Raw genomic sequence first — 55,745 nt, forward strand, 5'->3', positions numbered from 1 at the left:
ACCATCCTGGCGGTGGTGTCGGGCCTGACCCTGGCGGGCGCGTCGGCGATTTCGCATGACCTGTACGCCAGCGTCATCATGCATGGCCATGCCACCGAAGGTAAGGAAGTCACCGTCTCCAAGATCGCCTCCATCGGCCTCGGCATCGTCGCCGTGCTGCTGGGTCTGATCTTCGAGAAGCAGAACGTGGCGTTCATCGTGGCGCTCACCTTCTCGGTGGCGGCTTCCGCCAACTTCCCGGTCCTGGTGCTTTCCATGTTCTGGGGCGGCCTGACCACTCGTGGCGCGGTCATCGGCGGAACCATCGGTCTGCTGATGTCGGTGATCATGGTGGTGCTGTCCAAGGCCGTGTGGGTGCAGAGCTTCGGCTTCCAGGCCGAAATCTTCCCGTTCGCCTATCCGGCCCTGTTCTCGGTGCCGGCGGCGTTCATCTTCTCGTGGCTGTTCTCGATCCTCGACAACAGCCCGCGTGCCGCCGAAGAGCGCGCCGCCTACGAAGCCCAGGCGATCCGGTCCGAGACCGGTCTGGGTGCCGAAGGCGCCGCGTCGCACTAAGACCAAAAGAGTACAAACGACTGGGGCCGCCGGGAAGCCGGCGGCCCTTTCTCTTTTTTTGCCCCATGCAGATCCTCACGAGCGGAATATCCCCTTTCGTCACCCCCGGGGGCTTGATCCGCGGCTGCCGTGGTCAATGACCACCAAGACACCAAGGACACCAAGAGGCCTTTCAAAAGTTGTCATCACCGGGCTTGTCCCACTGCTGTCCGGTTTAAATTGGCGTGGTTTCATCGAGCGCCTGAGTCTGCCTGTATTTGAAGCCGTCACCTTCGGTATGGGACTCGAAAGCCGATTCACCACCAAGGCACCAAGGACACCAAGAGGGCGGAGCAAACGGCCAAGCCTCAGTCGTTCGTTTTGGCCGGGCGTGTCTCGTGGTTCCGCTTGAAAGCATTATGAGCCGATAATCCAGACGGATGGGCGTGGATACGCGGGATAAGCACGGGCATGACGGAAGGCAAAAAACCGTGTCGTCCTCTTGGTGTCCTTGGTGCCTTGGTGGTCAATACCCTCGGCAGTCGCGGATCATGTCGCCTAATTTAAACCGGACAGAAGTGGGCTTGTCCCGGTGATCCACGCGGTTCCGCCAACATATCTCGTGAAGCAACGGGCTGGGCTGATCTGCGTGGATACGCGGGACAAGCCCGCGCAAGACGGTGGGCGAGAAACCATGTCGGCCTCTTGGTGTTCTTGGTGTCTTGGTGGTGAATCGTCGGCGCCAACCACCAAGCCGTCCGCCAGTCCCCACCCCACCCCCACCCCACCCCAACCCCAGCCCTCCCCCGGCTTTGCCGAGGGAGGGGGGATGAATGGCGCTGATTTATGGCGCGATGATCTGGCCAAGGCCCGATGAGGTTGCCTTGGTCCTTATTATGACATATCAGCGCGCCAGGATCATGCCCAGCATCACCAGTCCGAACACGATGCGGTAATAGGCGAAAGGCGCGAATCCGTGCTTGCCGATGAAGCCGATGAAGGTCTTCACCACCACCAGGGCCGAGAAGAAGGCGGCGACAAAGCCGATGGCGATCAGGGCGCTGCCGTCGAAGGATAGGGTCGACCAGTTCTTGTAGAGCGAATAGACGGTCGCCCCGGTCATGGTCGGAATGGCGAGAAAGAACGAGAATTCGGCGGCGATCCGGCGTTCGACTCCCAACAGCATGGACCCCATGATGGTGGCGCCCGCGCGCGACACGCCGGGAACCATGGCCAGCACCTGGCAAAAGCCGATGGCCAGGGACATGGCGGGGGACAGGTCTTCGACGGCCTGGATGCGGGCGCGCTTGACCATGCGCTCGATGGCGAGAATGGCCAGCCCGCCCACCACCAGCGCGGCGGAGGCCACCAGGGGCGAGTCCAGCATCTGCTTGATATACTTGTAGGCGAGTGCGCCGATCACCGCGGCCGGCAGGAAGGCGATCAGGACATTGCGGGCGAAGGCGAAGGAGCGGGGATGGGTGATGGTCGTCGCCACGCCCCACAGCCTTTGCCAATAGACGACGCAGACCGCCAGGATGGCGCCGAGCTGAATGACGATCTCGAAGGTCTTGCCGGGCGGCCCTTCAAATCCAAGCATGTCGCCGATCAGCAGGAGATGGGCGGTGCTGGAAACCGGAAGAAACTCCGTCAAGCCCTCGACGATGCCGAGGAGCAAGGCTTCAAGAAAAAGTTGCATGGAAATCCCTGACGCGTGGTTTGACCTGGGCCGGGATGATGCGTGGTCGAATCGCCCGGCGCAACCGCCAAAAATGAAACTAGGCGGTCATCACTCGGTTGCGGCCGGCCGCCTTGGCGCGGTAAAGGGCTTGGTCCGCTTGGGTCAGCATGCCGTGCAGGCTATCGCGCCGATCACTGCATAATCCGATGCTGATGGTAACCGGGATGACGGCATCGCCGAAGGTGATTGTCGTCGATTCAATGGCGTTCCGCAGCGTCTCGCAGATCTTCCTGGCCTTGGACTCGTCCAGGTCGGGGAATAGAACACAGAACTCCTCGCCGCCGAAACGGGCGACCAGATCGTCGTCGCGGAGGCTTGCGGCCAATAGGCGGGAGACTCCCACCAGCACGGCATCACCGCAATCGTGCCCATGGCCGTCATTGACCTTCTTGAAGTGGTCGATATCCATCATGGCCACGGCCAAAGACCGGGATTGGCTTCCCAAGGCTTGGAAGCGGCGCTGCGCGGTATCGAAGAACGAGCGGCGATTGCGCAGCCCGGTCAGCGGGTCGGTGGTCGCCATATGGCGCAAGGAGGCGATGTTCTCCAGGTTCTCCACGTTCTGAGCGACCCGGCAGAACAATTCCTCCGGCAAGAACGGCTTGTGCAGGAAGTCGTTGGCGCCGCTCTTGATGAACTGAGCGGAAATGGGACCGCGTACCGATTCACTTGCGGATACGCCGATGACGGCAAGGCGGTCGCGGGCATATTTGCCGCGAATTCGGCGCACCACTTGGATTCCGCTGATTCCCGGCAATTCGAAATCGCAGATGACCAGACTCAATTGGGGATTGGCCTTGATCAACTCCAAACCGGCCTCGCCATCGGCCGCTTCCAGAACCGCGAAGCCGTAGAGTTTAAGCAGGCTGCCGATGAGGCCGCGGTAAAAGTTGGAATCGTCGATCACCAACGCTGTCAGGGCGCGATTGCGGCTGATTCTTTGCACCAGCCAGACCAGATAATCGACGCTGGATGGATTATCCTTCAACACATAGTCGATCACCGGTTGGGCCAGGATGCGTTCGCGGGTGGCGTGATCGAAGACGCCGGTGACGACCACCAGCGGAATTCGGCGGTGGGTGAAATAATGAACCACGCTGGCTTCATCCGCGTCTGGCAAAACCAAGCCGCTCAACACCAGCAAGATCTGGTCACCCCATTGTTCGACCAATTGCCGCGCCGAGGCCAAGCTGTCGGCAACGCTGACCTCGATCCCCAGACGATCCGCGATGGCGCTGGACACGATGGTGGCATAGGCGCGGGAATTGTCGATCAAGAGCACTCGTCCAGGCAGAGCCATGGCTGTCCTTGCCGCATTATCTTGGAAGCTATTTTGCATATTATGTTCGATGTCCGAACGAAAGGAAACTCTCACCCGCCATCTTGCGCGATTTCGCCCAGTTGATAGGCTGCGGGGATGAAGATATTCGGAATCGCGGGCTGGAGCGGCAGCGGCAAAACGACCTTGTTGGTGCGCTTGATTCCAGCGCTGAACCGTCTTGGCATAGAAGTGGCCACCGTCAAGCACACCCACCATAATCCGGCTGTCGGTGATGACGACTGCCGGGCGCTGGCGGCCGCTGGCGCGGTGGAGACCTTGGTGGCGTCCCGGCGGCGCTTTGCCCTGATCAACGAGTTCCATGGTCGGGCCGAGCCGCCGCTTGATGAGTTGGTCACTCGGTTCAAGGGGATCGATCTGCTGCTGATCGAGGGGTTTAAGTGGGCGCCCCACCCTAAGCTGGAAGTATGGGATGCCGGCCTTGGAAAGCCCCTGCTGGCCGCGACCGAAGCCTCCATCGTCGCCGTGGTGTCGGACTTGCCGGTGGCCGAGGTGCCTTTGCCCCGATTCTTGCGCGACGACGTAGAGGGCGTGGCGCAATTTATCATCCGAAAATGCGGCTTCTAAGCCTATAGTATCGGTGTTGGCCTCGTGGCCTATGCGAAGTCCTTCGTTGCCGGAATGGATAAAGCATGCTTAATTCGGGCGGGTTCTGGGAGATGCCGAACTACATCGTCCGCTTGGGGCGGTCGGTTGTTTTCGGAAGGGAAGATCATCAGCGCGCCAGGTTGTGCGATGGCGCGTTCGTTTGACTGCTCGCGCTTTGCGTTGGCAGCCTGTTGTGATGCGTCTTGGGGGCGAGCACGATGAAGGTTCTTCTTGCTGATGATCACGCGCTGTTTCGCGAGGGCGTGAGGATGGTTCTGGAGAGTCTGGCGGAAGAACCGCTGGAAACGGTGGAGGCTGGCGATTTTCTTCAGGCCTTGGCCCATGTGAAGGCCGATCCCAGTATCGATATCGCTCTGGTGGATCTGTCCATGCCCGGCATGGACGGTATTTCCGCCATCAGTTCCATTCGCCGCACCGCTCCCGACGTTTATCTGGTCGTCGTATCGGCCTCCGAGGATCCCCAGATGGTGCGTCGGACCCTGGACGCGGGCGCCCATGGCTATATCTGCAAATCCTCAGGCACCGCCTCCATGATGAAGGGGATCCGCTCGGTCCTGGAAGGCGATACCTTCGTCAGCCCCAATATCACGGTTCCCGACGTGGTGGTTCAGACCCAAGGGGAGTTTGACGCCGAGCGACTGCGCAATCTGCTTACCCCGCGCCAGCGCGACGTGCTGGCCATGCTGCGCCAGGGCAAGTCCAATAAGGAAATCGCCCGCGACCTCAATCTGGCCGAGATCACGGTCAAATTGCACGTCACCGCCATCCTGCGCTCGCTGGGCTGCGAGAACCGCACCCAGGCCGCCATCCTGGCCGCCAAGATGGGGCTTTAGGCGGCTTCTCGTCTCACGGGACGATGCGGCCATCCACCAGATGAATGCGGCGATCGGCCAATTGGGCGAGGTCGCTGTCATGGGTCACCACCACGATGGAGCGGCCCTGCTCGCGGGCCAGTTTGCCGAACAGGTCGAACACCATGTGGGCGGTGCGGGTATCCAGGTTTCCGGTGGGCTCGTCCGCCAGGATCAGCGGCGGATCATTGGCCAAGGCGCGGGCGATGGCCACGCGCTGACGCTGGCCGCCCGACAGTTGTTCGGGCAGCTTCCCGGCATGGTCGGCCAGTTCCATGGAATCCAGCAGCATGGCGGCGCGCTCGCGGGCCTGGGCGGTGCTGAGGCGTCCCAGGCGGCGGATGGGGATTTCCACATTGGCGAGGCAGGAAAATTCCGGCAGCAGGAAGTGGAACTGGAAGACGAAGCCGATGCGGGCCAGGCGGATGGCGGCCCATTGATCGGGCGACAGGCCCGAGGTTTCTTCCCCCTGGATCAGCACGCTGCCGCCGGTGGGCGCGTCCAGCAGGCCCAGCAGGTAGAGCAGGGACGACTTGCCCGAACCCGACGGACCGGTGACGGCGACGAATTCGCCGGGCTCCACCACAAGGTCGATGTCGCGCACCAGGGTGACCGGCACCGGACCGGGCAATTCGCGCGTGAGGGTGCGGGCTTCGACCCGAGGAGCGGATGAAGTCATTCATGCGCTCCGAGGCAAGGGCGACGCCCGCCGCGGCTCGTGCCGCGAAAGCCAAGCACGCGGAGGCGTGCGCCCGGTGATTGAGGGCTGACAAGATATGCTCATCCGGCGCCTCGCACGATATCGACCGGGTTGAGCTTGGACGCCCGGCGCGCCGGAACCCAGGCCGCCAGGGTGGACGACAGGATGGCCATGGCGGCGCTCAACGCGTAGTGGCGGGGCGTGCGGTACAGGATCAGTCCCTGGGACTTGATGAATCCCTCCATGTCGAATTTCAGCGAGGCCATGAACTCGATCAATCCCCAGCCCATGGCCCAGCCGATCACGGTGCCCAGCAACCCGACGATCAATCCTTCCAGCAAGAAGACGTGGCGGATGTCCTTGTCGCGGAAACCCATGGATTTGAGGATGCCGATGTCGCGGGTCTTTTCGAACACCACCGTGGAGATGACGTTGAAGATGCCGAAACAGGCGACGATCAGGATGGCCGAGACCGAGGAATACATGATGACGTTCTGGATGACGAAGATGCCCAGCACGTTGCGCGATTGCTCCTGCCAGGGCTCGGAACGATAGCCGTATTGCCGCTCGATGCGTGCCGCCAAGGGCGAGGCGTCCTCGACATCGTCCAGGCGGATGTTGATGCGGTTGATCACATTGGGGCGGTTGGCCAGCACCTGGGCCTTCTTCAACAGGACATAGACCTCGAAATTGTCCATCAGGGTGATGTTGCTGCGGAAGATGCCGACCACCTTCATTTTCAGCAGGACGCCGGTGGGCGAGACCGCCGAGATCAGGTCGCCGGATCGGATGCCCGCCTTGGCGGCGACGCCCTCGCCCAGGATGATGCCGTTGGACGTGGTGTAGAGGGCGTCCAGGGTGCCCGACAGCAGGTCTTTTTCGATGTGGGTAACCTTGCGTTCACGTGGCGGATCGATGCCGGTGACATTGACCGAGAGATCCTTGCCGCCATAGCGCAGCAAAAGATTGCCCGACAGCGCCGGGGCCACATGGACGCCGGGGGTTTCCTCCAATCCGGCCAGCATGTTCCTCGCACCGCGAATGCCGCGCACTTCCTCGCGGGGTTTCAGGCCTCGCAAGGCGACGGCTCCGTCGGGATAGGCGGTCTCCACGGGTTGGCGCGGCGCCGTTCGCACCTCGTCCTTGACGATGATATGGGGCTGCACGTCGATGATGCGGGCGACGAAGTCGCGCTGGAAGCCTTGCATCATGGAGGAAATACCGATGAAGAAGGCCACGCCCAGCGAGACGCCCAGCAGCGAGACCAGCGTCTGGCGACGGCGATGAAGCAGGTGGCGCAGGGCGATGTCGAGAGCGAGCGCCATCGCCCTTCTCCTACTTCACCCGGACGCGGTCGCCGGTCTTCAGTCCGGTCGGCGGCGCGGTGATCACCAATTGATCGGCCGCCAGTCCGTTCAGAACTTCCACCATGGTCCGGCCGCGAATGCCGATGGTGACGGGACGCGACTGGGCGGTGCCGTTCTCCACCACGAACACCTTGCCGTCGATTGGCGCCGTGGCGGGGATAAGCTGGGCGTCAGGGCTTTCCTTGGTGATGATGTTGATCTCGGTGGTCATGCCCACCAGCAGGGGCGTGTCGTCGGGCAGCACCACCCGGACCCGGAAGGTCTTGTTGATGGGGTCGCCCTTGGGGGTGATGCGATCGACCTTGGCTTCCAAAATCCTCTCGGCGAAGGCATCGGCCTTGATCAGCACTTTCTGGCCGACCCGGACGCGGGCGATATCCTCCTCGTCCACCTCGGCGGTCAGGCGCAGCGGCCGGGGGGCGCCCACCCAGAACAGGGCATCCTTGACCTCGGCCAGTTCTCCCACTTCGCCGTCGCGGCGCAGAACCACGCCGTCCATGGGGGAAACCACGATCAGGTCGGTGCGGCGCTGGCGGGCGGCATTGATGGCCGCGACCACCTGATTGTATTCGCTGCGGGCCTTCTGGTCGGCCTCCTTCGAGCGGTATCCCGCCGCCAGCAGCGGCGCCGAGCGGGCGATCTCTTCCTTCCAATAGGCGGCCTTGGCCTCCAATTCGGCGATCCTGGCGCTGGCCTCGCGGTCATCCAGGCGGATCAGCGGCTGGCCCGCCTTCACGGCGTCGCCCTCGACGGCGAAGATCTCGGAAATGCGGCCGGGGGTTACCGGGGCGATGCGCGCCCATTTCTCGGCCTCCACCGTGCCGGTGGCATAGATGGCCTCCACCGCCGGTCCCCGGCGCGGCGGCGCCGCCGCGAGTTCGATGGTTCCATTGGCCCGCCAAGCCCAGGCTCCCCCCGCCGCCAGGACGACGAGAACCAGGATCAGGGGGAGGCGGGAAAGCAGGCGATGGATCATGGAAAGCGAATTTAATGCCTAATCAGCAGGAAGGCCAGCACCGCCGCCGCCAGGGCGACGGGAACCAGCAGAATAGCCTGATCGCGCCAGCGCGGCTTGAGCGGCGGGAAGACCGGGCGTTGCGCCTCGCTGTGAGGCTCGGTTTGAATGCGGGCGGGACGCCCGCGCTCCAAACAGTCCGTGAGCGTGGGCGTCTCGCCCGCATGGGACACGTCGGGAGGAGTGTCCGGGAGCGCGGGCGTCTCGCCCGCAGGGGACACGTCGGGGGGCGCCATCGCCTTTTTCTTGCGAGGGGCCCGCTTCTTCTTCGGCGCCTCAGTCACGGTATCCTCGGGGGGCTGGGCGCGGAAGTCCAGGATGGCGTAGATGGCGATCACCGCCTCCTTGTAGGAGACGCCCATGGGGACCAGATGGCGCAGCGCCGATGAATCCGCCAGCAGGGCACGCAGGCGTTCGTCGTCCATCTCCAGCAGATGATCGCGGAAGTCGTCGTCCACGTTGGTGCAGATCTCTTCGATCCTCAGCATGACCGGCCCCCTCTCAGAGTGTGGCCAGGACATCCTCCACGGCATCCCAGGCGCGGTTCAACTCGGCTTCGGTGGTGCAATAGGGCGGCAGCAGATACAAAACATTGCCCAGGGGGCGCAGCAGCAGGCCCCGTTCCAGGAACGCCGCCTTCAGTTTCGGTCCGACCTCCGCCGCGTAACCGACGCCACCGCCGGAAATGTCCATTGCCGCGATTGTACCACACAACCGCGTGCGGGCCACGTTGGGACGTGATTTCAGCCGGTCGAGGCGGGCACGGTGCAGCGCCTCGATGGCCTGGATGCGGCTCTGGCATTCGGCGGCTTCCAGCAGATCCAGCGAGGCCAGCCCGGCGGCGCAGCCCAGCGGATTGGCGGTGTAGGAATGGCCGTGCAGGAAGGCCCGCGACAGGTCTTGGCCCAGGAATTCCTGAAAGATGGCTTCACGCGCCACCGTCATGGACAGCGGCAGGAAGCCGCCGGTCAGCCCCTTGGATAGACAGATCAGATCGGGGGTGACGCCCGCCTTGACGCAGGCGAACAGATCGCCGGTGCGGGAAAAGCCGGTCATCACCTCGTCGAAGATCAGCAGCGAACCGGCTTCCCTGACTTTGAGCTCCAATGCGCGGAGGAATTCCGGGCGGCACATGCGCATGCCCGCCGCACCCTGGATCAAGGGCTCGACGATCACCGCCGAGACATGGTCGGGATGGCAGGCGAAGACCAGATCCAGGGCGTCCAGCGCCGCTGCCTCCTTGGCCTCCACCTCCGGGTCGTCGTCCCAGGTGGCGGGGAAGGGCACCGTCTTGACCGGGAACAGCATTTCCCGCCACTGCTCGAAATAGCCCGAGGAATGGCCCGCCGACATGGCTCCGGCGGTGTCGCCGTGATAGCCGCCCTCGAAGGCCACATAGACGTCGCGATGCTGGCCCTTGTTGCGCCAGTACTGATGCGCCAGCTTCAGCGAGACTTCCACGGCGGTGGAGCCGTCGTCGGAATAGAACACCCGGTCGAGATCGCCCGGCAGCCGCCGGGTGACCCGAGCGGCCAGGCGGGCGGCGGGTTCGTGGGTGAAGTCGGCGAAGATCACCTGTTCCAGCCGCATGGCCTGATCGGCGATGGCCTGGGCGATGGCGGGGTTGCCGTGGCCGTGCAGGTTGCACCACCACGACGACACCAGATCCAGGTATTCGCGGCCGTCGGCGGCGTAGATGGTGGCTCCCCGGCCTCCCAGCGCCAGGATGGGCGGCTTGGCGGTGCCCGCCTGGGTGAAGGGATGCCAGACATGGCGGGCGTCCAGCGCCCGAAGCTCGTCGTATGACAGGGTCTTTGGCGACAGGGTCATGGGTCTCACCCGGGACAGGGGAAATCGGGAGGCGGCAGGCTGGCCAGCATGGACTCGCTCACCACCGGCAGGGGCTGGATCTCGGCCAGTACCTGGACGCCGCCGAAATGCTCGATAGCCTGGCGGTTGGCGGGATTGCGCTGGCCGTTCATCACCACGCCGAGCACCGGGACATGGCGGCGGCGCAGCATTTCCAGCGTCATCAGACTGTGGTTGATGGTTCCCAGGCCAGAACGCGCCACCACCACCACCGGCAGGTTCAGCTTGACCATCAGGTCCACCATCAAGGCCACTTCATTGATGGGCACCATGACGCCGCCCGCGCCTTCGACCACCAGGGGGCGATCGGTGGCGGGCAGGTTCAGCGACGACAGATCGATGCGGCGATTTTCCCGTTTGGCCGCTTCGTGGGGCGACAGCGGCGCCTGCAATTCCACCGCCGGGGGATGAACCACCACATGGGGGGCGAGACGGGCGACGGTCACGGAATCGGCGCCGTCCGCCAGTCCGGTCTGGATCGGCTTCCAGTAATCGGTGTTCCAATTGCGGGCCAGCCAGGCCGACACCAGGGTCTTGCCCACATCGGTGTCGGTGCCGGTGACGAAGACGCCTTTCATGGGGCAGGAGCGCGGGCGTCCCGCCCGCATATCATCGGGCGGGCGGGACGCCCGCGCTCCTGTGATCCATGCGTCATTGCGAGTTCCTGCTGAACGAGAGGATCAGGATATCCCAGGTGACGGCGCAGGGCGAGCCCAGCGCCGCCATGATGGCGCGCAAGCGGCTCGCGGGCAGCGGCGTATGACCGGGGCGCGGCGTCGCGGCGCCGATGGCGGCCAGGACTTTCAGGAAGGCGCGGGCATCGGGATAGGTCATGGCGAAGGGGGCGGCCTCCACCTCGGCTCCCGGCAGCATGGCGGCCAGTTCCGCCGCGTCGGGGTAATCGGCGACCCCGGAGGTCAGACCCAAATCGGCATGGGCGGCCCGCCATTCCAGGAAGGTCCGCGCCCCCAGGGTGGCGACCAGCAGGGTTCCGCCGGGGGCCAGCAAACCGGCCAGACCGCCAAGCGTGGCCCGAAGATCGCCGAACCACTGGGCCGCCAGGGACGACACGATCAGGTCATAGCCGCCACCAGTCGGCTGTTCGGCATCCATCACCGCCAGCGACAGGCGGGGGTCCGAGATGCCTTGCCGCGTCCGTTCGATCATGGCGGGGCTGAGATCGGTGGCCAGCAGCCGCGCCTCCGGTCCCAGCCGGGCCAGCAGTCGCCGGGTCAGCAGTCCGGTGCCGCAGCCCAGTTCCAGCACCCGAACGGCGGGCTTGATGCGCTCTGCCACCAGATCGGCGGCCCGCTCCTGGGCGGCGGCGGCGGCATCGTAACCGGCGGCGGCCGAGGAAAAGGCGTTGCGGATGCGCTGCTTGCGGTCCATCACGCCCGCGCCGCCAACTGGCGAAGCTGCGAGGCCACCCAATCGGGATGGCTGAGCGGCAGCAGATGGCCGCCGCCCTCGGCCAGGATCAGCTCCTCGGCGGGAAAGCTTGCGACGCTCATTTCCTTGGGCACGATGGGATCGGCCAGACCGGCCAGGGCCATGCGCGGACACGACAGCATCAGATAGCTGGTGCGTTCGTCGCATTTGCCCAACCAGGCCAGCGCCTCGTCCAGTGGCACGGGGTCGATCGCCGAGACATCGGGGGCCTGCACGCCGCAGCGGGACAGGAAATCGGCGGTCACCGCCTGGGGCTCATGGGCGAAGCGGGCCTGCATGCGCTCGATCATGCGCGGCGCCACGCCCTCGATGAAATGCTGCGAGCGGGTAAAGCGGGGAAAGGCGTTGACCGCCAGCACGCCCGCCCAGGGGCGTGGAATATGGGCCAGTGCCCAGGCCAGCCCCATGGAATGGGCCACCACCAGCGGCCGCCTGACCGCCGGGATATAGGGTTCGCCATAGAATCCCATGTCGATCCGCTCGGACTCGAAATCGGGCAGGCGCGCCAGCAGGCTCTCCCAGAACCCTCCGCCGAATCCCCAGCCATGGACGCAGAGAAGGGTGGTCATCCCACCTCCTTGACCGCATCCAGGACGGCCTGGATCAAGACATCGATATCGGCCTCGGAATGGACCGAGGACAGGGCGAAGCGAATGCGGCTGGTGCCCTTGGGCACCGTGGGCGGGCGGATGGCGATTCCCAGGATTCCCCGGCCTTCCAGCGCCTTGGCCACGGCCAGCGCCCGGCGCTCGTCGCCCAGGATGACCGGCACGATCTGGGTGGAGGACGGGCCGGTGTCCAGTCCCTCGGCCTGAAGGGTGGCGCGCAGGCGGCTGGCCATCCTTCGCAGATGGGCGCGCTCTCCGTCCATGCTGGGAACCAGGTCCAGGGCGGCATCCATGGCACCCAGGACAGCGGGGGGCAGCGAGGTGGCATAGATGAAGCCGGATGCCCGATTGATCAGGGTGTCGCGCACCGCGGCGGAACAGGCCACATAGGCGCCGAAACTGCCCAATCCCTTGGAGAACGTGCCCATGGCGAGGTCGATATCATGGCCGTGCGACAGGCCGAAGCCGGTCTCGCCCAGCACGCCGGTGGCATGGGCCTCGTCCAGATAGACCACGGCATTCCAGCTTCGCGCGATGGCGGCCAGCCGTTCCACGTCGGTGGCATCGCCATCCATGCTGAAGACCGATTCGGTGACGATGACGCGAGGGCCGGGGCGGTCGGCCCTGGTGGTCAGCAACTGTTCCAGATGGTCGAAATCATCGTGGCGGTAGCGCAGTGAATGGGCATCGCTCAATTGCAGTCCGGCATGCAGGCTGGCATGGATCAGGCGGTCGGACAAAACCGTCGGCTCCACTCCCCACAGGGCCTTGTCCAGCAGGGCGGGCAGCGCCGAGGCGTTGCATTGCCAGCCGCTGGCGAAGACCAGGGCGGCCTCGGTCCCCTTGGCCCGCGCGATCTTGGCCTCGATGATCTCCAGGGCGGCGAGATGGCCGGTGACCAGTTGCGAGGCGCCGCAGCCCGCGCCGAACTCCCTGGCCCAGCGGCTGGCGCGCTCCACCAGCATGGGGTGGCGACTGAGCCCGAGATAATCGTTGGAGGAAAAATTGATCAGTTCGCGGCCGCCCATGCGGACTCGTCCGCTGGGCATGGGCTCCATGGGCCGGAGCGAACGTCGGCGGCCGGTCTGGTCAAGACCGGCAAGGAAGCGGGCGGCGGTGTCGTTCAGCAGGGTCATGGTCGAGTCGTCATAGAGGGTTTTCGCTCCTGTTGCAAAGGAGTGATGCACGGCACTACATTGCGCTCCCCGAAATGCATCATAAGGGATGTCCCCGGTGACCATGCAGGCAGCGAAGACGGTGTTGGCGACCACGGATGACGGGTTGCGCCACGATTGGACGGCCGAAGAGGTGGAGGCTTTGTTCTCCCAGCCTTTCAACGACCTGCTGTTCCAGGCCCAGACCGTGCACCGGGCCAATTTCGATCCCAACCGCATCCAGGTCTCGCGGCTGATCTCCATCAAGACCGGCGCCTGCCCCGAGGACTGTTCCTATTGCCCGCAAAGCGCCCACTACGCCACCGGCCTGGAAAAGGAAAAGCTGATGGCGGTGGAAGAGGTGGTGGCCGCCGCCCGCCAGGCCAAGGACGAAGGCGCGTCGCGCTTTTGCATGGGCGCCGCCTGGCGCGGCCCCAAGGGTGAGGATTTCGAGGTCGCCGTCGCCATGATCGAAGGCGTCAAGGCCCTGGGCATGGAGACCTGCGCCACTTTCGGCCTGCTGGACAAGTGGCAGGCGAGCCGCCTGAAAGAGGCCGGGCTCGACTACTACAACCACAATATCGATACCAGCCCGGAACACTATTCCGAGGTCATCTCCACCCGGACCTTCCAGGACCGCCTGGACACCTTGGACGTGGTGCGCGACGCCGGTCTGCATGTGTGCTCGGGCGGCATCATCGGCCTGGGCGAGGGGCGCGCGGATCGGGTGAAGATGCTGCTGACCCTGGCCAATATGCCGAAGCATCCCGACAGCGTGCCGATCAACCTGCTGATCCCCATCGCCGGAACCCCGCTGGCCGATGCCGAGCGCCCCGACAATTTCGATTTCGTCCGCACCATCGCCACGGCGCGGATCATCATGCCGAAAAGCTTCGTGCGCCTGTCGGCCGGGCGCGAGGGCATGAGCGAGGAAATGCAGTCCCTGTGCTTCCTGGCGGGCGCCAATTCCATCTTCTGCGGCCAGAAGCTGCTGACCGCCAAGAACGCCGCTCCGGGCCAGGACAAGAGCCTGTTCGGACGGCTGGGGCTGAGCCCCATGTGATCGAAAAGCGATATCGGAAAGATATCGCTTTTGTCACTGGCGCTGGGTATGGGTTGTCGAGGTGTCATAAAAGCGCAACATGTCAGCTTTCTCCGTCAACGGGGAGGCCGACATGACGCCGCAGCACATGGACATCGCCATTCACCTCGCCAGCGCCTGGGGGGCGGGAAGCCTCGTCGGACTTGAGCGCAGCTTTCACGGCCGCCCCGCCGGGTTTCGCACCCATGCCCTGGTCTGCCTCGCCTCGGCACTGCTGATGCTGGTGACGGTCTATCAGTGGGAATGGATGGGCGCGGTGCCGCTGGAATCCATCCGCACCGATCCCACCCGCATGGCCCAGGGCATCATGACCGGCATCGGTTTCCTGGGGGCGGGCGTGATCTTCAAGGAGGGACTGACGGTGCGCGGCCTGACCACGGCGGCCTCCATCTGGATCACCTCGGCCCTGGGCATCATGTATGGCGTCGGCTTCTACTATCCGGCCGTCATCGTCACCATCATCACCATCGCCACCCTGGCGCTGTTCCGCATGGTCGAATATCGCATGCCGACGCAGTTCTATGCCCACCATCTGCTGCGCTTCACCAAGGACAAGGCCCTGCCCGAGGCCGAGGTGCGCCGTCTGATCGAGGACCACGGCTTCACCATCTCCAACATGAGCTATCGCCTGGGCGAGGCCGGCGCCGTGTTCGAATACAAGATGGTGATCCGCACCGCCGCCAAGGACAATGTGGAAAAGCTGGTCGACTGCTTGCGCGGGCGTGACGACCTGATGGAATTTCGCCTGTCCCCGACAGGGGACTGACGCCGCGCCGGGATAAGGAGATTCTCCGCATGGATGAATACGACGGCTGATGGCGTAATAGCGCTGGTTGGGTACTTGGAGGTCCATCATGAAAGTCAGCGCCGTCTCCACTCGACTCCGGACATGGTTGGCCGCGTTGTTCGTCAAGGCGATCAACGGCATGTCGCGGCAAGAGGATCGGGCCGATGCCGTCCGCTGGTTGGCCCTCTCCCAGGATATTGTCGCCAGTGACACGTCCGCCAGGGAAAAATTCGTCGCGCTGAACTCTCAAATCAACGCCAGAAAGACGGCATCCGTCATCGCTCACTCGGTTGCCGAGGCGGTAAGAAACTACAAGAATTCAGACTTGCCGCTGCCGGTCAAGATTGCCGTTCCGGTCACCTTGCTGGCGGTTCCGTTCGTCGGTGGGCAGGGGGCAGGCGTTGCCGCCCTGGGGACGGCGGCGGGAGTACCCGCGCTCCTGCTGGTCTTTCTCGGGGCTGCCGGGATTTCTTCCATTCTTGAAGCGCTCGCCCAGGGTGGGGCTGGAATGGGGGATCTGGCCAGGGTGCTGGAGCTCATCGCCCATGACGAGATCTTGCGCAGGACCAGCACGGCCATGCAAAAGGCCATGCAGGACGAGCCCAAGGGCGCCTTTCGCCGGGACATGCCCATGGCCGAAATTGAACTGCGCGATGCGTTGCTGACCATGGATCCCTTCGCGTTCGAATCCCATGTGGTTGGCTTCTTCGCCGCCCAGGGCATGGAGGCTTGGGTCACCCGAAAATCCAATGATTTTGGTGTCGACGGCTTTGCGCGTCATCCGGACGGATTGATCGTTGTGCAGTGCAAGCGCAATGGGCCTGGAAACCCGGTGGGACGACCGGTCGTGCAGCAGTTCAAAGGGGTGGTCGAGGAAAATGGCGCTTGGCGGGGCTATATCGTAACCACGTCGAGCTTTACCGAGGAGGCAAGAACCTCGGCGGCCCTGTCGGAGCGAATTGTCCTAGTGGACATGGACGAATTGATCCGGTGGCATTTGGATGGCGCGGAGAAGGCTCCCCACCCCGGCCCTCCCCCGGCGGAGCCGGGGGAGGGGGAATGCGGCGGAACAGTGTAACTCCCTCCCCCAACTGTGTTGGGGGAGGGCCGGGGTGGGGGCCGACAAGGTGGCAAAGCTCGACAATCGTCTGAAGAAGAACGCCAGGGCCCTGCGCTCAGATCCCACCGAAACGGAAAAACGGCTATGGCGTTTGCTGCGGCGAGGTAGCCTGGACGGGTATCGCTTCCGCCGTCAGCATCCGGTGCATCCCTATATCCTCGACTTCGCGTGTCTCGCCGCCAAATTGGCGGTGGAAGCCGATGGCGGTCAGCATTGTGAAAGTTCGCGAGACCACGCCCGGACGGCATTTCTCGAGCGAGCAGGGTGGCGGGTGCTTCGGTTCTGGAACAACGAAATTCTGGAAAACGAAGCCGGAGTCTTGCGGCACATCCTGGATATGCTGCGGGAGCGATGCCCCCACCCCAGCCCTCCCCCGGCAGAGCCGGGGGAGGGGGAATGAAGGGTTAAGCCTTGGGGCGCTTGTCGATGACGCGCCTAGCCTTGCCCATGCTGCGCTCGATGGAGTTGGGCGCCAGCACGTTGACCTTGGTGCTGATGCCGATGAAGCTCTTGATGTGGTGCTGCAAGTCCTTGGACGCCGCCTCCAGGGCTGAATCGTCGAAGGGCTGGTCGGCGCGGACCTCCACGTTGACCGTCACCGAATCCAGGTGGCCGTCGCGGGTCACTTCCAGCTGGTAGTGCGGCGCGAGGCGATAGTCCTTGAGGATCAGTTCCTCCACCTGGGTGGGGAAGACGTTGACGCCGCGAATGATCAGCATGTCGTCGGAGCGGCCGGTGATCTTGCCCATGCGGCGCATGGTCCGCGCCGTGCCCGGTAAAAGCTGGGTCAGGTCGCGGGTGCGATAGCGGATGATGGGGAGCGCTTCCTTGGACAGGCTGGTGAACACCAGTTCGCCCATGGAGCCGTCGGGCAGCACCTCGCCGGTATGGGGATCGATGATCTCGGGATAGAAGTGGTCTTCCCACAGATGCAACCCGTCCTTGGTCTCGACGCATTCGCAGGCGACGCCGGGGCCGATGACCTCGGACAGGCCGTAGATGTCCACCGCCTGGATGCCCATGCGGGCCTCGATTTCCTCGCGCATGGCGCCGGTCCAGGGCTCGGCGCCGAAGATGCCGATTTCCAGCGAACAGGTCTTGGTATCGACGCCCATGCGGTCCATCTCGTCGGCGATGGCCAGCATGTAGCTGGGCGTCACCATGATGATCTCGGGCTTGAAGTCCTGAATCAACTGGATCTGCTTCTCGGTCTGGCCGCCCGACATGGGAATGACGGTGCAGCCCAGCCGCTCGGCGCCGTAATGGGCGCCCAGGCCGCCGGTGAACAGGCCGTAGCCGTAGGAGATGTGGCACTTGTCCTTCCTGCGGCCGCCAGCGGCGCGGATGGAGCGCGCCATGACGTCGGACCACATGGTGATGTCGTTCTGGGTATAGCCGACCACGGTGGGCTTGCCGGTGGTGCCGGAACTGGCGTGGACGCGGACCACGTCCTCCATGGGCACGGCGAACATGCCGAAGGGGTAGGTGTCGCGCAGGTCCGACTTGGTGGTGAAGGGGAACTTGGCCAGATCCTTCAATTCCTTGAAGTCGTCGGGCGTGACGCCCTTGTCCTGGCACTTCTTGCGGTAGTGCTCCACGTTGTTATAGGCGTGGGTCAGCGACCACTTCATGCGGCTGGTCTGCAGCGCGGTGATCTCGTCCCGGCTGGCGATCTCGATGGGGTCGAGCAGGTCTTTGGCCGGCGGAACCAGCCGGCTGGCGGAATTGGACATGATACCCTCCCGAAGGGGCGAGACCCTCTGACGGGGTCTTCGCCGGATTTTATAAGGTTTAAACGCTCTCGATGACCATGGCGATGCCCTGGCCGACGCCGATGCACATGGAGCACAAGGCCCGCTTGGCGCCGGTGATTTTAAGCTGATAGGCGGCGGTGGTGATCAACCGGGCGCCGGTCATGCCCAGCGGATGGCCCAGGGCGATGGCGCCGCCATTGGGGTTGAGCCGGGCATCGCCGTCCTTGAGCCCCAACTGGCGGGTGCAGGCCAGCGCCTGGGCGGCGAAGGCTTCGTTGAACTCGATCAGGTCGATATCGGCCATGGTGAGCCCGAGGCGGTCCAGCAGCTTCTTGCTGGCCGGGACCGGTCCGATGCCCATGATGCGCGGCGGCACGCCAGCGGTGGCCATGCCGACGATCTTGGCCATGGGGGTAAGGCCCAGGCGCTCGGCCATCGGACGCGAGGCTAGCAGCAGGGCGCAGGCGCCGTCGTTGACACCGCTGGCATTGCCCGCCGTGACGGAGCCACCGGCCCGGAACGGCGCCTTCAGCTTGGCCAGCGCCTCGATGGTGGTGGCGCGGGGGTGCTCGTCCTTATCGACCACGGTGCTTTCGCCCTTGCGGCCGGGAATGGTGACCGGGGCGATTTCCTGGGCGAGGCGGCCGTTGGCCTGGGCGGCCGAGGCCTTGGCTTGGCTGGTCAGGGCGAAGGCGTCCTGGTCTTCGCGCGAGATGGCGAATTCGGCGGCCACGTTCTCGGCGGTTTCCGGCATGGAATCGGTGCCGTACTGCTTTTCCATCAGCGCGTTGACGAAGCGCCAGCCGATGGTGGTGTCATAGATGCGGGCGTCGCGGGAAAAGGCGCTGTCGCCCTTGGGCATGACGAAGGGGGCGCGGCTCATGCTTTCCACCCCGCCCGCGATGTTGAGCTGGGCCTCGCCGGTCATGATGGCGCGCGCCGCGTAGCCCACCGCGTCCATGCCCGAGCCGCACAGGCGGTTCAGCGTGGTGCCGCCCACCTCCATGGGCAGACCGGCCAGCAGCGAGGCCATGCGCGCCACATTGCGGTTGTCCTCGCCCGCCTGATTGGCGCAGCCGTAGATCACCTCGTCCAACAGCGACCAGTCCAGGCCGGGATTGCGCGCCATCAGCGCCTTGATGGGATGGGCGGCCAGATCGTCGGTGCGCACGCCCGACAACACGCCGCCGTAACGGCCGACGGGGGTGCGGATCGCGTCGCAGATCAGCGCTTCGAACATCATTCATTCCCTTCGACGATATGGCCTTGGATAAAGCGGCATTGGCCGCGGAACAGCGCCACCACCTCGCCGGTCTGGGAGGTGACGGTGCAGTCATAGGTTCCGCTGCGGCCCTTGCAATGGACCTCGCGGCACCGGGCGGTAAGCCGGTCGCCAAGCTTGGCGGCGGCCGGATAGGTGATGGTGCACGATACGGCGACGCCGATGCGGTTGCCGGAGCTGCAGGCATAGCCGAATGCGGTGTCGGCCAAGGTATAGGACATGCCGCCGTGGCAGGTGCCCACCCCGTTCAACATGTCCGGGCTCACCGTCATGGACAGCGTGGCATGGCCCGGTCCGACCTCGTCCAGTGAAATGCCCAGAAAGCGCGACACCGCCTCGCGCTCGCCGATGGCGGCAGCGACGCGTTCGGCCAGGGACTGGGCATTGCGGCTTTGCGGCATGAGAGGCCTCGGCGGTTTAATTAGGTATTGTAATACCGAATTAGGGGCCGGGCCGTCAATGGCGTATCGGTTTGGAAATTGGTCTCCCTATCGGCAAGGTGGGGGCGGGGGGGCATAATATTCCGGCGGGCAATCATGGCCATGGGTGCAGGTGACCGCTCGGCAATAAGGCCTGCCATCGGCGATTTTGCGATTCAGTTCGGGGGATTCGTGGTAGGAGTCCAGCTTGGGATCATAGACCAGGGTCGTGTCATCGCGGGTCTCGCAATAGGTGAGATAGCGCCAGCCATTGATGGGGGGCGACCGAACCTCCACGCCGAACTCCGGCATGAGACCGCCGCCGATCCTGACCCATTTGTTGCCACGGCGTTGAAGAATGGTGGCGTCGCAGCCGGGGTTTCCGCAACGGGTGGGAAGCTCAGCCAGAAGGATCATCTCCTTTTGGCCATCCAGGTTCAGGTCGACATAGGCGATCTTGAACTCTCCGCGTTCCTTCAACTGGTCCTCGAAAGATGGTATTTCGTCTGGATATTGACGCTTTAGTACGTTCAACGCGAAGGCGATGTCCTTTTTCTTGGTCAGGGGGTGGAATAGGACGGTGCAGGCCTCCTCGCCCCACGACGGGGTCGGCGGGGCGAGGAGAAACAGGATCGCGCAAAGCAGGATGCGCTTGATCATGCGAGAAAGATCCCGATGCTACCATTCGCCACGATGGTAAGGCGCCGACTGATAATCGCGCAATCGTTTTTGGATGCGGATATCCGATGCTTGCACTTTTGAATCTTTGGCGATGCGTCCGGCGGCCCGGCGTGCGAGGTAGGCATGAGTCGCCCCGGCACCCTCGCGGTGGGAGGCGGCGACGATGCCGCCCTCGGTGATCATGACCGGCTTGCCGTCGGTGCCGGTATAGGTCTTGCCGGCCTGATCCAGGGCCCCTTTGGCCTTGGCCTGTCGCTCGTAGTCGCGCATGGCCTCGGTCAGCGCCTTTTCCTGGGCTTCGGGATTGGTCTTGAAGTCCTGATCGGTGGCGACACCCTCCCGGCGGGCCTTGTCGGTCCAGCGGCCGTTCTCCTTCCAGCCGATCTGTTTCAGGGTGTCGCGCATCAACTGATAGCGGCCGAGGGCGTGGCTTGTGTCGTGTTCCTCGCCATAGCCGTTGTTGGGTTTGTCGGCGCTCTGTTCCGATTCGGCGATCTTCTGGCGGAAGGCTTCGTTGCTCTTGCCTTTCCAGGCTTGGGTGCCGCCGCCGGGGGAAGAGCGGTCGTGGGCGGCCACATCGATCACCCCGGTGGGTGGGGTATAATGACCGAGCCGGTTCAGGGCGGTCTTGGTCTCCACCAGATCGTCGGGATGCGCCGAGCTGGCGGGGTCGATGGTCTGTCTCAACTTGAAGGGGGGCATGGGGAACTCCTTTGGATTGCGCGCATCCGGGCATGCCTCGACACCAGCCGCGGCCGCCAAGCGGGCCGGGCGCAAGCAGGGCGCGTTGGACATGAAAAACGCCCGGAACCGTGGGCGGTGTCCGGGCGCGGATGTGGTGTGGGTGAGGCTTTAATATAACCATTGAGAGAAAATGTCAATACAAAACATGAACACGGGGGCGGGGCGGCTTTCGGCGGCGGCGGACGGCCGGTGGCATCTGGTTCTTTCACTTGCAACGATTCCAGCCAGGCATTACGGTCAGCCATGGCCTGCTAGGTCAAAAGGATACCCACAGGTGCTTGTTATTAAAGAGTTTATAAAGAAAGTCCTTGCCGTCGTGTTCTCGGGCATGACCATGGCCGAGATTTTCGATCTGTTCCTGCCGACGCGGCAGTCGGCTTTCGTGCAGCGACGACGGGCACTTTTGATCTTGTCGCGCGTTCGTTTGGTGGCGGCGACCTTCGCCGTCCTGACGCCGTTGTGGATCCCGGTCGACCTCTTCATCTTCGAGACGGCGCTTGCCATGTATCTGGCCGCGCTGCGCGTTCTCGCCTGTATCGCCTTCGCGGTTCTGGCGCTGTCGTTCCGTGGGTCGGACAGTGTGGTCTTGGCGCGCTGGGGAATGGTCTGGTTGCTGGTGATCCCCACCGTCTTCTTCCTGATCAGCCATCCCCTGCTGGGCCAGTTCGCCATCACCGATCCGGCGCAGCAGGTGATCGCGGCCGGATACGCCTTCCTGCCCTTCGTCATGGTGGCGGGGCTGTCGGTGTTTCCCATCACCGCCGTCGAAGGCGCGCTGCTGGGGCTTCCCCTGGTGCTCGCCTATTTCCTGACCGGCGTCCTGGGCTATCAATTGCTGCCCTTCGCGTCCCATCTGGGGGCGCAATGGCTGCTGTTGCTGCTGGCCTCGGTCTCGACCCTGGCCGGCATGAGCCAGCTTCATTTCATGAGCCAATTGGTGGACCAGTCCTCCCATGACGGGTTGACCCGCGCCTATAATCGCCGGGTCGGCGAGGAAATGCTGGCGCAGCAATTCATCTCCGCCGTGCGGGCGCAATCGCCCATGGCGCTGGCCTTTATCGATCTGGATGACTTCAAGTCCATCAACGACAAATACGGCCATGAAGAGGGCGACAACGCGCTTCGCGGCGCCTCGGCCTTCTTGCGCAAGGTGCTTCGGCGCGGCGATATCCTGATCCGTTGGGGTGGCGAGGAATTTCTGGTGGTCATGCCCCATACCGATCCGTCGGGGGCCATGATGGCCGTCAGCCGCATGCGTCAGACCGGTTTGGGCATCCGCCCCGAAAGCAAGCCGCTGACCGCCTCCATCGGTGTGGCGGAGCGGCTGATCGACGGCTGCGAAACCTGGAGCGATCTGGTGGAAAAGGCCGACCAGCGCATGTATGCCGCCAAGAAGAACGGCAAGGACCGCGCTATCGGCTGTGGCGATATCCTCTTGGTCGCCGCCGAGGTTTAGCGCAACTCGAAAATTCCCTCGATCTCCACCGCCGCGTCCAGCGGCAAGGCTGGCGCGCCCACCGCGACACGGGCGTGACGCCCGGCCTCGCCCAGAACCTGGACCATCAGATCCGAGGCGCCGTTGATCACCTTGGGCTGATCGGTGAAAGACGGCGTGCTGGCCACGAAGGCGGTCAAGCGAATCAGCCGAACCCGGTCCAACGCGCCTCCCGCCGCCGCCCTGGCCTGGGCCAGCAGGTTAAGGCCGCACAGGCGGGCGGCGCGAACGCCGTCGTCCAGTGACACGGAATCGCCCAGCTTGCCGGTCACCGCCATCTTCCCGGCTTCAAGCGGCAATTGCCCCGAGACGAAGACCAGACTGCCGGTGACCACGAACGGAACATAATTGGCGACGGCTGCGGCCGGGGTGGGCAATTCGATCCCCAGCTCCTTCAGGCGGGCGGCGACGGTTCCGGTCATGCGAATTCTCCCGATAGCGTTGGACGGCAAGGGTAGCGCTCTGGCGCGAGAGTTGGAAGGGCCGCGATTTCGCGGGGAGCCCATGCATCCTCATGCATTGCTGCGGTGCGGTAGAGCGGCCTATCTAGTTTAAATGACTTCCAAAGTTAGGATTACGGCCATGTCCCTTTCCCCGACCATGAGCCCCGGCGTTGCCGATTCCGCGCCGCAAGCCCGCCACGGCGCCCAGCTTCGGGTTCTGCTGGGCGTCTTGCGCCAACGGATCGTCGCCGCCATCGGGGTGCTGAACGCCCGCCGCGCCCTTCACGCCGAATTGATCGGTCTTGATCACCGTGAATTGGATGATCTGGGCATCGATCCCGGCGGGATTGACGGCTTTGTCGCCGCTTGGAAGCCGACACCCCGCCGCTGAGTGCATTTGCTCAGGTTGAAGATTTTACGTCGCCATGCTTCAATCCCACCATGCGGATCCCAGCGAGGCAATAGATGCGAGAGTGGCGAGCTTGGGCCGCGATGGCGGCATTGGCGCTTTGCGCCGTTCTGCCTTTTGGGCGGATGGCGGATGCGCGTGACCTCGTGGTCGGGGTGGAGGCCATCGACTATTCCCCGGTCTACGGCTATCGCGACGGACAGTTCATCGGTGCGGGCAGGGCCGTGCTTGACGCCTTCGCTACCGCCAAGGGGCATCGCCTGAGCTACCAAGCCTTCCCCATCAAGCGGCTGCTGGCCGAACTGATCCATGGCGGGATCGATCTTAAGTTTCCCGACAGCCCCAACTGGCAGACCGCGGTTCGCGGCAAGCGCGCCATCGCCTATTCCGATCCGGTGATCGCCTATATCGACGGCACCATCGTGCGCGCAGACCGCGCCCATATGGGCGTGGATGCGGTCACCAGAATAGGCACCGTGGCCGGTTTCACCCCCTTTGCGTGGCAGGATCGAATCGCTGCGGGCAAGGTGACCTTAACCGAAAATCCAAGTTTCGAAGCCCTGCTGCGGCAATTGCAGACGGGCCGTATCGACGGCGCCTATGCCAATGTGGCGGTGGCGCTGGATGTCGCCGACACGGTCTTGAACATGCAGGGCGGGTTGGTTTTCGCGTCCAAGCTGCCCAATATCCACGATTCCTATCTGCTGTCCTCGGCCAAGTCGCCGGAGGTTATCGCGGAGTTCAACGACTGGCTGGCCAAGAACCAGAAGCAGGTCGCCGACATCATCGCCGCCAGCGGAGCCGAGCGCGGCGTTCGCTGATCTCACTTTTTTGTCCCTCGCCGGGCGCCGCCTTCGGCGTCTTGGCCGCGGCCTCAATGGCCGCTGATCGCGCCGCGCGTCATCTGACGCACGGCGCTAGCGACGGCGGGCCACCATGTTGACGGCGCGCATGGACATCACCACTTGGCCGTTCTGGTTCAGCGTCTCGATGAAGGAGGTGACCACCCCCCGGTCGGGTTTCGACTTGGACGGGACCGCTTCCTCGATGGTGACGCGCACCGAAAGCACGTCGCCGGGCCTTACCGGCATGATCCAGCGCAAGGCGTCCAGGCCCGGCGAGGCGAGGCTGGCGACCTTGGTCAAATAGTGGTCGGCATACATGCGCATCATCATGCCGCAGGTATGCCAGCCGCTGGCGATCACGCCGCCGAACACCGTCTTGGCCGCCGCCTGCGGGTCGGTGTGGAAGTCTTGCGGGTCGTAGCGGCTGGCGAAGTCGATGACCTCCGCCTCGGTGACCTCGTAGCGGCCGAATTCATGGATAGCGCCCTTGACGTAATCCTCGAAATATCGATCGTCGATGGTGGACTTGAAGGTCATCCCCGCTATCCCCGGCTATTGTGGTCCAGTCCAACTATGGCAAATGTCAACCATCCGGCAAATAGATAGCTATCATGATCGGCCCGCTCTTTCGCTTTTCCGCCTCGTGGGGCATAGTGCCATCAGGTGACACACTGTGACATTCGGGGATGGGAATGCTGCGCGCGCTGGTGGTTGTTTTGGCCATGGTGATCGGCTCGTCCGCCTGGGCGCGTCAAATTGTCACCGTCGGCGGCTACGAGTTCGGTCCCTTCGTGGACGCCGAGGCGGACGGCAAGACAACCGGCCTGACCCTGGCGCTGATCGACGCCTTGAACCGCTATCAGGATCGTTTCGAGTTCCGCTTTGTCCTGACCTCTCCGTCGCGCCGCTACAAGGATTTCGAGGATCGCAAGTTCGATCTCATCTTCTTCGAGAGCCCGGATTGGGGCTGGACGGCCAAGAAGATTCCCGTGGATGTCTCCGAGGTGTTCCTGGACGGCGGCGAGTTGTATATCGCCAAGGCCGCCGCCGGGCGCGGCCAGGAGTATTTCACCGATCTTGCGGGCAAGCGCATGGTGGGTATCCTGGGCTACCATTATGGCTTCGCCGGTTTCGAGTCGGACCCCGCTTTGCTGGCGTCGCGCTATCGCATGACCCTGGTCAACGACAACGCCGCCAGCATCGAGATGATCTTGAAGGATCGCGGCGATGTGGCGGTGGTGACCGACGCCTATCTGAAGCGCTACCTCAAGTCCCATCCCGGGACGGATTCACGCCTCCTGGTTTCCGACCGCTTCGATCAGCGCTATGCTCACCGTGCCCTGGTGCGTCCCGGGGCCGCTTTGACAGTTGCGGATATGGATCGTCTGTTCGCGTCCATGGCCAAGGATCAGACCCTGACAAAGCTGTGGCGCGGTTACGGCATCAAGGATTGACATGACGGGGCGATCACGCTTCACACAGGGCCACAGTCTGGCTTTCAAGGTCTTCGCCGCCACCTTGCCGGTGGTGGTGGCGGCCGTGTTGGCGACCCAGCTGGTCGTGGGGTGGATGAACTATTCCGCCCAGTTGGAGGCCTTGACGGCGCGGGCGCAACTGATCGCGACCCTGACGGCGCAGGCCATTTCCCGGCCGCTGTGGAATCTGGACAAGGCCGTCTACCGGGCCCAGGTGTCGGCGGTGGAAAGCGATGCCAGCTTTCTGATGGCCAGGGTGCTTGACGATACCGGACAGGTGGCGTTCCAGCATGGCGATGACCCTGCCGAGGGCAGCCCGGTGATTCGGGCCCGCTATCCTATTCCCGATCCGTCCGGACCCGGCAAGATCGGCGAGTTCGAGCTTGTTCTTTCGAAGGCGGAACTCGATGCCAGCGCCAGGCGCCTGATCGGCATTGGCGCCGCCGCCATCCTGGCTTTGCTGTTGGTGACCTTCGCCACCATCCATCTCGCGACCCGTCGTTTGATCGTGGCGCCGCTGACCGCGTTGCTGGACGCCATGGCCAAGGTGGAGTGCAAGAATTGGACAGAGGTGGAATGGTCCAGCGGCGACGAACTCGGTCAGGTGGCCGCCGCCTTCAATCGCATGGTGGACGGGCTGCGGTCCGGTGACGAGGCGAAGCGGTTGCTGAAGGAACTGGAAATCGCCCAGGCCAAGCTGATCGAGAACAATGCCGCCCTGGAGAAAGCCAGCCGACTGGTGCTCGACAGCATCGGCTATGCCCGCAAGATCCAGGACGGGTTGTTGCCCGACGCCGCCAGCCTGGACGGGGTGGTGGCAAAATTCCAGGTGCGTTGGGAGCCCCTGCATCAGGTGGGCGGCGATTATTACTGGCTGCACCCGTTCGGCCGCAAGGCGCTGATCCTGCTGGCCGACTGTACCGGCCACGGCGTGCCGGGGGCCTTCATGACGGTGGTGGTCGCCACCGCCATGGACCGCATCCTGATGGAGGGGGGCGACTTGCTGCCCGCCGCCATTTTAGAGCGGCTGGACAAGGTGGTGCGTGAAAGACTGCGCCAGGATCGCCCGGACGGGACCAGCGATGACGGCCTCGACGCCGCCATCTGCTTGTGGGATGGCGACGAGCGGCGGCTGACCTTCGCCGGGGCAAACATGCCCATCGTCGTTTCCGTCCAGGGCAAGCCCAAGGTGATCAAGGGCAGTCGGCGGTCGTTGGGCTACCGCACCGGCGGGGCGCGTGACGCCTTTGTCGATCAGGCTTTCCAAGTTGAGCCCGACACCACCGTCTATATGTTCACCGACGGCATGACCGACCATGTGGGGGGATCGCCGCCCCGACTGTTCGGGCGTCGCCGTCTGGTGGAGTTGATCGCCGAGTCGCAGACATTGCCGCTGTCGCGGCAACTCGACCGCATCGATGAGACACTGAGCACCTATCGCGGCGGGCAGAATCGGCGCGACGACATGGCTATCATCGCCTTTAGGCCATACTAGACTCCGAAGGGCCGACGCGTTACACCACCCCTCCGTGGAACTGGCCAAGGGGAGCCGAGACAAGGTGCGAACGCTCGACTCCTATCGGATAACGGTCCTTGCTCTCGCGCTGTTGACGGCGATTATGTTCGCCTATCCCTGCGTTCGCGTCTTCGCCGAATTCGAGATCGACTATAACGAGGGCTGGAACGCCTTTCTCCAGACCCTGGCCATGGCCGGAGAATCGCCCTATACGGCGCCGGGGCCTCTGTTCCTCAATAACTACCCGCCGCTGTCGTTCTATCTGGTGGGCGGGCTTGGTGTTCTGCTGGGTGATCCGGTGCTGGCTGGTCGGCTGCTGTCGGCGCTGTCGGTGGCGGTGATTTCCGCCTGTTGCGGTGTCGTGGTTCGGCGGGCGGGTGGCGGGCGCAATGACGCGATGCTGGCCTCGGTGACCTGCCTGGGCATCTTTTGCACCTATGCCATCGACTATGTGGGCGTCGATGACCCGCAGTTGCTGGCCGAGGCCTTTCTGTGCGTCGGCTTCGCGCTTTATGCCGGAGGGCGGGGCACGCCGGGGCGCATGGCGGTGATCGCCGTGCTGTTTTCGGCCGGATTGCTGACCAAGCATAACGTCCTGATCCTGCCGCTGGTGGTCACCATGCATGTGCTGTGGCGCGGTCCGGCGGCGTCGCGCTGGACCTATCTTGGGGTGGGGCTTGCCTTGGCGGGGCTTTCCGCCGCCCTCATCCACGCGGTCTTCGGCCCGGCCTTCTTCACCGCCCTGTTGGCGCCGCGCATCTACGACGTGACACGGGGCTTCCTGTTGAGCCAGGAGGTGCTGGGCTATCTCCAGACGCTGCTGGCGGTGGCGGGGCTGTTCTTCGCCCTGACCCGCATGACCTCGGTCAAGGTCAAGGTGGCGGCCTATCTGGTCGGCAGTCTGCTATTGGGCATGGGGTTCTCGGGCGGGGCGGGAGTCGACTACAACATTTTCTTCGACGCCATGATCGCGCTGTCCATGAGCGTCGGTCTGGCGGCCACATGGCTGCGCCAGCAGGCCCACCTTCCCAGGCTCGCCCCGGCGGCGCTGGCCGTCTTGGCCAATGCCGGGCTGCTTCTTCTGACGCCGCAGACCCTGGGGCGCATGGCGGTGGATGCCTTGGGCGACTACCGCGAGCGGGAGATGCTGTTCCGCCAGGACGTTGAATGGATGAAGGGGATCGAAGGCCCCGTCCTATGCGAATCCATGCTGCTGTGCCATCGGGCCGGCAAGCGGCTGTGGGTGGATCCGTACAATGCGTTGCAAGCCATGCTGACCGGGCGGCTGCCCGAGGATCTGCTGGTGGATAAGCTGCGCCGCCGCGAGATCGCGGTGGTGGAAATCAAAAGCGTGCGCGAACACCCGGTGCCGGAATCCCCCGGCCTCCTGACGGCCCCTCAGCGATTCGTCAATTTCGCCGACAACGTCTTCGATGAGTTGGATCGGTCCTATGAGCTTAAGCGGGTTGGGGGGGCGGGGCGCTTCTACCAGCCTAAACCTCTGCCCTAGCCCGAACCTCGGCCAGGGTGGTCGTGGCGACGAGGCGGCCATCGACGAAGACGGGGCGCAGGCGGTTGTCCGCCTCGGCGCAGTCCTCCAGCGGAACCGTCCGCCATCCCGCCGACTCGTCGAAGGCGAGGGCGAGGCGGCCGCGCTTGGAGCCCTTGCCGCGATCGGTGACCGGCTCCTTATAGACGTCGCGCCAGGTTCCGCCGATGCGGATGGCCGAGGCTTTCATCGCCCACGAGAAGGTATCGCGATCCACCTTTTGCAGCAGGGCGCCGCCCATGCCGAAGGCGATATTGTCGATGGCGAAGCCGTCCGCCGCCAAGCGGGCCAGGATGGCACGGATGGAATGGGGATTGACGCCGTCGCCCTGGATCACCCGCACCGCCGGGTTTAGGACGCGATAGCCCTTGGAATTGGTCTCGGTGCCGAAGGCCTGGGCCGCCAGGGCCAGAACCTTGGCCACCACCTCGACCGGATCGCCGGAATCGGGGCGGATCACCAAGGTGCCGCCCATGTCGAGAACCTGAGAGCGCAGTTCCTCGCCCCACAGCTTCTCGACGGCGTGGAAGACGTCGTAGGAATCCGAGACCACCGCCACCAGCTTTCCCGGTCCGCCGAATTGCCGCAGCATATTGGCATAGGCGGCGACCTCTCCGTCGCGGCCCCAACTGGTGATGGTGGAATGCTCGGCGGCCGGAATGGAGAAGCCCGCCATGGCTTCGCCGTAGAATTCGTCGGCGGCCAGCAGGGCTTCGACCGTATCGGTCCCCTTGAAGTTGACCAGATGGGCCATGCCGCCCAATGCCGCGCTTTCGGCCGAACTGGCGCCCCGCGCCCCGAAGTCGTGCAGCTTGAAGTCGAGGCTTTCCACCGGCGCGTCGGAGGTCTTGGCCCAGAATTCCCGCAAGATGCGCTTGACCGCCCAGGACACGGTGGCCACCGTCGAGGCGTACCATACGGCGCGCTGCAGCGTGGTTTCCATATAGGAGGTCGGCCAATAGGCCTTGGGATCGGTATTGACCACCTGCACCACGGCATTGTTGAACGGCACCACGGTGCCTTCGGCGACGGCGCGGATCTCCACCGGCAAGCGGCCCTGATGCTGGGTCAGGATCCACCGCCAGCCTTCCTCGAAGAAGGGGACGCCGTGGGCGGCGAAGACCTTGGCGGAACGCTTGATATCGTCGGCGGTGATGGGCGTCTCGGCCAATTGGCGCAGCAGCGGCTGCAAGCCGAAAAAGACGGTGCCGGGCAAGTCGAGACCACTGTTATTGGCGCGGGCCTCGATATAAGAGGACACCAATTCGGTGCCCTCGGGATATTGCCACTTGTGGCTGGCCTTATAGCTGTCCACCGCCAGGATGGGGGTATTGGCGATTCTCATGCGCTTCTCTTCTCGTCTTAGGGTTCGGCGAAGGCGGCTGCGATCAGCGCGTCCTTGCCCACCAGGGCGGAGCGGTACATCTTGTCCTCGGCGGCGATATGGCCCACCCACCAGTCCACCAGATAGGACAGCAGTTCGCCCTGGTCGATGGGGTGTTGGGCGCTGTTGGCATAGGCCACATAGTCGCGAAAGCTTTCGTGACGGGCGCGATGTTGCTGAAGATGGGCATAGCCTGCGGCTTCCAGCATGCGCTCCTCGCGCACGAAATGGCTGTCGGAGTAATCGGCGATCACTTTGATGCCGTCGGCGACCACCTGCTCGTCTTCTCCCATCTGGAAGGCATTTCGCAGGCGGGCGATGAACTGCAAGATACGCTTGTGGTCGTCGTCGATGGCGACATGGCCGACGGCCAGATCGTCGCTCCAAAACTCCCACCGCAATTTTTCCGGCTTCATGCCGATCACCCGTCATGCATAAATTTTGTGCGCAGTTTGGCGCTGGCCCATTATATGTGCAGATGCGCGGGCTCGGCAAGGTTTCGGGGGCGATCAAGCGATGGATGACGCAGGGGTTCCTTTGCATTCCGGCCGCGCCGAGATAGGCTGTGCTGCGATGCGGCAAAATAGGTGGCAAGGTTGATGGTCAAGAAAAGCGTTCCCAATGTTCATGCGGGCGACAGGTTCATCAAGGTGGGCGAGCCCCATGGCAAGGTGTGGGAGGTTTTCGACCTGAAGGTCGCCGTCGACGGCATACTCCATGCGCGGCTGCGCGATGGCGGGCGTCAGAACGGTTCCATGACCATTTCCGCAAATACGCTGGTCGATCCGCGATTCTGGCAGGCAGTCCGTCCTACCTAGGAATTCCCGCTTTCGCGTCCCACGACGAATGGGGTAGCTATTGTGAATGGGTCCGCTGACGCCAGACATACTGCTTCGTGCTTACGCCATGGGGATTTTCCCCATGGCGCGCACCCGTGACGACCCAAAGATCCATTGGATCGATCCGGAAGAGCGGGGCGTCCTGCCGCTCGAGCGCTTCCACATCTCCAAGAGCTTGAAGAAAACCCTGCGGGCCGACGTGTTCGAGATTCGCTGCGACAGCGCGTTCGAACAGGTCATGCGAGCTTGCGGCGAAGCGGCGGAGGATCGGCCCGACACTTGGATCAACGAGGGGATCATTCGCCTCTTCGTGGACCTGCACGGGCTGGGATTGGCCCATTCGGTGGAGACCTGGCGGGATGGATGTCTGGTGGGCGGCCTTTACGGCCTTGCCCTGGGCGGCGCGTTTTGCGGGGAAAGCATGTTCTCGCGCGCCACCGACGCCTCCAAGGTGGCTCTGGTCCATCTGGTGGCGCGGCTGAAGCGGGGGGGCTTCACCTTGCTGGATGTCCAGTTCGTCACCGACCATCTGCGGCAGTTTGGCGTGGTGGAGATTCCCCGCGACGACTATCTGGCCCGTCTGGCCGACGCTATCCGGCGCCGCGCCTATTTCGACCGCAGCCCCGAAGTTCCCTGGGAGGCCTCGATGGTCTAGCGCCCCTTGGCGTTGCGGCAGTCCAGCACCCAGATGTCGAAGACCGGGTGTTCCATGGCCGACAGGGCCGGGCTGGAGGCGAACATCCAGCCTCGGAACAGACCGGCGGCCGGTTGATCCGGGCGCAACTCCCAGATATCGAGGAAGGCGGCGCTTTCCGGCTGATCCTCGGGGCGGCGCTTCTTGCAGGCCCGCGCCACGATTTCCAGCGCCCCCATATGAACGGGCACGCCGACCGGCGCCTCGATGGTGACGACCCGGGCGGTGACCTTGTCGAGGCCCTGCAGGATGGCGATGTCATAGGCCAGATCGCCGCCGTGTCCCGTCTGGGCCATGGCGGCGCCGGGGAGCAGAAGCAGGGCTGCGAGGACCGCGCGCCTCATTTGGACGGCGCCGCGTCCGCTTGGGGGGCCTTGGCGGGGGGCTGGTTGTCGGCGGTGGCCAGGAAGATCAGATTGCCCACCATTTCCTCGATGGACTTGAAGTTCTTGGTCGGGCCGAGATTGGAATCGGCGGCCAACATGGTCTTGGACTTGCCCGGCGCCAGCTTGACGAACTTGCCGCCCAGCAGGCCCTCGCTGGACACGCTGGCCACGGTGTCGTCGGGCAGTTGGATGCCATGGGAGATGGTCAGCTTGACCACCGCGTCATAGGTCTGGGGGTCCAGACCCTGGGACAGGACGGTGCCGACCTTGATACCGTTGATCTTGACGTCGGCGCCGGTATCCAGGCCGCCGACGCTGGTGAAGGTGGCGGTCACCGTATAGCCCTCGATCTTCTTGAAATTGGCGTGGCTATAGGCGAAGACCAGGAAGAACCCCGCCACCACCAGCACCACCGCCCCCATGATGGTTTCAATCAGGTTCCGTCCCATGGGCTGTCCTTCAATTGGTCGATGACGGCAAAGGCTTGTCGAGATAGCCGCGCTTGGAGCGCGCCTGCTGGATGATCATGTCCAGCAGATCCTCGATCACCACCGCATCCTGGGTATATTGGATTTCCTGGCCGGATTTCAGGAGCTTGTCCTCGCCGCCCAGCTTAAGCTCGACGAATTTGGCGCCCAGCAGGCCGTCGGTGTAGATCACGGCGGCGGTATCGCTGGCCAGTTGGAGGTCGGGGCGCAGACGCAGGGTCAGCACGGCGCGATAGCGGTCGTCCAGGCTTTGCTCCACCACGCGACCGACCACGGTGCCCGACAGCCGGACCTGGCTGCCGATGCTGATGCCGTCGGCCCGGTTGAAGCGGGCCTTCAAGGTATAGCCGTCGGTGGATTCGGTGGCCTTGCCGCCGATGGAAAACGCCAGCGTCAACAGCAAGGCGCCGACCAAAACGACGGCGCCGCCAGTCACGGTGTCGCGGTCGTTACGGCTCGGCATTCCCACCCCCTTTGAAAACGGACCGGATTTAAGGGCGCCACGCCTCGTAATCGCCGGTGGCGCGCTCGCGCACGCCGCCCGCCAGATCGTGGCCCGGCGGCAGATAGGCGTCCGGCGAACCCGTCTTGTTGGCTTCGTGCGGCTTTTGCCAGGACTGCCGGGCGGCGTCGGTCAGCGGCTTGTCCGAGGTGTAGTGCAGCCAAGCATGCCATTCCGGCGGAATCTTGGAGGCCTCGGGCTTGCCCTTGAACAAGACCCAACGCTTGGTGCGCCGACCCTTGGCGGCCGAGCGCTCGGTGAAATAGCGGTTGCCGGTGGTATCGGTACCGACCAGCTTGCCCTTGGTCCAAGTGTAAAGCAGGGTGCCCAGCGTCGCCATCATCGTCCTCGCGAAGCAAATGTGTGGCGGACTATAGGCAAAACCCCATGCCTCCGTCCAGAGGGGTTGCATCGGCTCGCAGAGATTTGGCCGCCGCCGCGCCTTTCCGAGCCGCCTCCCATACTATCCGTGCCAATTTTAGACAGATTCAGACACAATATGCTGTGAATGAATTGTAAGTAGCTGTTGACGCAACCGGCGCCGCTGACATAGCTTATGCGTCGCTGTCGAGGGAGAGCCACAACATCTAGTGGCGCGACGCAGGAGGGGGGGATGTTGCCGCACCGGCATGCCCGCTGTCATTGCGCCACTTCGACCCAGAGTCGGTCAAGACCAGTCGAACAGAGGGGAAGCAAATGCGGGTCCAGCGTCATTTTACCAAGACCGGTGAGTCGGCTTATGCGGGCATCGAGTTCCGCAACGCCAGCAGCGAGATCCGCAATCCCGACGGTTCGGTGGTGTTCTCCGCTGGCGATATCGAGGTTCCGGCCGACTGGTCCCAGGTGGCGTGCGACGTTCTGGCCCAGAAGTATTTCCGCAAGGCCGGGGTTCCCGCCAAGCTGAAGCGCTCGGCCGAAAAGAACGTCCCCGAATGGCTGTCCCGTCACGAGCCGGATTCCGACGCCCTGGACAAGCTGCCCGAGAAGGAACGCATCGTCGGCGAGCGCAGCGCCAAGCAGGTGTTCGACCGTCTGGCCGGAACCTGGACCTATTGGGGATGGAAAGGCGGCTATTTCGACGGCGAGGCCGACGCGCTGGCCTTCCGCGACGAGATGGCCCATATGCTGGCCCGCCAGATGGGCGCCCCCAACTCGCCGCAATGGTTCAACACCGGCCTGCATTGGGCCTATGGCATCGACGGCCCCGGCCAGGGTCATTCCTATGTGGACTTCAAGACCGGCAAGCTGGTCCGGTCCAAGTCCGCCTACGAGCATCCCCAGCCCCATGCCTGCTTCATCCAGTCCATCGAGGATGATCTGGTCAATGAAGGCGGCATCATGGACCTGTGGGTGCGCGAGGCCCGCCTGTTCAAGTACGGTTCCGGCACCGGCACCAATTTCTCCAAGCTGCGCGGCGAGGGCGAGAAGCTGTCGGGCGGCGGACGGTCCTCCGGTCTGATGAGCTTCCTCAAGATCGGCGACCGCGCCGCTGGCGCCATCAAGTCGGGCGGCACCACGCGCCGCGCCGCCAAGATGGTGGTGGTCGACGTGGACCATCCCGATATCGAGAAGTTCATCGACTGGAAGGTGCGCGAAGAGCAGAAGGTGGCCGCCCTGGTGGCCGGTTCCCGCCTTGCCGCCCGCACCCTGACCGAGGTCATGGCCGCCTGCCGCGAATGGGACGGCGCCGATGGCGACGGCCGCTTCGACCCCAAGGTCAATGCCCGCCTGAAGAAGGCCATCGTCGAGGGCCGCAAGTGCGAGATCCCGGAGAACTACATCCAGCGGGTCATCCAGTTCGCTAGGCAGGGCTATACCCAGATCGACTTCCCGGTGCTGGACACCGATTGGGATTCGGAAGCCTATCTGACCGTGTCGGGCCAGAACTCCAATAATTCCGTGCGCGTCGACAACGGCTTCCTCAACGCCGTGATCAACGACGGCGACTGGAACCTGTCCCATCGCAAGAACGGCAAGATCGCCAAGACGCTGAAGGCTCGCGACCTGTGGGAGCAGATCGGCGAGGCCGCCTGGGCCTGCGCCGATCCGGGCATCCAGTTCGACACCACCATCAACGAGTGGCACACCTGCCCCGAATCGGGCCGCATCAACGCGTCCAATCCCTGCTCGGAATACATGTTCCTGGACGACACCGCCTGCAATCTGGCGTCCCTGAACCTGATGTGCTTCCGCAAGGAGGATGGCAGCTTCGACGTGGAGGGCTATCGCCACGCGGTGAAGCTGTGGACCATGGTGCTGGAAATCTCCGTGCTGATGGCGCAGTTCCCGTCGCCCCGCATCGCCGAACTATCCTACGAGTTCCGCACCCTGGGCTTGGGCTATGCCAATGTGGGCGGCCTGCTCATGGCGTCCGGCATTCCCTATGACAGCGACACCGGCCGCGCCCTGATCGCCGCCATCACCTCGCTCACCACCGGCGAGGCCTATGCCACCTCGGCCGACATGGCCGAGGAGCTGGGCGCCTTCGAAGGCTTCGAGAAGAACCGCGCCGCCATGCTGCGCGTCATCCGCAACCATCGCCGCGCCGCCCAAGGCCTGGGCAACGGCTATGAGGGCCTGTCGGTGCTCCCGGTTCCGCTGGACGCCGCCAATTGCCCCGACGCCCCGCTGCTGGCCGCCGCCCGTCAGGCTTGGGACGAGGCGCTGGCCAAGGGCGAGAAGCACGGCTTCCGCAATGCCCAGACCTCCGTGGTGGCGCCGACCGGCACCATCGGTCTGGTGATGGATTGCGACACCACCGGCATCGAGCCCGACTTCGCCCTGGTGAAGTTCAAGAAACTGGCCGGGGGCGGCTACTTCAAGATCATCAACCGCATGGTCCCCGAGGCGCTGCGCACCCTGGGCTATGGCGAGGCAGAGATCGCCGAGATGATCCGCTACGCGGTGGGCCACGCGTCCTTGCGCGGCGCTCCCCACATCAACCACGACTCCTTGCGCGCCAAGGGCTTCACCGACGAGGCGCTGGACAAGATCGAATCGCAGCTGGAAGCCGCCTTCGACATCAAGTTCGTGTTCAACAAATACGGCCTGGGCGAGCAGTTCTGCACCGAGACCCTGGGCATCCCGGCGGCCAAGCTGAACGACTACACGTTCGACATGCTGGAATGGCTGGGCTTCACCCGCGAACAGATCGAGCTGGCCAATACCCATTGCACCGGTGCCATGACCCTGGAAGGCTCGCCCTATCTTCGCGCCGAGCATCTGGCGGTGTTCGATTGCGCCAGCCCCTGCGGCCGCATCGGCAAGCGCTCGCTGTCGGTGGATGCCCATATCCGCATGATGGCCGCCGCCCAGTCCTTCATCTCGGGCGCCATCTCCAAGACCATCAACATGTCCAACTCGGCCACCGTCGAGGATTGCAAGGAAGCCTACATGCTGTCCTGGCGCCTGGGCGTGAAGGCCAACGCGCTGTATCGCGACGGCTCCAAGCTCAGCCAGCCGCTGCAGGCCTCGCTGCTGGATGATGCCGGGGCGCTGGCCGATGAACTGGCCGACGCCGCCATGGCGGCCAAGGCCGGGATCGTCGCCGAGCGGGTGGTCGAGCGGATCGTGCAGATGCAGCGCCGCTCCAAGCTGCCCGATCGCCGCAAGGGCTATACCCAGAAGGCTATCGTCGGCGGCCACAAGGTCTATTTGCGCACCGGCGAATACGAGGACGGCAAGCTGGGCGAGATCTTCATCGACATGCACAAGGAAGGCGCCGCCTTCCGCGCCATGATGAACAATTTCGCCATCGCCATCTCGGTGGGCCTGCAATACGGCGTGCCGCTGGAAGAGTTCGTCGAGGCCTTCACCTTCACCCGCTTCGAGCCCTCGGGCATGGTCGAAGGCAACGAGACCATCAAGATGTCGTCCTCCATCCTGGACTATATCTTCCGCGAACTGGCCATCTCCTATCTGGGCCGCAACGATCTGGCCCATGTGGAACCGGCCGACCTCACCCCCGACACCGTCGGTCGCGGCGCCTCGGAAAGCCATCTGGAGCAGCAGGCCCAGCACATGGCGGTGGTGGAGAAGGTGGCCTCCAAGGGCTATGTGCGCTCGTCCAACCTGCTGTTCCTGAAGCGCGGCGGCCCGACCTCCATGTCCACCGACATTTCCGGCGGCATGCAGCTGGCGGCGTCGGCGGCGCAGACGGTGGTTAGCGTCGGCGGCGACACCGAAGCCCTGATCCAGGAGTTCGACGCCCGCGCCGAACAGATCCGCACCGCCCGCATGAAGGGCTACGAGGGCGACGCCTGCCCCGAATGCGGCAACTTCACCCTGGTGCGCAACGGCACCTGCCTGAAGTGCGACACCTGCGGTGGCACCACCGGCTGCAGCTGAACGGGGGGGCTTAGGTCTGGAAAGCGGGCAGGATGCCCGCGCTCCAACAATGGACGCTCTACCAGGAGCGCGGGCGTCTCGCCCGCAGAGGTCCGCCCACGCGGCGGTCGCTATAAGTCAGGGCGCGGGGCCGAACGAACGTTCTCTGGCCTCGCGACCAAAAGGGCCGCTCCCTCACGGGGGCGGCCCTTAATCCTTGTCGCGGGGGGGGATCAGCGCAGCCGCGCTGCCACCTGATCGAAGCTTTCCACCTTGGCCAGCGGGCCGATGGCGGCGAAGGTCGGGGTTCCGGCGAACAGGCGGCGCGCCACCCGGGCGCAGTCTTCTGCGGTGATGGCCTCCACCTTGGCGACCACCTCGGCCACCGGGATGGGGCGGCCATAGACCGAGATCTGGCGGGCCAGTTGCTCGCAGCGCGAGGTGGTGCTTTCCAGGCTCATGAGGATCGAGGCCTTGAGCTGGGCGCGGGCGCGATGGACTTCGTCGTCGCGCACACCCGCGCCGACCTTGACGATTTCCTCGCACATGACCGGAATCAGTTCGGCCACTTCGTTCTCGCCGGTTCCGGCATAGACGCCGAACAGGCCGCCGTCGTCATAGGACGACGCGAAGGAATAGATGGAATAGACGAGGCCGCGCTTTTCCCGCACCTCCTGGAACAGGCGCGACGACATGCCGCCGCCCAGCAACGTGGACAGCACCGAGGCGCAGTAGTAGTCGGGATCGTCATAGGCGATGCCGTCGAAGCCCACCACCACATGGACCTGTTCCAGGTCGCGCTCTTCCCGGAAATCACCGCCCACATAATGGGCGCGCTCGGTCGCCGTCGCCGCCGGGGCGGGCAGACCGGCGAAAGCGGCTTCGGCGGCGTCCACCAACTGGTCGTGGTCGATGCGCCCCGAGGCGGACAGAACCATGCGCGGTGCCGAATAGTGACTGCGCAGATAGCCCAGCACATTGTCGCGGCTCATGCCGCGCACCAGCTCCTCGGTGCCCAGCACGGCGCGGCCCAGGGGCTGGTCGGGATAGGCGGTGGCCTGGAAATGATCGAAGATGATGTCGTCGGGAGTATCGACCGCCTGGTTGATCTCTTGGACCACCACCGCCTGTTCGCGGGCCAGTTCCTCGGAGTCCATGGTGGAGTGCTGCAGGATGTCGGAGATGATGTCCAGCGCCAGCCCGCCGTCTTCCTTCAGCACCTTGGCGTAATAGGCGGTGTGGTCGCGGGCGGTATAGGCGTTGAGGTGGCCGCCGCAGGCATCCATTTCCTCGGCGATGTCCTGGGCGGAACGGCGTTCGGTGCCCTTGAAGGCCATGTGCTCCAGCAGGTGGGAGACGCCGTTGAGAACGGAAGGTTCATGGCGGGTGCCCGCGTCAACCCAGACGCCCAGCGAGACGGTTTCCACCGTTTCCATGGGATCGGTGACCACCTTCAGGCCGGAGGCGAGGACGCTTTCGCGGATGGTGCTCATGCTTTTGCCCGACCGGCGAAGGCCCGGACATAGGTCTTCAGCGCCTCGGCATCGTTGGCGAGGCTGTCCAGCCTCTCTGGCCGCTGGAACAGATCGGCCATGTGGGGCGGCAAGGGGGGGCGGCTGCCGGTCGCCTGTTCCACCGCGTCGGGGAATTTGGCCGGATGGGCGGTGGCCAGCGCCACCACGGTGGCATCCTTGGCCGAATGGCCCTTCAGCCCGGCGGCGACACCGATCACCGAATGGGGGTCCAGGGTCTCGCCGGTGGAGCGCTTCAACGCCCGCATGGCGGCCAGGGTGGCCTCGTCGTCGAAGCGATAGGCCTCGAACACCGCGCGCATGGCGCTCCACGCTCCTTGCGGCATGACCATGGCGCCGTGGGCGCGGAACTCGCCCATCAGCTTGTCCACCGCCGCTCCGTCCGAGCCCAGGGACAGATACATCAGCCGCTCGAAATTGGAGGAAACCTGAATATCCATGCTGGGAGACAAGGTGGGGACGACGCCGTCGGTCTTCATCACCCCGCCCTCGAAAAAGCGGGTCAGGATGTCGTTGGTGTTGGAGCCGACGATCAGCTTGTCGATGGGCAGCCCCATCAGCCTGGCGGCATAGCCCGCGAAGACATTGCCGAAATTGCCGGTGGGCACCGAGAAGGTCATGGGGACATCGGGCGAGCCCAGCGCCACGCCCGCGGCGAAATAATAGACGATCTGGGCCATGACGCGCGCCCAGTTGATGGAGTTCACCGCCGACAGGTTCATCTCGTCGCGGAAGGCTTCGTCGTTGAACAGGGCTTTGACCAGATCCTGGCAATCGTCGAAGGTGCCGTCCACCGCCAGATTGCGCACATTGGACGACAGCACCGTGGTCATCTGGCGCCGCTGCACCTCGGACACCCGGCCCTTGGGATGCAGGATCACGATATCAACGGCAGCGCGGTCGCGGCAGGCCTCGATGGCGGCCGATCCGGTGTCGCCCGAGGTGGCGCCGACGATGGTGACCTTTTGCCCCTTCTTTTTCAGAACATGGTCGAACAGGCGGCCGACCAGTTGCAGGGCATAGTCCTTGAAGGCCAGGGTGGGGCCGTGGAACAGCTCCATCACCCACTGGTTATGGCCCAACTGCTTCAAGGGCGCCACGGCGGGATGGGTGAAACCGGCATAGGACTCGGCGCAGAGCTTGGCCAGTTCGGCGTCGCTCAGGCATCCTTCCACGAAGGGGCGCATGACGCGGGCGGCCAATTCGGCATAGGACAGGCCGCGCATGGCCCTGATCTCGGCACCGCTGAAGCTCGGCCAGGATTGGGGCAGATACAGACCGCCGTCGCGGGCAAGGCCCGCCAACAGGACGTCGTCGAAATCAAGGACAGGCGCTTTGCCGCGCGTGCTCACATACTTCAAGGCAGAGACTCTCCGGCCGAGGTCGAAAGGTCGGCTACACTAACCACCTAAGGCCGGAGGAGCAAGGGCAAGGCCTATTTGCGGCGGGTCTTGGGGCCTTGGGGGGCCATGTCGTCGCCGAGCGAGCTCCACAGATTGGTCATGATCTGGGCGTTCTGCTCGATCACCGCCTGGAGAATGGCCGGCTGCATGGTCACGAAGGATTGCGGGTCGCGGATGGACGCCAATTGCTGAAAAGCCTTGGTGTTATTCTCGGCGATCTCGCGGGCAGCCTCGAAATTGGCACGCTGGAATTCCGCAATCTTGGTCAGGAAAGAGGCGGGGTTAAGGCTGAACTGTTCGAAGAACTTGGGGTCGAAAGACGGAAACATTCGGGCCTCCCTCATGCGGAATATCTGTCCACGACATTTGCATGATTGAGCGCTGTCCGCAACGGCCCTTACAACGTCGCGCCCAGCAGATCGCTCTTGGTACGGGAGTCGGTGGTTCCCATGTGGCGGGGGCCAACGTTGCGCAGTTCGAGAACGGCCCCCCTGCGGCGGCACTGCAAACGCAGGGTTCCGATCAATCCGACCACCGCGTTTGTCACACCGCCCAGTTGCTCCAGGTCCAAGATAACGTACCCCGCCCCGCGCTCCATGGCGGCTTCGAAATCGTCTTGGATACGGTCGTAATCGTCGTCAATCAAGCTGTCGGTCAACCGGATGATGACCCCGGTCGGGTCGAGTAAGAGAGAATATGCCATTGAGCGTGGGCCCCCAGCCTGCCTCATTACCCATGAGTGTAGGATTCTGGTGTAAAACGAATATATGCGAAAGATCAATGCACCCATGCGAAAGTGTAAATGCTGGGTAAATACGGGCGCAAAAACGCCGCCGACCCAGGGGGCGGCGGCGAAGTGGCAAGGGGCCATGTGGCCTATTTCTTGGCGGTGGGGGCGTTCTGCTCGTTGCGCTTGAGCACCCCGGCTTCCACCAGCTTGTTGACCAGATCGCCCATGGTGTTCAGCGAATGCAGGAAGCCGTCCACCGGCATGGCGATGCGTTGGCGCACTTCCATCTTGCCCTGTCCGGATTCGGCGGGTTCCAGCGACACCAATTCGATGCGGACCACGCCGCTGACGAAATCCACCCGTCCCACGCCATCGGCGAACATTTCGGCGACCATATCCTTACCCCATCATTGTCAATGACCGGCACCGTCGCCGGTCAACAGGGTCCGATGGTGCGCCATCGCCGCCAACGGGTCAATCGGCCATGGACCCTACAGCTTGTCCGCCATGCTGCGGACGTTTTGCACCAAGATAGCGAGGAGGCGGGTGACGAAGGGATCGACACCTTTCAGCTTGTTGTCCAACAAGGCGCGGGGGACCACGATCAGGGTGACTTCGGTCTTGGCCCGTGCCGTGGCCATGCGCGGCGCGCCATCGATCAGCGCCATCTCGCCGAAAATGGCATTGGTGCCGACTTCGGCGAAGGCCTGAGAGCTTTTGCACAGCTCGACGATACCGGACTGGACGATGAAGGCTTTATCTCCGGTTTCACCCTCCTTGAAGATGATTTCACCGGGGGCGGCGACGCGTCGGTCAAGAAATTTGAGCATAGAGCATCACCGCTGCGATCGCGAAAAGAGCGACGGCCGCAGCGATCTTCAATCGCTTGCGGCCGCCGGAATCATAGTTATCGTTGGCAGGCGACGGCAGCCTCAGGAACGGCCCCTTGGGGAGCCGGTCCCGAGACGTGCGATCTTGCCCGCCGGTCTTAGGCACGCTTGTGGAGCGGGACGTAGTCGCGCGGCGGCGCGCCCACATACAGCTGGCGCGGACGACCGATCTTCTGATCGGGATCGGTCAGCATCTCGTTCCACTGGGCGATCCAGCCCACGGTACGGGCCAGCGCGAACAGGCTGGTGAACATGGAGGTCGGGATGCCCATGGCGCGGAAGATGATGCCCGAATAGAAGTCCACGTTCGGGAACAGCTTGCGCTCCACGAAGTAGGGGTCGGACAGGGCGATGCGCTCCAGCTCCATGGCCAGCTTCAGCAGCGGCTCGTCATGGACGCCCAGCTCGTTCAGCACGTCATGACAGGTCTTCTGCATGATCTTGGCGCGCGGATCATAGTTCTTGTAGACCCGGTGACCAAAGCCCATCAGACGGAAGGGATCGTCCTTGTCCTTGGCCTTGGCGATGTATTCGGGGATGCGATCGACCGAGCCGATCTCGTGCAGCATGGCCAGCACGGCCTCGTTGGCGCCGCCATGGGCGGGGCCCCACAGCGAGGCGATGCCCGCCGCGATGCAGGCGAACGGATTGGCGCCCGACGAACCGGCCAGACGGACGGTGGAGGTGGACGCGTTCTGCTCGTGATCGGCATGCAGGACCAGGATGCGGTCCATGGCGCGGGCCAGAACCGGGCTCACCTTGTATTCCTCGCAAGGCGTGGCGAACATCATGTGCAGGAAGTTCTCGGCATAGCCCAGATTGTTGCGCGGATAGATGAAGGGCTGGCCCATGGCGTACTTATAGGTCCAGGCCACCACGGTCGGCATCTTGGCGATCAGGCGATAGCTGGCGATCATGCGGTGATGCGGATCGTTGATGTCGATGGAGTCGTGATAGAACGCCGCCATGGCGCCGACCACGCCGCACAGCACCGCCATGGGGTGCGAGTCGCGACGGAAGCCGCGGAAGAAGAAGTTGATCTGTTCATGCACCATGGAGTGGTTGGTGATGTCCTTGACGAACTTCGCCTTCTGGGCGGTGTTGGGCAGCTCGCCCTTCAGGATGGCGTAGGCCACTTCCAGATAGTCGCCGTGCTCGGCCAGATCGGAGATGGCATAGCCGCGATGCAGCAGCACGCCGGCGTCGCCGTCGATATAGGTGATGGCGGACTTGCACGAGCCGGTGGACATATAGCCGGGATCATAGGTGAAGATGTCCTGGCTGGCGTATAGCGAGCGGATGTCGGCGACCTTGGGGCCGACGCTGCCCGACAGCAGCGGGAACTCGGTGCTCTTACCGGTGCTGTTGTTGATCAGGGTGACGGTTTCCTTGGGCGACGCGTTGTCTTTGGTCATGTCTACAATCCCCGTGTTCTGCGTTGTGTCAGCTCAAACGTGCCGCCTTTAGGCGGCGGTTGATTCCGAAGGCCTTGCTCCCGTGGTGGCGTCACCGATCCGGCCCAAGGTTTCGTCACGCCCCAACACCTCCATCACTTCGAAGATGGGGGGCGATACCGATGATCCGGCAAGCGCCGCCCGCAGGGGCTGCGCGATCTTGCCAAGCTTTTGCCCGCGCTCTTCCGTGAAGACGCGGGCGGTTTCCTCCAAAGCCTCGCGGCTCCAGGTCTCGAGGCCGCCGATGCGGCCGGCGAAATCGGTGAGATCGGCGCGGGACGCCGGGTCGGCCATGGTCTTGGCCGCCTTCTCGTCCAGCGCCAGCGGCCGGGCCTGGACGTAGAACAGGGCGGAATCCGCCAGTTCCAGCATGGTCTTGGCCCGTTCCTTCAATCCGGTCATGCCCAGCGCGACGCGCTTGGTCTCGGCTTCATTCAGCGACCGCGCCAGTTTGGCGGCCAGAACGGGGGCCAGCAGACCGGCGAGATAGCCGTCGTCGGCGGCGCGCATGTAATGGCCGTTCAACTGGGTCAGCTTGACGAAGTCGAAACGCGACGGCGAGCGGCCCACCGAGTCCAGGGTGAACCATTCCTTGGCCTGCTCGGTGGAAATGATCTCGTCGTCGCCGTGGCTCCAGCCCAGGCGCAGCAGGTAATTGCGCATGGCTTCGGGCAGGAAGCCCATGTCGCGATAGGCGTCGACGCCCAGGGCGCCGTGGCGCTTGGACAGCTTGGCGCCGTCGGGGCCATGGATCAGCGGGATATGGGCGAAGACCGGCACGTCCCAGCCGCAGGCCTTGTAAAGCTGATACTGGCGGAAGGCGTTGGTCAGGTGGTCGTCGCCGCGAATGACATGGGTGATGCCCATGTCGTGATCGTCCACCACCACCGACAGCATATAAGTGGGGGTGCCGTCGGCGCGCAGCAGGACCATGTCGTCCAACTGGTCGTTGGCGACGCGCACGTCGCCCTGGACCAGATCGGCGATGATGGTCTCGCCTTCGCTGGGCGCCCGCAGGCGGACCACAGAGGGGGTGTCCTTGGGGGCGTCGGATTCGGGCCGGTCGCGCCAGACGCCCGGATAGCGCATGGGCAGGCCCTTGGCCTTCTGCTCCTCGCGGATGGCGGTCAGCTCGTCCGGGCTGCAATAGCAGCGATAGGCCTTGCCCTCGTCCAGCAGCTTACGGGCGACCTCGGCATGGCGACCGGCGCGGGCGAACTGCATCACCGCCTCGCCGTCCCAATCGAGGCCCAGCCAGCGGATGCCGTCGAAGATGGCTTCCACCGCCGCATCGGTGGAGCGGGCCCGGTCGGTATCTTCAATACGCAGCAAAAATTGGCCGCCATGATGGCGGGCGAACAGCCAGTTGAACAAAGCCGTGCGCCCTCCGCCGATGTGGAGGAAGCCGGTGGGAGAGGGGGCGAAACGGGTGACGACGGTCATGACGGTGCGTATCGCATCCTTCACCGTGAAAGACAGAGCTGCCCTGTGTAGCATATTCTTCGGGCCGTGACAGCCCGGTGTTGGAGTCGGATGGCAAAAAACCCGCCCGATAGTATGGGACTTTCCCTGGCCTTGACGCCGGTGGCAACCGACTTCCTGTCCGCCTTGGCCGAAAGGCTGCTGGCGGAGCGGGAGCGTTGGCCCTTGTGGCTGCCGGTGTTCCTGGGGGTGGGGATCGGCCTTTATTTCGCCCTCCCCGGAGAGCCGCCGTCCTGGCATGGCCCGGTCGCGCTGCTCGGCCTGATGGCCGCATTGGCGTTTTCACGCGGCCGTCTGGCCCTGTTCTTGGTGCTGGCGCCCGCGCTTGCCGTCGCCGTCGGATTCTGCGGCGCTCAACTTCGGTCCAATCTGATGGCGGCCCCGGTGGTGGAACGCCATACCGGCGCCCTGATGCTGGAAGGCGTGGTGGGCGAGGTGGAGATGCTGCCCGACGGCGGCATGCGGGTGACGCTGGCCCAGCTTTCGCTGGACAAGGAGGATGTGGTGGTGCCGACCAAGGCCCGCATCCGGGTCAAGCCGGTCAAGCCCGGCCAAGTGGCCCAGCCCATTACCGCCGGTGATCGCATCCGGGTGCGCGCCATGCTGATGCCGCCGCCGCAGCCCGCCATGCCGGGAGCCTTCGACTTCGCCCGCTTCGCGTGGTTCAAGCAATTGGGCGCGGTGGGCAGCGCGCTCGGCCAGCCGGAACTGCTGTCGGCGGGCGAGGCCAAGGGGTGGCGGGCGGACTGGACCATCGCGGTGAACGAGCTTCGCCATGCCATCACCGCCCGTATCCTGGCGGTGCTGCCCGACGATCGCGGCGCCGTCTCGGCGGCCCTGACCACCGGCGACCAGATGCCCATCTCGGCCCCCATGATGCAGGCCTACCGCGATTCCGGCCTCGCCCATATCCTGTCCATCTCGGGGTTGCACATTACCATGGCCGCCGGGCTGGTCTTCGTCGGACTGCGCAGCCTGATGGCGCTGATTCCCGCCCTGGCGCTGCGTTATCCCATCAAGAAATGGTCGGCCGGGCTCGCCATCCTCTTCGCCCTGTTCTACACGCTGTTGGCGGGCTCGCCCGTGCCGGCCCAGCGCTCCTTCTTCATGACCGGGCTGATCCTGCTGGCGGTGCTGCTGGACCGGGTGGCGCTGTCCATGCGGCTGGTGGCCTGGGCGGCGGTGGTGATCTTGCTGTGGGAGCCGGAAGAGCTGATCGGCCCCAGCTTCCAGATGTCCTTCGCCGCCGTGGTCGCCCTGATCTCGGCCTACGAGACCCTGACGCCCAAGCAGGTGGCATGGCGACAGGCCCATCCCGGTTGGTTGGAAGGGGCCGGGCTGTATGTGTTCGGGGTGGTGATGAGCACCCTGATCGCCGGGACCGCCACGGCGGTCTACGGTGTCTATCACTTCAATCGCTTCGCGGTGTGGTCGGTGGTGGCCAATATGATCGCGGTGCCGCTGACCGGCTTTTGGGTCATGCCCTGGGCGCTGCTGATGTTCCTGCTGCTGCCGCTGGGGCTGGAGGAATGGGCGCTGGTTCCCATGGGCTGGGGTGTCGAGGGCGTCAATGTGGTGGCGGTGTGGGTGGCGTCCTGGCCCAGTTCGGCGGTGACGGTGCCCATCCTGCCGCAGGGCGGCATGGTGGTGTTCACCCTGGGGGGCGCTTGGCTGTGCATCTGGAAAAAGTCGTGGCGGTTCTGGGGGCTGCTCCCCATGGCGCTGGGGCTGGCCTCCATGGCGTTGGTCAGCCAGCCCGACCTGCTGGTGGACAGCCGGGGCGACGCCTTCGCCATTCGCACGGCGGATGGGCGGCTGCTGATCAACGGCAAGGGCGGCCGCATCCTCAAGGAGACCTGGACGCGGCGCGCCGGGCCGCAAGCGTCGGAATATTGGCCGAAAAAGAGTTCGTCGCGGGATGGGTTCCTGCGCTGCGATGCGTTGGGCTGTATCTGGCGCAAGGACGGCCGGGTGGTGGCGCTGGTAAAGGACGAGACGACTCCCGAGGCCGCCTGTGCCGGAGCCGATGTGGTGATCAGCAGCGTGCCGCTGCGCGGCGCTTGCCGTGGAACCAAGGTGGTGGTGGATCGCTTCGACCTGTGGCGGCGGGGGCCGCATGCCCTGTGGTTCGGCCCCGAGGGCGTCAGGATCGAGACGGTGGCGGGGTGGCAGGGCGACCGGCCCTGGGCCTGGCATCCCCATCCCCGCAAGAAGAAGGCGGAAGCGCCGGTCCGGCCGCCGGTTCAGACGGACCGGGAGGATGATGACGACGACTGATCACCTTTCCTCTTCGTCATGGCCGGGCGTGTCCCGTGGTTCCGCTTGAAAGCATTATGAGCCGATAATCCAGACGGATGGACGTAGATACGCGGGACAAGCACGGGCATGACGGAAGGCAAAAAACCGTGTCGTCTTCTTGGTGCCCTTGGTGCCTTGGTGGTCAATACCCTCGGCAGTCGCGGATCATGTCGCCGAAATTAAACCGGCCAGCCGTGGGACACGCCCGGCCATGGCCTTACCACCCCGATTTGACGAAAACGCCGTTCTTGCGCAGCCAATAGGGCTTCAACTTGACGTCGCTCTTGACCATGTGCTGGGCGACCCATTCCTTGACCAGGGCGGCGACCTCGCGCAGCAGTTGGGCATGGTCGCCGCCCTCGTCCAGGTCGTCGTATTGATGGCTGATCTGGCTCAGGGACCGCAACAGCGCCTCGTGTTCCTTCTTGTGAACCTCGTGAAAGGTGAAGTTGCATTCGCGCTGGACCTTGTCCTCGCGGCTGAAATTGATGGAAGCCTGTTCGTACAGGCCGGTGAGGAACAGGCCGATGGCAATGCGCGGACCCTGGGCGCCCAGGGCCTTCTGGAAGGTATTGACGCGGTGAATCAATTGCCGGTTGGCGGCATCGATCTCCTTGTGCCCGGTGCTCATGGCGTCGCGCCAGATCAGCATGCAATCCTCGTCGTCTATCTCATTGGTATGGAAGGTACCCGAGCGCGCCGCCGTTTACAATTCTACCGAATAATATGTCAGGTGAACCGTTGCATGGAAAGTCCGTCGAGGCTTACTTCGGTCGGCTTGCCGGAAATCATGGCTGCGATCAGCCGTCCCGAGCCGCAGGCCATGGTCCAGCCCAGGGTGCCGTGACCGGTGTTCAGCCAAAGATTGGAAAACGGCGTGACTCCCAGCAACGGTATGCTGTCGGGGGTGACCGGGCGCAGGCCCGCCCAAGGTTCGGCTCGCTCGAAATCGCCGCCGTCGGGAAACAGGGCGCGCGCATGGCCTAGGATCATGGCGACCCGCTTTTCGTTCAGCGACGGGTCATAGCCCGCCATTTCGGCGGTTCCCGCGGCGCGCAGGCGATTCCCTAGGCGGGAATAGACCATTTTGTGTTCGTCGTCGGTGATGGAGACGCAAGGTGCGCCCGCATGGTTGGCCACCGGCACCGTCACGGAATAGCCCTTGGCCGGAACGATGGGCAGGCGCAGGCCCAGCGGGCGCGCCAGCAGCGTGCTGTCGCAGCCCGCCGCGAGAACATAGGCGTCGCCGGTGACGGCTCCCGCCTCGGTGGCCAGTCCTCCCACCCGGTTGCCGTCGCGGGCGAGGCCCAGCACCGGCACGTTCCAGCGAAATTCGACGCCCTTGGCCATGGCGAGGCGCGCCAGTTCACGGGTGAATTTGTGGGCGTCGCCGCTTTCGTCGTCGGGGGTGAAGATGCCGCCCGCCAGTTGATGGGCGACTGCCCCCAGGGCGGGTTCGATGGCGACGCTTTCCGCCGCGCTCTTGGGCTGGCGGGCCAGACCATGGCGACGCATCACCTCGGCGGCGGCGCAGGCATGGTCGAATTCGCGGCCGTCGCGATAGACGTGCAGGATGCCCTGGCTCCGTTGGTCGTATTCGATCCCGGTCTCCGCGCGCAGTTGCTGAAGACAGAGCTTGGAATACAGGGCGACCCGCAGGGTGCGTTCGGTATTGGTGATGGCGCGTTCGGAGGTGCAGTTGGCGAGGAATCGCAGGCCCCAGGCCCACAGGGCCGGATCCCAGCGGCCCCAGCGGAACAGCAGCGGCGCGTCCTCGCGCCCCAGCCACTTGATCACCTTGGGAATCACGCTCGGATTGGCCCAGGGTTCGGCGTGGCAGGGCGAGACCTGTCCGCCATTGGCGAAGCTGGTTTCCAGTCCGGCGCCCTCGCGCCGCTCGACCACGACGACCTCGTGGCCTTCCTTGGCGAGATACCAAGCGCAGGCGGTCCCAACCACTCCGGCGCCGATGACGACGACCTTCACCTTCCATCTCCCATTACTAGAAGCCCTCAGGCGCCGGGCGGGGCCGTCCGGCCCCTTGGCTTTCGCACCACGCGGTGCGGCGGCCTTTGGCCTTGCCTCCGAGCAAAGCTCGTCGGTCTTGGGGTGGGACAGATTTAGTGTAGGCTATCTCCATGGTCAACGAACTCCTTACCGTATCCCAGATGTACCAGGCAGACCGCCTCGCCATGGCCGCTGGCGTGCCGGGCGAGCGCCTGATGGAAGCGGCCGGCTGGGCGGTGGCGCGCGAGGTTCGCAGGCGCTTTCCCAAGGGGCGGGTCGCCATCCTCTGCGGGCCGGGCAACAATGGCGGCGACGGATTCGTGGCGGCACGGCTGCTGGAGCGCGACGGCTGGGCGGTACGCCTTGCCTTGCTGGGACGACCGGAAGCCTTGAAGGGCGATGCCGCCGTGATGGCGTCGCGGTGGCGCGGCGCGGTCGAGACGCTGTCGCCCGGCTGCCTGGACCGCTGCGACGTGGTGGTCGACGCCCTGTTCGGGGCCGGACTGGCACGGGGGTTGGATGGAATCGCCAAGGCGGTGATCGAGGAGACCCTTCGGCGGCGCCTGCCGGTCATCGCGGTGGACGTGCCCTCGGGCGTGCATGGCGATAGCGGGCAGGTGCTGGGGCTGGCGCCCGATTGCGTCGCCACAATCACCTTCTTTCGCAAGAAGCCGGGGCACTGCCTGGTGCCGGGGCGGGCCAAATGTGGTGAGGTGGTGGTGGCCGATATCGGCATTCCCGCCTCGGTCCTTGATGAAATCCAGCCGAGTCTGGCCGAGAACGGTCCCGGCGTCTGGCGCCTGCCCGCCTTGGCCCCGGATGGCCACAAATACGCTCGCGGCCATGTGTTGGTGGTGGGCGGCGGCGCCATGACGGGGGCGGCACGGTTGGCGGCGCGGGCGGCACGGCGGATTGGCGCCGGTCTTGTGACCATCGCGGCCCCGGCCGAGGCGCTGGTCACCTATCGCGCCGGTGATCCGGGGGCCATCGTCATCGATGCCGAGCCATTCGACGCGGTTTTGGCCGATACGCGGCGCAATGCGGTGGTGATCGGGCCGGGCGGCGGCGTGGGCGAAGGCTTGGCGGATCGCACTCTCGCGGCCCTAGCGGCGGGGCGGGCCTGCGTGGTGGATGCCGATGCCCTGACCAGCTTCTCGGAAGATCCGGATCGCCTGTTCAAGGCCTTGTCCGCCTCATGCGTATTGACGCCCCATGACGGCGAATTCACCCGCCTGTTCGGGGCCGCGACCGGAAGTCGGTTGGAGCGGGCGCAAGAAGGCGCCCGGCGCTCCGGGGCCGTGCTTCTGTTGAAGGGGCCCGACACGGTCGTCGCCCATCCCGACGGCCGCGCCACCATCACCACGGACGCCTCTCCCGCTCTGGCGACCGCCGGGTCGGGCGACGTGCTGGCGGGTTTGATCGCTGGCCTGATCGCCCAGGGAATGCCCGCCTACGAGGCGGCGTCGGCGGCGGCGTGGCTGCATGGTCAGGCGGGCGCGGCGGTGGGGCCGGGCCTTATTTCCGAGGACTTGTCCGAGGCTTTGCCGCGGGTGCTGCGGCGTCTTCGGGGCGATTGAGCATTTCCATCAGCCGCTCGATGGCCTCGACCCGCGTCGGCGGGCGCGGCGTCACGCTGCCCGGAGGCATGGGAGGAGGATAGTCGCCCCAGCCCAAGGCCTGGATGGCGGCGATGGTGGCGATGGTTCTTTGATGATCGCGCAGGACGCGCTCGTAGGCCGTCGCGTCCATGGTTCCGGCCTTGAAGGAATCCTCGGCCCGGACCAGGGCGCCGTTCAGGGATTCCATCATGGCGGCAAGCCGGGGAGCGCCGGGTCGGTCCTTGCCCTTGGCCGGTTGCGCGGTGGCTTTGGGGGGCGAAGCCGTATCCGAGATCTGCGGCTCCATGGCGCAGGCGGAAACCGCCGCCGAAAGACACAGTGTGACGACGAATGTGATGGCGCGCGTCATCCTCGGACTCCCTTTAGCCATGGCCGGATCATAGGTGAATTGGGCGGATGTTTAAAGGCAAAGGGCTTGCGCAAGCGTGGCCGCGATCCGATCATATTGGAGAGAAACGGAGGCCTGTCATGACCGAAATCCGCGACATCTCCAAATCACCGTCCACGGCGGTCGGGCTGCTGGCGCGTCTCAAGGGATTATGGCGCGAAGTGGCCCGAGCGGATGGTGACGAGATGCCCAGCTTGTCGCCGGACTTGCCCGATTCCGACATGGACGGATTGCGCCGCCAGATGCGGGCCTGCCTTGCCGCGCGGGGCGGCGAGGTGTCGGCACGCGGGCGGGCGGCCGCCTTGGGGCGGGCCTATCTGTCGCTGTCGGGGGTGGGGCGTATCCGCTTCCTGCGGCTTTTGGCCGTTGAATTCGGACCTGACCGCGATGCCTTGGACCGGGCGGCCCAGACCCTGATGGCGGCGGCGCCCGAGGGGCGTTTCAAGGCCGAGCTTGCGCTGAAGTCGGCGCTGGAGCCGCCCCGTCTCAAGCTGTTGACCCAGTTCAACGCCCTGCCGGAAGGCGTCAAATTCCTCGTCGATCTGCGGGCCGAACTCATGCGCGCGACGGCGAGCGAACCCGCCCTGGCGTCCTTGGAAAGCGATCTTCGCGGCTTGCTGACGTCTTGGTTCGACGTGGGATTCCTGGTGCTGGAGCGCATCACCTGGCGCTCGCCCGCCGCCGTCTTGGAAAAGATCATGGCCTATGAGGCGGTGCATGCCATCCAGGGCTGGGATGATCTGAAGAACCGGCTGGATTCCGACCGCAGGCTCTACGCCTTTTTCCATCCCCGCATGCCCGACGAGCCGCTGATCTTCGTCGAGGTGGCCCTGGTGGAGGATATGGCGGGCAATGTGCAGGATCTGCTGGATCCGTCGGCGCCGCTGGGCGATGTGGAGGCAGCCGATACCGCCATCTTCTATTCCATCAACAACGCGCAAAAGGGATTGGCGGGCATCAGCTTCGGCAATTTCCTGATCAAGCGGGTGGTGGACGATCTTTCCCGGGAATTCAAGCAGATCAAGACCTTCGCCACCCTGTCGCCGATTCCCGGCTTCCGTCGCTGGCTGGACGACAAGCTGGTGACTGGCGAACCCGGGCTGCTGACGGCGGCCGAGCACAAGGCGCTGACCCGTGCGTCGGGCGGCCTGGGCGCCAAGGGCAGCCTGAAAGCGCTGCTGTCGGAACCGGACTGGATCACAGAGCAGACCCTGGCCGAGGCCTTGGAGGCTCCGCTGACCCGACTGGCGGCGCGCTATCTGACCGCCGAGAAGCGGTCCAATGGGCAGGCGCTGGACCCGGTCGCCCATTTCCACCTGTCCAACGGCGCCCGCGTCGAGCGGATCAACTGGATGGCGGACCTGTCGCCAAACGGTTTGGTCCAGTCATCCGGCGTCATGGTCAACTACCTCTACGACCTTGATCATATCGAGGCCAATCACGAAGCCTATTCCGCCACCGGAAAGGCCGCCATGTCCGGGCGGGTCAAGGCTTTGCTGAAGGGATAAACGAAAACACCCCCAAGGTCGCCCTTGGGGGTGTTGCTTCGTGGCTTTTGGTCAGCCCGCGCGGATGCCGCTGACGAAGTGATCGACCTGATTTTCCAACAGGCTGGAGTCGCGCGACAGATTGGTGGCGGCGTCCAGCAACTGCCGGGCCGACACACCGGTTTCGTTGGCGGTGGAATTGACCATGGAGATGGTGGAGGTCACTTCCATGGTGCCCTGGGCCGCCTGCTGAACATTGCGGGCGATTTCCTGGGTGGCGGCGCCTTGTTCTTCCACCGCCGAGGCGATGGACCCGGCGATCTCGTTGATCTGACCGATGGTGGTGGCGATGCCGCCGATGGCGCCGACGGCGTCGCGGGTGGCGGCCTGGACCGCCGAAATCTGGCTGGCGATTTCCTCGGTGGCCTTGCCGGTCTGATTGGCGAGGCTTTTCACCTCGTTGGCGACCACGGCGAAGCCCTTGCCCGCATCACCGGCACGGGCCGCCTCGATGGTGGCGTTGAGCGCCAGCAGATTGGTCTGCGAAGCGATGTCGTTGATCAGCTTCACCACCTGGCCGATCTTGCTGGCGGCCTCGGCGAGGCTTTGCACCATCTGGTTGGTGCGGTCGGCCTCGGCCATGGCGCCGGACGCGATCTGCGCCGACTGAGCCACCTGGCGGCTGATCTCGGTGATGGAGGAGGACAGTTCCTCGGCGGCGGCGGCCACGGTCTGGATATTGACGGTGGCTTCCTCGGCGGCGGCGGCCACGGTGGTGGACTGGCGCGAGGTTTCCTCGGCGGTGGCGGTCAGGCCCTTGGCGGCGGATTCCATCTGGGTGGCGGCGCCGGCGACCGAATTGACCAGTCCCTTGACTTCACGCTCGAAGGTGTCGGCCTTGGCGCCCAGTTCGCGGGCGATGATGGCGGCGGTATTGGTCTCGATATAGACGGAGGTCGCGAGATCCATGTCGAGGAAGGCGGCCTTATTGACGGCGGCGAGAACCTGAGCGAGCCGCTGCGGATTCTTGCGATAGTGCTCGATGGCGACGGCGATGACCATGTTCAGCACGAAGCAATAGCCTGCGGTATACCACTTTGGTTCCAGGCCGATGCGCTGGTGCACCTTGCCGATTTCCGTAACCTGGGCGAAGTAGCGGTCGTCGAATTGACCGTTGAAGACGCTCTCCATCCAGTGGCGCTTCTGCTGGGCGCGGGCATGGGCCAAGCGTTCCGGGCTTGCGAACATCTTCGACGTGCCAGGATTACTAGCCACATGCTTGTAGAAAGTGTCGAGCACCCGGTCGATATGCTTGGCAAGAACTTCCCTGAATTCACGCAGGGCGCGCTTCGTCTCTTCATCAATCTGCAAGAATGCGATATTGCCCGAGCGATCCAGTTCCATTACCACCACCTAATAGCTAAAGCGTTTTCCGGAATTAGAATGGGTATCAATGTCAAGTGATGCAATAGGTTTATACGGTACCAACGGAGTCCGTCAAATGCCATGAACGGGGTAGGGGGCGGAGGAATCGCGTTCCGACTCGACTTTCCCTATTTCCCCCGAAACGAACATGTTATAGACAGTCCCTCCCGACGGGGCAGCTCTAACGCGCGTGCGGGTCGGTGAGCGTGCTCGGTCCGTGCGGGCGTGGTGGAACTGGTAGACACACTGGATTTAGGTTCCAGCGGCGCAAGCCATGGGGGTTCAAATCCCTTCGCCCGCACCAGACCGCCCAATGCTCGCCGATGACCACCGGTTCTAGGGCTGGCGGCTTGCGCTCCTCTGCGGGATCATGGATGCAACCCACTCGATTCGATTGGCGATAGACTGATGCAGGTAACCGAGATCAATGCCGAAGGCCTGAAGCGCGATTTCAAGGTCGTCGTTCCCGCTGGACACCTCGAGACCAAGATGCAGGCGAAGCTGGCGGAAATCGCCCGTACCGTCGCCATGCCCGGTTTCCGGCCCGGCAAGGTCCCCATGGCCATCGTCCGCAAGAAGTACGGCCCCGCCGTCATGGGCGAGATTCTTGAGGGCGCGGTCAATGAAGGCACCGGCAAGGCGTTGACCGACAATGCCCTGCGGCCCGCCATGCAGCCCAAGGTGGAGATCACCACCTACGCCGAAGGCGGCGACCTGGAATTCTCGGTGGCGGTGGAAGTGCTGCCCGAGATCACCATCATGGACCTCTCGACCCTGGCGCTGTCGCGCGACAAGGCGACCGCCCCGGATTCCGAGGTGGACGAGACCCTGGCCCGCATCGCCGAGCGCAACGAAAGCTCCGAGCCGGTCAAGCGCGCCGCCAAGGATGGCGATGTCGCCGTGATCGACTTCGTCGGCAAGAAGGACGGCGTCGCCTTCCCCGGCGGTACCGGCGAGGGCTATTCCCTGAAGCTGGGCTCCAACACCTTCATCCCCGGCTTCGAGGCCCAGTTGGTGGGCAAGAAGGCCGGTGCCGAGGTTCTGGTCGAAGTGACCTTCCCCGCCGAATACGGCAATGACGATCTGGCCGGCAAGCCCGCCACCTTCGACGTCACCATCAAGGAAGTGCGCGCCCCCAAACCCGCCGAGATCGACGACGAACTGGCCAAGACCGTCGGGCTGGAAAGCCTGGACGCGCTCAAAACCGCCATTCGCGACGAGATCGGCCGTTCGCTGGACGGCATTTCGCGCATGCGCCTGAAGCGGACCCTGCTGGACGCCCTGGCCGCCGCTCACGACTTCCCCATCCCGCCGACCATGTTCGAACAGGAATTCGAGCATATCTGGAAGCAGGTCGAGGAAGATAAGGCCGCCGGCCGTCAGGATCCCTCCGACGCCGGCAAGAGCGACGACGAGCTGAAGGCCGAGTACAAGGCCCTGTCCGAGCGCCGCGTGCGCCTGGGCCTGCTGCTGGCCGAGATCGGCCGGGTCAACAACATCACCGTGACCCAGGACGACCTCAATCGCGGCATCATGGCCGAGGCTCGGAACTAT

General features: G+C 64.4%; 56 protein-coding genes and 1 tRNA gene (1 of these 57 running past the window's edge). 21 read left to right on the plus strand and 36 right to left on the minus strand.

Translation table 11 applies throughout. From position 1 onward, the window contains the following. The coding region (locus CU669_RS13040; RefSeq protein ID WP_407671585.1) for a sodium:solute symporter family transporter at positions 1-555 on the plus strand (555 nt) is incomplete at its 5' end. Between the two features lie 883 nt (positions 556-1,438). Here the strand turns inward: CU669_RS13040 and CU669_RS13045 are convergent. Both CU669_RS13045 and CU669_RS13050 read right to left on the minus strand, forming a co-directional pair. Continuing rightward, on the minus strand, positions 1,439-2,239 hold the full coding sequence (locus CU669_RS13045; RefSeq protein WP_456095310.1) for an undecaprenyl-diphosphate phosphatase: 801 nt from the start codon (positions 2,237-2,239) through the stop codon (positions 1,439-1,441). 73 nt (positions 2,240-2,312) lie between these two features. Next, positions 2,313-3,575, minus strand: a complete 1,263-nt coding sequence (locus CU669_RS13050; protein WP_205119452.1) for a GGDEF domain-containing response regulator — start codon at positions 3,573-3,575, stop codon at positions 2,313-2,315. A 117-nt stretch (positions 3,576-3,692) separates the two neighbouring features. Here CU669_RS13050 and mobB point away from each other — a divergent pair, with 117 nt between their 5' ends. Beyond that, positions 3,693-4,181 carry a molybdopterin-guanine dinucleotide biosynthesis protein B gene (gene mobB / locus CU669_RS13055; protein ID WP_112145396.1) on the plus strand — a complete coding sequence of 163 codons (489 nt, stop codon included), beginning with the start codon at positions 3,693-3,695 and terminating at the stop codon, positions 4,179-4,181. 239 nt (positions 4,182-4,420) lie between these two features. Continuing rightward, positions 4,421-5,056, plus strand: a complete 636-nt coding sequence (locus CU669_RS13060) for a response regulator (protein WP_112145398.1) — start codon at positions 4,421-4,423, stop codon at positions 5,054-5,056. Between the two features lie 13 nt (positions 5,057-5,069). Here CU669_RS13060 and CU669_RS13065 read toward each other — a convergent pair whose 3' ends face one another. The 9 genes from CU669_RS13065 to CU669_RS13105 all read right to left on the minus strand — a co-directional run bounded on the left by CU669_RS13065 (position 5,070) and on the right by CU669_RS13105 (position 13,218). After that, on the minus strand, positions 5,070-5,753 hold the full coding sequence (locus CU669_RS13065) for an ABC transporter ATP-binding protein (protein ID WP_112145400.1): 684 nt from the start codon (positions 5,751-5,753) through the stop codon (positions 5,070-5,072). Positions 5,754-5,854: 101 nt separating this feature from the next. Next, positions 5,855-7,099 (minus strand): ABC transporter permease, encoded by a 1,245-nt coding sequence (locus tag CU669_RS13070; RefSeq protein ID WP_112145402.1) that lies wholly within the window; start codon positions 7,097-7,099, stop codon positions 5,855-5,857. A 10-nt stretch (positions 7,100-7,109) separates the two neighbouring features. Beyond that, the gene (locus tag CU669_RS13075) at positions 7,110-8,117 is read right to left on the minus strand and encodes an efflux RND transporter periplasmic adaptor subunit (RefSeq protein WP_112145404.1); all 1,008 of its coding nucleotides are present in this window, start codon (positions 8,115-8,117) and stop codon (positions 7,110-7,112) included. Positions 8,118-8,128: 11 nt separating this feature from the next. Continuing rightward, complete coding sequence (locus CU669_RS13080; RefSeq protein WP_112145406.1) at positions 8,129-8,644, minus strand: hypothetical protein; 516 nt, start codon at positions 8,642-8,644, stop codon at positions 8,129-8,131. A 13-nt stretch (positions 8,645-8,657) separates the two neighbouring features. Further along, entirely contained in the window at positions 8,658-9,986 is a 1,329-nt protein-coding gene (gene bioA, locus CU669_RS13085) for an adenosylmethionine--8-amino-7-oxononanoate transaminase (protein WP_112145408.1), read from the minus strand. Positions 9,987-9,991: 5 nt separating this feature from the next. Then, a complete protein-coding gene (gene bioD, locus CU669_RS13090) occupies positions 9,992-10,603 on the minus strand; it encodes a dethiobiotin synthase (RefSeq protein ID WP_112145410.1) in 612 nt (203 codons plus the stop codon). Positions 10,604-10,676: 73 nt separating this feature from the next. Continuing rightward, entirely contained in the window at positions 10,677-11,414 is a 738-nt protein-coding gene (locus CU669_RS13095; protein WP_112145412.1) for a methyltransferase, read from the minus strand. Then, complete coding sequence (locus CU669_RS13100; RefSeq protein WP_112145414.1) at positions 11,414-12,043, minus strand: alpha/beta fold hydrolase; 630 nt, start codon at positions 12,041-12,043, stop codon at positions 11,414-11,416. The genes CU669_RS13095 and CU669_RS13100 overlap by 1 nt, the downstream gene beginning before the upstream one ends. Further along, entirely contained in the window at positions 12,040-13,218 is a 1,179-nt protein-coding gene (locus CU669_RS13105) for an aminotransferase class I/II-fold pyridoxal phosphate-dependent enzyme (protein ID WP_112145416.1), read from the minus strand. The genes CU669_RS13100 and CU669_RS13105 overlap by 4 nt, the downstream gene beginning before the upstream one ends. 103 nt (positions 13,219-13,321) lie before the next feature. Here CU669_RS13105 and bioB point away from each other — a divergent pair, with 103 nt between their 5' ends. The 4 genes from bioB (at position 13,322) to CU669_RS13125 (ending at position 16,645) form a co-directional block, all read left to right on the plus strand. After that, complete coding sequence (bioB, locus tag CU669_RS13110) at positions 13,322-14,299, plus strand: biotin synthase BioB (RefSeq protein WP_112145627.1); 978 nt, start codon at positions 13,322-13,324, stop codon at positions 14,297-14,299. 112 nt (positions 14,300-14,411) lie between these two features. Beyond that, positions 14,412-15,104, plus strand: a complete 693-nt coding sequence (locus tag CU669_RS13115) for an MgtC/SapB family protein (protein ID WP_112145629.1) — start codon at positions 14,412-14,414, stop codon at positions 15,102-15,104. An 88-nt stretch (positions 15,105-15,192) separates the two neighbouring features. Then, positions 15,193-16,203: a restriction endonuclease gene (locus tag CU669_RS13120; protein ID WP_112145418.1), complete on the plus strand. Its 1,011-nt coding sequence runs from the start codon at positions 15,193-15,195 to the stop codon at positions 16,201-16,203. A 34-nt stretch (positions 16,204-16,237) separates the two neighbouring features. Continuing rightward, complete coding sequence (locus CU669_RS13125) at positions 16,238-16,645, plus strand: endonuclease domain-containing protein (protein WP_239988711.1); 408 nt, start codon at positions 16,238-16,240, stop codon at positions 16,643-16,645. 4 nt (positions 16,646-16,649) lie between these two features. Here the strand turns inward: CU669_RS13125 and paaK are convergent, their stop codons facing one another. The 5 genes from paaK to CU669_RS13150 form a co-directional block, all read right to left on the minus strand. Further along, positions 16,650-17,978, minus strand: a complete 1,329-nt coding sequence (gene paaK / locus CU669_RS13130; RefSeq protein WP_112145422.1) for a phenylacetate--CoA ligase PaaK — start codon at positions 17,976-17,978, stop codon at positions 16,650-16,652. Between the two features lie 58 nt (positions 17,979-18,036). Next, complete coding sequence (gene pcaF, locus CU669_RS13135; RefSeq protein ID WP_112145631.1) at positions 18,037-19,239, minus strand: 3-oxoadipyl-CoA thiolase; 1,203 nt, start codon at positions 19,237-19,239, stop codon at positions 18,037-18,039. Then, positions 19,239-19,682, minus strand: coding sequence for a hydroxyphenylacetyl-CoA thioesterase PaaI (gene paaI, locus CU669_RS13140; RefSeq protein ID WP_112145424.1), 444 nt, complete (start codon positions 19,680-19,682; stop codon positions 19,239-19,241). Before paaI ends, pcaF begins: the two co-directional genes overlap by 1 nt. 87 nt (positions 19,683-19,769) lie before the next feature. Beyond that, the gene (locus CU669_RS13145; RefSeq protein ID WP_112145426.1) at positions 19,770-20,360 is read right to left on the minus strand and encodes a hypothetical protein; all 591 of its coding nucleotides are present in this window, start codon (positions 20,358-20,360) and stop codon (positions 19,770-19,772) included. Positions 20,361-20,378: 18 nt separating this feature from the next. Beyond that, the gene (locus CU669_RS13150; RefSeq protein ID WP_146747738.1) at positions 20,379-21,083 is read right to left on the minus strand and encodes a hypothetical protein; all 705 of its coding nucleotides are present in this window, start codon (positions 21,081-21,083) and stop codon (positions 20,379-20,381) included. Between the two features lie 316 nt (positions 21,084-21,399). Here CU669_RS13150 and CU669_RS13155 point away from each other — a divergent pair, with 316 nt between their 5' ends. Continuing rightward, positions 21,400-22,581 (plus strand): GGDEF domain-containing protein, encoded by a 1,182-nt coding sequence (locus CU669_RS13155; protein WP_239988712.1) that lies wholly within the window; start codon positions 21,400-21,402, stop codon positions 22,579-22,581. On the opposite strand, the gene CU669_RS13160 is transcribed toward CU669_RS13155, so the two are convergent. Beyond that, positions 22,578-23,042 carry a RidA family protein gene (locus CU669_RS13160; protein WP_112145430.1) on the minus strand — a complete coding sequence of 155 codons (465 nt, stop codon included), beginning with the start codon at positions 23,040-23,042 and terminating at the stop codon, positions 22,578-22,580. The two genes, CU669_RS13155 and CU669_RS13160, sit on opposite strands and share 4 nt — an antisense overlap. Before the next feature lie 160 nt (positions 23,043-23,202). Between CU669_RS13160 and CU669_RS13165 the strand changes: the two genes are divergently transcribed. Both CU669_RS13165 and CU669_RS13170 read left to right on the plus strand, forming a co-directional pair. After that, the gene (locus CU669_RS13165) at positions 23,203-23,454 is read left to right on the plus strand and encodes a DUF1127 domain-containing protein (protein ID WP_112145432.1); all 252 of its coding nucleotides are present in this window, start codon (positions 23,203-23,205) and stop codon (positions 23,452-23,454) included. Positions 23,455-23,597: 143 nt separating this feature from the next. Next, on the plus strand, positions 23,598-24,293 hold the full coding sequence (locus CU669_RS13170) for a substrate-binding periplasmic protein (protein ID WP_239988713.1): 696 nt from the start codon (positions 23,598-23,600) through the stop codon (positions 24,291-24,293). 96 nt (positions 24,294-24,389) lie between these two features. Here the strand turns inward: CU669_RS13170 and CU669_RS13175 are convergent, their stop codons facing one another. After that, on the minus strand, positions 24,390-24,854 hold the full coding sequence (locus CU669_RS13175) for a MaoC family dehydratase (protein WP_112145436.1): 465 nt from the start codon (positions 24,852-24,854) through the stop codon (positions 24,390-24,392). Positions 24,855-25,009: 155 nt separating this feature from the next. Between CU669_RS13175 and CU669_RS13180 the strand changes: the two genes are divergently transcribed. The 3 genes from CU669_RS13180 to CU669_RS13190 all read left to right on the plus strand — a co-directional run bounded on the left by CU669_RS13180 (position 25,010) and on the right by CU669_RS13190 (position 28,818). Then, on the plus strand, positions 25,010-25,771 hold the full coding sequence (locus tag CU669_RS13180) for a substrate-binding periplasmic protein (RefSeq protein WP_112145635.1): 762 nt from the start codon (positions 25,010-25,012) through the stop codon (positions 25,769-25,771). A gap of 1 nt (position 25,772) precedes the next feature. Beyond that, on the plus strand, positions 25,773-27,287 hold the full coding sequence (locus tag CU669_RS13185; RefSeq protein WP_112145438.1) for a SpoIIE family protein phosphatase: 1,515 nt from the start codon (positions 25,773-25,775) through the stop codon (positions 27,285-27,287). Positions 27,288-27,351: 64 nt separating this feature from the next. Beyond that, positions 27,352-28,818: a glycosyltransferase family 39 protein gene (locus CU669_RS13190; protein ID WP_112145637.1), complete on the plus strand. Its 1,467-nt coding sequence runs from the start codon at positions 27,352-27,354 to the stop codon at positions 28,816-28,818. Here the strand turns inward: CU669_RS13190 and CU669_RS13195 are convergent. Then, positions 28,802-30,202, minus strand: a complete 1,401-nt coding sequence (locus CU669_RS13195; protein WP_112145440.1) for a nicotinate phosphoribosyltransferase — start codon at positions 30,200-30,202, stop codon at positions 28,802-28,804. The two genes, CU669_RS13190 and CU669_RS13195, sit on opposite strands and share 17 nt — an antisense overlap. A 17-nt stretch (positions 30,203-30,219) precedes the next feature. Next, entirely contained in the window at positions 30,220-30,657 is a 438-nt protein-coding gene (locus tag CU669_RS13200; protein ID WP_146747739.1) for a bacteriohemerythrin, read from the minus strand. A gap of 183 nt (positions 30,658-30,840) precedes the next feature. Between CU669_RS13200 and CU669_RS13205 the strand changes: the two genes are divergently transcribed. Both CU669_RS13205 and aat read left to right on the plus strand, forming a co-directional pair. After that, entirely contained in the window at positions 30,841-31,059 is a 219-nt protein-coding gene (locus tag CU669_RS13205; protein WP_112145444.1) for a hypothetical protein, read from the plus strand. A gap of 46 nt (positions 31,060-31,105) precedes the next feature. Further along, complete coding sequence (gene aat / locus CU669_RS13210; protein ID WP_112145446.1) at positions 31,106-31,735, plus strand: leucyl/phenylalanyl-tRNA--protein transferase; 630 nt, start codon at positions 31,106-31,108, stop codon at positions 31,733-31,735. Here the strand turns inward: aat and CU669_RS13215 are convergent. Genes CU669_RS13215 through CU669_RS13230 form a run of 4 tightly spaced genes read right to left on the minus strand, consistent with a single transcriptional unit; the run spans position 31,732 to position 33,490 of the window. Beyond that, positions 31,732-32,118: a DUF2155 domain-containing protein gene (locus CU669_RS13215; protein WP_112145448.1), complete on the minus strand. Its 387-nt coding sequence runs from the start codon at positions 32,116-32,118 to the stop codon at positions 31,732-31,734. The two genes, aat and CU669_RS13215, sit on opposite strands and share 4 nt — an antisense overlap. Further along, positions 32,115-32,609, minus strand: coding sequence for an outer membrane lipid asymmetry maintenance protein MlaD (gene mlaD, locus CU669_RS13220; protein WP_112145450.1), 495 nt, complete (start codon positions 32,607-32,609; stop codon positions 32,115-32,117). Before mlaD (CU669_RS13220) ends, CU669_RS13215 begins: the two co-directional genes overlap by 4 nt. Positions 32,610-32,619: 10 nt before the next feature. Continuing rightward, on the minus strand, positions 32,620-33,111 hold the full coding sequence (gene mlaD / locus CU669_RS13225) for an outer membrane lipid asymmetry maintenance protein MlaD (protein WP_112145452.1): 492 nt from the start codon (positions 33,109-33,111) through the stop codon (positions 32,620-32,622). A 28-nt stretch (positions 33,112-33,139) separates the two neighbouring features. Next, positions 33,140-33,490, minus strand: a complete 351-nt coding sequence (locus tag CU669_RS13230; protein ID WP_112145638.1) for an NADH:ubiquinone oxidoreductase subunit NDUFA12 — start codon at positions 33,488-33,490, stop codon at positions 33,140-33,142. A gap of 356 nt (positions 33,491-33,846) precedes the next feature. Between CU669_RS13230 and CU669_RS13235 the strand changes: the two genes are divergently transcribed. After that, the gene (locus CU669_RS13235) at positions 33,847-37,497 is read left to right on the plus strand and encodes a vitamin B12-dependent ribonucleotide reductase (protein WP_112145455.1); all 3,651 of its coding nucleotides are present in this window, start codon (positions 33,847-33,849) and stop codon (positions 37,495-37,497) included. A 212-nt stretch (positions 37,498-37,709) separates the two neighbouring features. Here the strand turns inward: CU669_RS13235 and CU669_RS13240 are convergent, their stop codons facing one another. The 8 genes from CU669_RS13240 to gltX all read right to left on the minus strand — a co-directional run bounded on the left by CU669_RS13240 (position 37,710) and on the right by gltX (position 44,928). Beyond that, positions 37,710-38,969 (minus strand): M16 family metallopeptidase, encoded by a 1,260-nt coding sequence (locus CU669_RS13240; RefSeq protein WP_112145457.1) that lies wholly within the window; start codon positions 38,967-38,969, stop codon positions 37,710-37,712. Then, on the minus strand, positions 38,966-40,369 hold the full coding sequence (gene thrC, locus CU669_RS13245) for a threonine synthase (RefSeq protein WP_112145459.1): 1,404 nt from the start codon (positions 40,367-40,369) through the stop codon (positions 38,966-38,968). The genes CU669_RS13240 and thrC overlap by 4 nt, the downstream gene beginning before the upstream one ends. 74 nt (positions 40,370-40,443) lie before the next feature. Continuing rightward, positions 40,444-40,740 (minus strand): phasin family protein, encoded by a 297-nt coding sequence (locus CU669_RS13250; RefSeq protein ID WP_112145461.1) that lies wholly within the window; start codon positions 40,738-40,740, stop codon positions 40,444-40,446. A gap of 68 nt (positions 40,741-40,808) precedes the next feature. Further along, a complete protein-coding gene (locus CU669_RS13255; protein WP_146747740.1) occupies positions 40,809-41,114 on the minus strand; it encodes an STAS domain-containing protein in 306 nt (101 codons plus the stop codon). 173 nt (positions 41,115-41,287) lie between these two features. Further along, on the minus strand, positions 41,288-41,536 hold the full coding sequence (locus CU669_RS13260) for a hypothetical protein (RefSeq protein ID WP_112145465.1): 249 nt from the start codon (positions 41,534-41,536) through the stop codon (positions 41,288-41,290). Positions 41,537-41,632: 96 nt separating this feature from the next. Continuing rightward, positions 41,633-41,971 (minus strand): cyclic nucleotide-binding domain-containing protein, encoded by a 339-nt coding sequence (locus CU669_RS13265; protein WP_112145467.1) that lies wholly within the window; start codon positions 41,969-41,971, stop codon positions 41,633-41,635. Positions 41,972-42,129: 158 nt separating this feature from the next. Beyond that, entirely contained in the window at positions 42,130-43,446 is a 1,317-nt protein-coding gene (gene gltA, locus CU669_RS13270) for a citrate synthase (protein ID WP_112145469.1), read from the minus strand. Between the two features lie 48 nt (positions 43,447-43,494). Beyond that, positions 43,495-44,928, minus strand: coding sequence for a glutamate--tRNA ligase (gltX, locus tag CU669_RS13275; protein WP_112145471.1), 1,434 nt, complete (start codon positions 44,926-44,928; stop codon positions 43,495-43,497). Between the two features lie 90 nt (positions 44,929-45,018). Here gltX and CU669_RS13280 point away from each other — a divergent pair, with 90 nt between their 5' ends. After that, positions 45,019-47,244: a ComEC/Rec2 family competence protein gene (locus CU669_RS13280; protein WP_239988714.1), complete on the plus strand. Its 2,226-nt coding sequence runs from the start codon at positions 45,019-45,021 to the stop codon at positions 47,242-47,244. A gap of 238 nt (positions 47,245-47,482) precedes the next feature. Here CU669_RS13280 and CU669_RS13285 read toward each other — a convergent pair whose 3' ends face one another. After that, positions 47,483-47,917: a bacteriohemerythrin gene (locus tag CU669_RS13285; RefSeq protein WP_112145476.1), complete on the minus strand. Its 435-nt coding sequence runs from the start codon at positions 47,915-47,917 to the stop codon at positions 47,483-47,485. 77 nt (positions 47,918-47,994) lie between these two features. Then, positions 47,995-49,251, minus strand: coding sequence for a D-amino acid dehydrogenase (locus CU669_RS13290; protein WP_112145478.1), 1,257 nt, complete (start codon positions 49,249-49,251; stop codon positions 47,995-47,997). 152 nt (positions 49,252-49,403) lie between these two features. Between CU669_RS13290 and CU669_RS13295 the strand changes: the two genes are divergently transcribed. Next, entirely contained in the window at positions 49,404-50,849 is a 1,446-nt protein-coding gene (locus CU669_RS13295) for an NAD(P)H-hydrate dehydratase (protein WP_112145480.1), read from the plus strand. On the opposite strand, the gene CU669_RS13300 is transcribed toward CU669_RS13295, so the two are convergent. Next, complete coding sequence (locus CU669_RS13300; RefSeq protein WP_112145482.1) at positions 50,788-51,240, minus strand: hypothetical protein; 453 nt, start codon at positions 51,238-51,240, stop codon at positions 50,788-50,790. The genes CU669_RS13295 and CU669_RS13300 overlap by 62 nt on opposite strands. Positions 51,241-51,359: 119 nt before the next feature. On the opposite strand from CU669_RS13300, the gene CU669_RS13305 reads away from it, so the two are divergent. Continuing rightward, entirely contained in the window at positions 51,360-52,787 is a 1,428-nt protein-coding gene (locus tag CU669_RS13305) for a malonyl-CoA decarboxylase (protein WP_192884616.1), read from the plus strand. A gap of 51 nt (positions 52,788-52,838) precedes the next feature. Here CU669_RS13305 and CU669_RS13310 read toward each other — a convergent pair whose 3' ends face one another. Beyond that, positions 52,839-54,170, minus strand: coding sequence for a globin-coupled sensor protein (locus CU669_RS13310; RefSeq protein WP_112145484.1), 1,332 nt, complete (start codon positions 54,168-54,170; stop codon positions 52,839-52,841). 240 nt (positions 54,171-54,410) lie between these two features. On the opposite strand from CU669_RS13310, the gene CU669_RS13315 reads away from it, so the two are divergent. Both CU669_RS13315 and tig read left to right on the plus strand, forming a co-directional pair. Continuing rightward, a tRNA-Leu gene (locus tag CU669_RS13315) sits at positions 54,411-54,495 on the plus strand. Positions 54,496-54,599: 104 nt separating this feature from the next. After that, positions 54,600-55,745 carry the 5' portion of a trigger factor gene (tig, locus tag CU669_RS13320; RefSeq protein WP_112145486.1) on the plus strand. The gene runs 240 nt beyond the window's last position, so only the first 1,146 of its 1,386 coding nucleotides appear in the window; the start codon lies at positions 54,600-54,602; its stop codon lies off the right edge, out of view.

This window comes from Paramagnetospirillum kuznetsovii (assembly GCF_003284725.1).
Lineage (GTDB): Bacteria > Pseudomonadota > Alphaproteobacteria > Rhodospirillales > Magnetospirillaceae > Phaeospirillum > Phaeospirillum kuznetsovii.

Bases quoted from the DNA above. Each gene is read 5' to 3' on its own strand.
- CU669_RS13230 (WP_112145638.1), bottom strand. From the start codon at position 33,490: ATGGCGACGCTGGGCACCCTGCTTTACACTTGGACCAAGGGCAAGCTG.
- CU669_RS13105 (WP_112145416.1), bottom strand. From the start codon at position 13,218: ATGACCCTGCTGAACGACACCGCCGCCCGCTTCCTTGCCGGTCTTGAC.
- CU669_RS13120 (WP_112145418.1), top strand. From the start codon at position 15,193: ATGAAAGTCAGCGCCGTCTCCACTCGACTCCGGACATGGTTGGCCGCG.
- CU669_RS13285 (WP_112145476.1), bottom strand. From the start codon at position 47,917: ATGCTGATCTGGCGCGACGCCATGAGCACCGGGCACAAGGAGATCGAT.
- CU669_RS13060 (WP_112145398.1), top strand. From the start codon at position 4,421: ATGAAGGTTCTTCTTGCTGATGATCACGCGCTGTTTCGCGAGGGCGTG.
- bioB (WP_112145627.1), top strand. From the start codon at position 13,322: ATGCAGGCAGCGAAGACGGTGTTGGCGACCACGGATGACGGGTTGCGC.
- mlaD (WP_112145452.1), bottom strand. From the start codon at position 33,111: ATGCCGAGCCGTAACGACCGCGACACCGTGACTGGCGGCGCCGTCGTT.
- CU669_RS13175 (WP_112145436.1), bottom strand. From the start codon at position 24,854: ATGACCTTCAAGTCCACCATCGACGATCGATATTTCGAGGATTACGTC.
- CU669_RS13300 (WP_112145482.1), bottom strand. From the start codon at position 51,240: ATGACGCGCGCCATCACATTCGTCGTCACACTGTGTCTTTCGGCGGCG.
- CU669_RS13070 (WP_112145402.1), bottom strand. From the start codon at position 7,099: ATGGCGCTCGCTCTCGACATCGCCCTGCGCCACCTGCTTCATCGCCGT.
- CU669_RS13160 (WP_112145430.1), bottom strand. From the start codon at position 23,042: ATGACCGGAACCGTCGCCGCCCGCCTGAAGGAGCTGGGGATCGAATTG.
- CU669_RS13250 (WP_112145461.1), bottom strand. From the start codon at position 40,740: ATGTTTCCGTCTTTCGACCCCAAGTTCTTCGAACAGTTCAGCCTTAAC.
- CU669_RS13280 (WP_239988714.1), top strand. From the start codon at position 45,019: ATGGCAAAAAACCCGCCCGATAGTATGGGACTTTCCCTGGCCTTGACG.
- CU669_RS13115 (WP_112145629.1), top strand. From the start codon at position 14,412: ATGACGCCGCAGCACATGGACATCGCCATTCACCTCGCCAGCGCCTGG.
- CU669_RS13075 (WP_112145404.1), bottom strand. From the start codon at position 8,117: ATGATCCATCGCCTGCTTTCCCGCCTCCCCCTGATCCTGGTTCTCGTC.
- paaI (WP_112145424.1), bottom strand. From the start codon at position 19,682: ATGCCGCAAAGCCGCAATGCCCAGTCCCTGGCCGAACGCGTCGCTGCC.
- CU669_RS13295 (WP_112145480.1), top strand. From the start codon at position 49,404: ATGGTCAACGAACTCCTTACCGTATCCCAGATGTACCAGGCAGACCGC.
- CU669_RS13255 (WP_146747740.1), bottom strand. From the start codon at position 41,114: ATGGCATATTCTCTCTTACTCGACCCGACCGGGGTCATCATCCGGTTG.
- CU669_RS13240 (WP_112145457.1), bottom strand. From the start codon at position 38,969: ATGAGCACCATCCGCGAAAGCGTCCTCGCCTCCGGCCTGAAGGTGGTC.
- CU669_RS13185 (WP_112145438.1), top strand. From the start codon at position 25,773: ATGACGGGGCGATCACGCTTCACACAGGGCCACAGTCTGGCTTTCAAG.
- gltX (WP_112145471.1), bottom strand. From the start codon at position 44,928: ATGACCGTCGTCACCCGTTTCGCCCCCTCTCCCACCGGCTTCCTCCAC.
- CU669_RS13050 (WP_205119452.1), bottom strand. From the start codon at position 3,575: ATGGCTCTGCCTGGACGAGTGCTCTTGATCGACAATTCCCGCGCCTAT.
- CU669_RS13080 (WP_112145406.1), bottom strand. From the start codon at position 8,644: ATGCTGAGGATCGAAGAGATCTGCACCAACGTGGACGACGACTTCCGC.
- CU669_RS13260 (WP_112145465.1), bottom strand. From the start codon at position 41,536: ATGGTCGCCGAAATGTTCGCCGATGGCGTGGGACGGGTGGATTTCGTC.
- CU669_RS13100 (WP_112145414.1), bottom strand. From the start codon at position 12,043: ATGACCACCCTTCTCTGCGTCCATGGCTGGGGATTCGGCGGAGGGTTC.
- mlaD (WP_112145450.1), bottom strand. From the start codon at position 32,609: ATGGGACGGAACCTGATTGAAACCATCATGGGGGCGGTGGTGCTGGTG.
- CU669_RS13200 (WP_146747739.1), bottom strand. From the start codon at position 30,657: ATGAAGCCGGAAAAATTGCGGTGGGAGTTTTGGAGCGACGATCTGGCC.
- aat (WP_112145446.1), top strand. From the start codon at position 31,106: ATGGGTCCGCTGACGCCAGACATACTGCTTCGTGCTTACGCCATGGGG.
- CU669_RS13205 (WP_112145444.1), top strand. From the start codon at position 30,841: ATGGTCAAGAAAAGCGTTCCCAATGTTCATGCGGGCGACAGGTTCATC.
- CU669_RS13215 (WP_112145448.1), bottom strand. From the start codon at position 32,118: ATGAGGCGCGCGGTCCTCGCAGCCCTGCTTCTGCTCCCCGGCGCCGCC.
- CU669_RS13165 (WP_112145432.1), top strand. From the start codon at position 23,203: ATGTCCCTTTCCCCGACCATGAGCCCCGGCGTTGCCGATTCCGCGCCG.
- CU669_RS13310 (WP_112145484.1), bottom strand. From the start codon at position 54,170: ATGGAACTGGATCGCTCGGGCAATATCGCATTCTTGCAGATTGATGAA.
- bioA (WP_112145408.1), bottom strand. From the start codon at position 9,986: ATGACCCTGTCGCCAAAGACCCTGTCATACGACGAGCTTCGGGCGCTG.
- CU669_RS13180 (WP_112145635.1), top strand. From the start codon at position 25,010: ATGCTGCGCGCGCTGGTGGTTGTTTTGGCCATGGTGATCGGCTCGTCC.
- CU669_RS13150 (WP_146747738.1), bottom strand. From the start codon at position 21,083: ATGCCCCCCTTCAAGTTGAGACAGACCATCGACCCCGCCAGCTCGGCG.
- CU669_RS13145 (WP_112145426.1), bottom strand. From the start codon at position 20,360: ATGATCAAGCGCATCCTGCTTTGCGCGATCCTGTTTCTCCTCGCCCCG.
- paaK (WP_112145422.1), bottom strand. From the start codon at position 17,978: ATGTCCAATTCCGCCAGCCGGCTGGTTCCGCCGGCCAAAGACCTGCTC.
- pcaF (WP_112145631.1), bottom strand. From the start codon at position 19,239: ATGTTCGAAGCGCTGATCTGCGACGCGATCCGCACCCCCGTCGGCCGT.
- CU669_RS13095 (WP_112145412.1), bottom strand. From the start codon at position 11,414: ATGGACCGCAAGCAGCGCATCCGCAACGCCTTTTCCTCGGCCGCCGCC.
- mobB (WP_112145396.1), top strand. From the start codon at position 3,693: ATGAAGATATTCGGAATCGCGGGCTGGAGCGGCAGCGGCAAAACGACC.
- CU669_RS13305 (WP_192884616.1), top strand. From the start codon at position 51,360: ATGACCGAAATCCGCGACATCTCCAAATCACCGTCCACGGCGGTCGGG.
- CU669_RS13195 (WP_112145440.1), bottom strand. From the start codon at position 30,202: ATGAGAATCGCCAATACCCCCATCCTGGCGGTGGACAGCTATAAGGCC.
- CU669_RS13065 (WP_112145400.1), bottom strand. From the start codon at position 5,753: ATGACTTCATCCGCTCCTCGGGTCGAAGCCCGCACCCTCACGCGCGAA.
- CU669_RS13265 (WP_112145467.1), bottom strand. From the start codon at position 41,971: ATGCTCAAATTTCTTGACCGACGCGTCGCCGCCCCCGGTGAAATCATC.
- bioD (WP_112145410.1), bottom strand. From the start codon at position 10,603: ATGAAAGGCGTCTTCGTCACCGGCACCGACACCGATGTGGGCAAGACC.
- CU669_RS13170 (WP_239988713.1), top strand. From the start codon at position 23,598: ATGGCGGATGCGCGTGACCTCGTGGTCGGGGTGGAGGCCATCGACTAT.
- CU669_RS13235 (WP_112145455.1), top strand. From the start codon at position 33,847: ATGCGGGTCCAGCGTCATTTTACCAAGACCGGTGAGTCGGCTTATGCG.
- gltA (WP_112145469.1), bottom strand. From the start codon at position 43,446: ATGACCAAAGACAACGCGTCGCCCAAGGAAACCGTCACCCTGATCAAC.